General features: G+C 62.9%; 52 protein-coding genes (1 of these 52 cut by a window edge). 18 read left to right on the top strand and 34 right to left on the bottom strand.

Going from position 1 to position 56,932, the window contains the following annotated elements:
• Window positions 1–571 precede the first annotated feature (571 nt).
• The 5 genes from AC1DSJ_RS28360 (at window position 572) to AC1DSJ_RS28380 (ending at window position 5,606) form a co-directional block, all read left to right on the top strand.
• Window positions 572–1,390 (top strand): class I SAM-dependent methyltransferase, encoded by an 819-nt coding sequence (locus AC1DSJ_RS28360; protein ID WP_476760443.1) that lies wholly within the window; start codon window positions 572–574, stop codon window positions 1,388–1,390.
• A 103-nt stretch (window positions 1,391–1,493) separates the two neighbouring features.
• On the top strand, window positions 1,494–2,441 hold the full coding sequence (locus AC1DSJ_RS28365) for a sensor domain-containing diguanylate cyclase (protein ID WP_054426886.1): 948 nt from the start codon (window positions 1,494–1,496) through the stop codon (window positions 2,439–2,441).
• Between the two features lie 25 nt (window positions 2,442–2,466).
• Window positions 2,467–3,075, top strand: a complete 609-nt coding sequence (locus AC1DSJ_RS28370; RefSeq protein WP_441372415.1) for a pentapeptide repeat-containing protein — start codon at window positions 2,467–2,469, stop codon at window positions 3,073–3,075.
• Window positions 3,076–3,191: 116 nt separating this feature from the next.
• A complete protein-coding gene (locus AC1DSJ_RS28375; RefSeq protein WP_346551851.1) occupies window positions 3,192–4,130 on the top strand; it encodes an alpha/beta fold hydrolase in 939 nt (312 codons plus the stop codon).
• 318 nt (window positions 4,131–4,448) lie between these two features.
• A complete protein-coding gene (locus AC1DSJ_RS28380) occupies window positions 4,449–5,606 on the top strand; it encodes a GGDEF domain-containing protein (protein ID WP_181953217.1) in 1,158 nt (385 codons plus the stop codon).
• 178 nt (window positions 5,607–5,784) lie between these two features.
• Here the strand turns inward: AC1DSJ_RS28380 and AC1DSJ_RS28385 are convergent, their stop codons facing one another.
• The 5 genes from AC1DSJ_RS28385 to AC1DSJ_RS28405 all read right to left on the bottom strand — a co-directional run bounded on the left by AC1DSJ_RS28385 (window position 5,785) and on the right by AC1DSJ_RS28405 (window position 10,584).
• On the bottom strand, window positions 5,785–6,243 hold the full coding sequence (locus AC1DSJ_RS28385; RefSeq protein WP_054426883.1) for a carboxymuconolactone decarboxylase family protein: 459 nt from the start codon (window positions 6,241–6,243) through the stop codon (window positions 5,785–5,787).
• 97 nt (window positions 6,244–6,340) lie between these two features.
• Window positions 6,341–7,315: a tripartite tricarboxylate transporter substrate binding protein gene (locus AC1DSJ_RS28390; RefSeq protein ID WP_054426882.1), complete on the bottom strand. Its 975-nt coding sequence runs from the start codon at window positions 7,313–7,315 to the stop codon at window positions 6,341–6,343.
• A gap of 95 nt (window positions 7,316–7,410) precedes the next feature.
• Complete coding sequence (locus AC1DSJ_RS28395) at window positions 7,411–8,412, bottom strand: cyclase family protein (protein WP_342065589.1); 1,002 nt, start codon at window positions 8,410–8,412, stop codon at window positions 7,411–7,413.
• Between the two features lie 95 nt (window positions 8,413–8,507).
• Entirely contained in the window at window positions 8,508–9,716 is a 1,209-nt protein-coding gene (locus tag AC1DSJ_RS28400; protein WP_441372416.1) for a CaiB/BaiF CoA transferase family protein, read from the bottom strand.
• Between the two features lie 37 nt (window positions 9,717–9,753).
• Window positions 9,754–10,584, bottom strand: coding sequence for an HpcH/HpaI aldolase/citrate lyase family protein (locus tag AC1DSJ_RS28405; RefSeq protein ID WP_441372417.1), 831 nt, complete (start codon window positions 10,582–10,584; stop codon window positions 9,754–9,756).
• 86 nt (window positions 10,585–10,670) lie between these two features.
• On the opposite strand from AC1DSJ_RS28405, the gene AC1DSJ_RS28410 reads away from it, so the two are divergent.
• On the top strand, window positions 10,671–11,555 hold the full coding sequence (locus AC1DSJ_RS28410; protein ID WP_054426878.1) for a LysR family transcriptional regulator: 885 nt from the start codon (window positions 10,671–10,673) through the stop codon (window positions 11,553–11,555).
• Between the two features lie 195 nt (window positions 11,556–11,750).
• Here AC1DSJ_RS28410 and AC1DSJ_RS28415 read toward each other — a convergent pair whose 3' ends face one another.
• A complete protein-coding gene (locus tag AC1DSJ_RS28415; protein ID WP_441372418.1) occupies window positions 11,751–12,695 on the bottom strand; it encodes a glycosyltransferase family 9 protein in 945 nt (314 codons plus the stop codon).
• A 422-nt stretch (window positions 12,696–13,117) separates the two neighbouring features.
• Window positions 13,118–13,909: an AraC family transcriptional regulator gene (locus tag AC1DSJ_RS28420; RefSeq protein WP_441372419.1), complete on the bottom strand. Its 792-nt coding sequence runs from the start codon at window positions 13,907–13,909 to the stop codon at window positions 13,118–13,120.
• A gap of 100 nt (window positions 13,910–14,009) precedes the next feature.
• Here AC1DSJ_RS28420 and AC1DSJ_RS28425 point away from each other — a divergent pair, with 100 nt between their 5' ends.
• Both AC1DSJ_RS28425 and AC1DSJ_RS28430 read left to right on the top strand, forming a co-directional pair.
• Entirely contained in the window at window positions 14,010–14,627 is a 618-nt protein-coding gene (locus AC1DSJ_RS28425) for an MSMEG_1061 family FMN-dependent PPOX-type flavoprotein (protein WP_441372420.1), read from the top strand.
• Window positions 14,628–14,789: 162 nt separating this feature from the next.
• On the top strand, window positions 14,790–15,161 hold the full coding sequence (locus AC1DSJ_RS28430) for a hypothetical protein (protein ID WP_054426876.1): 372 nt from the start codon (window positions 14,790–14,792) through the stop codon (window positions 15,159–15,161).
• A 480-nt stretch (window positions 15,162–15,641) separates the two neighbouring features.
• Here the strand turns inward: AC1DSJ_RS28430 and AC1DSJ_RS28435 are convergent, their stop codons facing one another.
• Together AC1DSJ_RS28435 and AC1DSJ_RS28440 are read right to left on the bottom strand one after the other, a co-directional pair.
• Window positions 15,642–16,067, bottom strand: a complete 426-nt coding sequence (locus tag AC1DSJ_RS28435) for a hypothetical protein (RefSeq protein ID WP_441372421.1) — start codon at window positions 16,065–16,067, stop codon at window positions 15,642–15,644.
• A 449-nt stretch (window positions 16,068–16,516) separates the two neighbouring features.
• Window positions 16,517–17,461 (bottom strand): aromatic alcohol reductase, encoded by a 945-nt coding sequence (locus AC1DSJ_RS28440; protein WP_441372422.1) that lies wholly within the window; start codon window positions 17,459–17,461, stop codon window positions 16,517–16,519.
• 233 nt (window positions 17,462–17,694) lie between these two features.
• On the opposite strand from AC1DSJ_RS28440, the gene AC1DSJ_RS28445 reads away from it, so the two are divergent.
• Both AC1DSJ_RS28445 and AC1DSJ_RS28450 read left to right on the top strand, forming a co-directional pair.
• Window positions 17,695–18,594 carry a LysR family transcriptional regulator gene (locus tag AC1DSJ_RS28445; RefSeq protein WP_441372423.1) on the top strand — a complete coding sequence of 300 codons (900 nt, stop codon included), beginning with the start codon at window positions 17,695–17,697 and terminating at the stop codon, window positions 18,592–18,594.
• Between the two features lie 208 nt (window positions 18,595–18,802).
• Complete coding sequence (locus tag AC1DSJ_RS28450) at window positions 18,803–22,072, top strand: hypothetical protein (protein WP_476760438.1); 3,270 nt, start codon at window positions 18,803–18,805, stop codon at window positions 22,070–22,072.
• 70 nt (window positions 22,073–22,142) lie between these two features.
• On the opposite strand, the gene AC1DSJ_RS28455 is transcribed toward AC1DSJ_RS28450, so the two are convergent.
• On the bottom strand, window positions 22,143–22,694 hold the full coding sequence (locus AC1DSJ_RS28455) for a cysteine hydrolase family protein (protein ID WP_441372425.1): 552 nt from the start codon (window positions 22,692–22,694) through the stop codon (window positions 22,143–22,145).
• A gap of 247 nt (window positions 22,695–22,941) precedes the next feature.
• On the opposite strand from AC1DSJ_RS28455, the gene AC1DSJ_RS28460 reads away from it, so the two are divergent.
• Both AC1DSJ_RS28460 and AC1DSJ_RS28465 read left to right on the top strand, forming a co-directional pair.
• The gene (locus AC1DSJ_RS28460; RefSeq protein ID WP_441372426.1) at window positions 22,942–24,105 is read left to right on the top strand and encodes an acetyltransferase domain-containing protein; all 1,164 of its coding nucleotides are present in this window, start codon (window positions 22,942–22,944) and stop codon (window positions 24,103–24,105) included.
• Window positions 24,106–24,140: 35 nt separating this feature from the next.
• On the top strand, window positions 24,141–25,202 hold the full coding sequence (locus AC1DSJ_RS28465) for a porin (RefSeq protein WP_441372427.1): 1,062 nt from the start codon (window positions 24,141–24,143) through the stop codon (window positions 25,200–25,202).
• Here AC1DSJ_RS28465 and AC1DSJ_RS28470 read toward each other — a convergent pair.
• The 21 genes from AC1DSJ_RS28470 to kdgD (AC1DSJ_RS28570) all read right to left on the bottom strand — a co-directional run bounded on the left by AC1DSJ_RS28470 (window position 25,199) and on the right by kdgD (AC1DSJ_RS28570) (window position 46,747).
• Complete coding sequence (locus tag AC1DSJ_RS28470; protein WP_441372428.1) at window positions 25,199–26,170, bottom strand: ABC transporter substrate-binding protein; 972 nt, start codon at window positions 26,168–26,170, stop codon at window positions 25,199–25,201. The two genes, AC1DSJ_RS28465 and AC1DSJ_RS28470, sit on opposite strands and share 4 nt — an antisense overlap.
• Window positions 26,171–26,302: 132 nt before the next feature.
• Window positions 26,303–27,214 carry an ABC transporter permease gene (locus tag AC1DSJ_RS28475; RefSeq protein WP_441372429.1) on the bottom strand — a complete coding sequence of 304 codons (912 nt, stop codon included), beginning with the start codon at window positions 27,212–27,214 and terminating at the stop codon, window positions 26,303–26,305.
• Window positions 27,211–28,008 (bottom strand): ABC transporter ATP-binding protein, encoded by a 798-nt coding sequence (locus AC1DSJ_RS28480; RefSeq protein ID WP_441372430.1) that lies wholly within the window; start codon window positions 28,006–28,008, stop codon window positions 27,211–27,213. The genes AC1DSJ_RS28475 and AC1DSJ_RS28480 overlap by 4 nt, the downstream gene beginning before the upstream one ends.
• 22 nt (window positions 28,009–28,030) lie before the next feature.
• Window positions 28,031–28,588: a carboxymuconolactone decarboxylase family protein gene (locus AC1DSJ_RS28485; RefSeq protein ID WP_441372431.1), complete on the bottom strand. Its 558-nt coding sequence runs from the start codon at window positions 28,586–28,588 to the stop codon at window positions 28,031–28,033.
• A 101-nt stretch (window positions 28,589–28,689) separates the two neighbouring features.
• A complete protein-coding gene (locus tag AC1DSJ_RS28490; RefSeq protein ID WP_054426911.1) occupies window positions 28,690–28,947 on the bottom strand; it encodes a PAAR domain-containing protein in 258 nt (85 codons plus the stop codon).
• 219 nt (window positions 28,948–29,166) lie between these two features.
• Window positions 29,167–29,940, bottom strand: a complete 774-nt coding sequence (locus tag AC1DSJ_RS28495) for an SDR family oxidoreductase (protein ID WP_054426865.1) — start codon at window positions 29,938–29,940, stop codon at window positions 29,167–29,169.
• Entirely contained in the window at window positions 29,937–31,478 is a 1,542-nt protein-coding gene (locus AC1DSJ_RS28500) for a class I adenylate-forming enzyme family protein (RefSeq protein WP_441372432.1), read from the bottom strand. Before AC1DSJ_RS28500 ends, AC1DSJ_RS28495 begins: the two co-directional genes overlap by 4 nt.
• Window positions 31,479–31,505: 27 nt before the next feature.
• Window positions 31,506–32,426 (bottom strand): ABC transporter permease, encoded by a 921-nt coding sequence (locus AC1DSJ_RS28505; protein WP_441372433.1) that lies wholly within the window; start codon window positions 32,424–32,426, stop codon window positions 31,506–31,508.
• Between the two features lies 1 nt (window position 32,427).
• Complete coding sequence (locus AC1DSJ_RS28510; protein ID WP_441372434.1) at window positions 32,428–33,399, bottom strand: ABC transporter permease; 972 nt, start codon at window positions 33,397–33,399, stop codon at window positions 32,428–32,430.
• A gap of 10 nt (window positions 33,400–33,409) precedes the next feature.
• Complete coding sequence (locus AC1DSJ_RS28515; RefSeq protein ID WP_441372435.1) at window positions 33,410–35,056, bottom strand: ABC transporter substrate-binding protein; 1,647 nt, start codon at window positions 35,054–35,056, stop codon at window positions 33,410–33,412.
• Window positions 35,057–35,083: 27 nt separating this feature from the next.
• On the bottom strand, window positions 35,084–35,566 hold the full coding sequence (locus tag AC1DSJ_RS28520) for a PaaI family thioesterase (protein WP_245636449.1): 483 nt from the start codon (window positions 35,564–35,566) through the stop codon (window positions 35,084–35,086).
• The gene (locus AC1DSJ_RS28525) at window positions 35,563–36,576 is read right to left on the bottom strand and encodes a quinone oxidoreductase family protein (RefSeq protein WP_175168674.1); all 1,014 of its coding nucleotides are present in this window, start codon (window positions 36,574–36,576) and stop codon (window positions 35,563–35,565) included. The genes AC1DSJ_RS28520 and AC1DSJ_RS28525 overlap by 4 nt, the downstream gene beginning before the upstream one ends.
• Window positions 36,577–36,614: 38 nt before the next feature.
• On the bottom strand, window positions 36,615–37,724 hold the full coding sequence (locus tag AC1DSJ_RS28530) for a DUF2817 domain-containing protein (protein ID WP_054426860.1): 1,110 nt from the start codon (window positions 37,722–37,724) through the stop codon (window positions 36,615–36,617).
• 1 nt (window position 37,725) lies between these two features.
• Window positions 37,726–38,595 carry a VOC family protein gene (locus tag AC1DSJ_RS28535; protein ID WP_054426859.1) on the bottom strand — a complete coding sequence of 290 codons (870 nt, stop codon included), beginning with the start codon at window positions 38,593–38,595 and terminating at the stop codon, window positions 37,726–37,728.
• A gap of 285 nt (window positions 38,596–38,880) precedes the next feature.
• A complete protein-coding gene (locus AC1DSJ_RS28540; protein ID WP_054426858.1) occupies window positions 38,881–39,621 on the bottom strand; it encodes an amino acid ABC transporter ATP-binding protein in 741 nt (246 codons plus the stop codon).
• 42 nt (window positions 39,622–39,663) lie between these two features.
• Entirely contained in the window at window positions 39,664–40,767 is a 1,104-nt protein-coding gene (locus AC1DSJ_RS28545) for an amino acid ABC transporter permease (RefSeq protein WP_054426857.1), read from the bottom strand.
• 1 nt (window position 40,768) lies between these two features.
• Window positions 40,769–41,932 carry an amino acid ABC transporter permease gene (locus tag AC1DSJ_RS28550; RefSeq protein WP_441372471.1) on the bottom strand — a complete coding sequence of 388 codons (1,164 nt, stop codon included), beginning with the start codon at window positions 41,930–41,932 and terminating at the stop codon, window positions 40,769–40,771.
• Window positions 41,933–41,962: 30 nt separating this feature from the next.
• Window positions 41,963–43,171, bottom strand: coding sequence for an aminotransferase class I/II-fold pyridoxal phosphate-dependent enzyme (locus AC1DSJ_RS28555; protein WP_441372436.1), 1,209 nt, complete (start codon window positions 43,169–43,171; stop codon window positions 41,963–41,965).
• 102 nt (window positions 43,172–43,273) lie between these two features.
• A complete protein-coding gene (locus AC1DSJ_RS28560) occupies window positions 43,274–44,290 on the bottom strand; it encodes an amino acid ABC transporter substrate-binding protein (RefSeq protein WP_054426855.1) in 1,017 nt (338 codons plus the stop codon).
• A 471-nt stretch (window positions 44,291–44,761) separates the two neighbouring features.
• Window positions 44,762–45,490, bottom strand: coding sequence for a FadR/GntR family transcriptional regulator (locus tag AC1DSJ_RS28565; RefSeq protein WP_054426854.1), 729 nt, complete (start codon window positions 45,488–45,490; stop codon window positions 44,762–44,764).
• Between the two features lie 342 nt (window positions 45,491–45,832).
• The gene (gene kdgD / locus AC1DSJ_RS28570; RefSeq protein WP_054426853.1) at window positions 45,833–46,747 is read right to left on the bottom strand and encodes a 5-dehydro-4-deoxyglucarate dehydratase; all 915 of its coding nucleotides are present in this window, start codon (window positions 46,745–46,747) and stop codon (window positions 45,833–45,835) included.
• Between the two features lie 310 nt (window positions 46,748–47,057).
• Here kdgD (AC1DSJ_RS28570) and AC1DSJ_RS28575 point away from each other — a divergent pair, with 310 nt between their 5' ends.
• Both AC1DSJ_RS28575 and AC1DSJ_RS28580 read left to right on the top strand, forming a co-directional pair.
• Window positions 47,058–48,056, top strand: coding sequence for a Bug family tripartite tricarboxylate transporter substrate binding protein (locus AC1DSJ_RS28575; RefSeq protein ID WP_441372437.1), 999 nt, complete (start codon window positions 47,058–47,060; stop codon window positions 48,054–48,056).
• On the top strand, window positions 48,014–48,355 hold the full coding sequence (locus AC1DSJ_RS28580; protein WP_346552085.1) for a hypothetical protein: 342 nt from the start codon (window positions 48,014–48,016) through the stop codon (window positions 48,353–48,355). Before AC1DSJ_RS28575 ends, AC1DSJ_RS28580 begins: the two co-directional genes overlap by 43 nt.
• Before the next feature lie 443 nt (window positions 48,356–48,798).
• Here the strand turns inward: AC1DSJ_RS28580 and AC1DSJ_RS28585 are convergent, their stop codons facing one another.
• Window positions 48,799–50,382, bottom strand: a complete 1,584-nt coding sequence (locus AC1DSJ_RS28585; protein WP_441372438.1) for an aldehyde dehydrogenase (NADP(+)) — start codon at window positions 50,380–50,382, stop codon at window positions 48,799–48,801.
• A 62-nt stretch (window positions 50,383–50,444) separates the two neighbouring features.
• Complete coding sequence (gene kdgD / locus AC1DSJ_RS28590; RefSeq protein ID WP_175168680.1) at window positions 50,445–51,359, bottom strand: 5-dehydro-4-deoxyglucarate dehydratase; 915 nt, start codon at window positions 51,357–51,359, stop codon at window positions 50,445–50,447.
• Between the two features lie 248 nt (window positions 51,360–51,607).
• Here kdgD (AC1DSJ_RS28590) and garD point away from each other — a divergent pair, with 248 nt between their 5' ends.
• The 3 genes from garD (at window position 51,608) to AC1DSJ_RS28605 (ending at window position 55,389) form a co-directional block, all read left to right on the top strand.
• Window positions 51,608–53,182, top strand: a complete 1,575-nt coding sequence (garD, locus tag AC1DSJ_RS28595) for a galactarate dehydratase (protein WP_175168681.1) — start codon at window positions 51,608–51,610, stop codon at window positions 53,180–53,182.
• Window positions 53,183–53,282: 100 nt separating this feature from the next.
• Complete coding sequence (locus AC1DSJ_RS28600; RefSeq protein WP_054426849.1) at window positions 53,283–54,350, top strand: SMP-30/gluconolactonase/LRE family protein; 1,068 nt, start codon at window positions 53,283–53,285, stop codon at window positions 54,348–54,350.
• A 34-nt stretch (window positions 54,351–54,384) separates the two neighbouring features.
• Window positions 54,385–55,389: a Bug family tripartite tricarboxylate transporter substrate binding protein gene (locus tag AC1DSJ_RS28605; protein WP_054426848.1), complete on the top strand. Its 1,005-nt coding sequence runs from the start codon at window positions 54,385–54,387 to the stop codon at window positions 55,387–55,389.
• A gap of 82 nt (window positions 55,390–55,471) precedes the next feature.
• Here AC1DSJ_RS28605 and AC1DSJ_RS28610 read toward each other — a convergent pair whose 3' ends face one another.
• Window positions 55,472–55,924: a hypothetical protein gene (locus AC1DSJ_RS28610; RefSeq protein ID WP_346551827.1), complete on the bottom strand. Its 453-nt coding sequence runs from the start codon at window positions 55,922–55,924 to the stop codon at window positions 55,472–55,474.
• 79 nt (window positions 55,925–56,003) lie between these two features.
• On the opposite strand from AC1DSJ_RS28610, the gene AC1DSJ_RS28615 reads away from it, so the two are divergent.
• A protein-coding gene (locus AC1DSJ_RS28615; RefSeq protein WP_054426846.1) for a helix-turn-helix domain-containing protein crosses the window boundary here: on the top strand, window positions 56,004–56,932 show its 5' portion. Its footprint extends 1 nt past the window's final position; the window shows 929 of its 930 coding nt (coding positions 1–929); it begins with the start codon at window positions 56,004–56,006; its stop codon straddles the right edge of the window (only 2 of its three bases are visible, at window positions 56,931–56,932).

Below are 56,932 nucleotides of genomic sequence, written 5' to 3' on the forward strand. Positions count from 1 at the left end.
GGGCAGTCCGCGCGCCAGTTCGCTGAGTGTCAACCGTCGCGTTGCCATCGCACTTCGCACCATGCACATCAAGGCCTTGAGTCGGCTCAAATGTAGGCCAGGGATCGAATCCTGGAGCAGTTTCTGCAATACTCCGACTGCGTGCATGGCCTGGTCTTCCTTCAAACGGTTTGGTCGCCTGATGAAGGGTATAAGACTGGCGCCATGCAAGCCCCAATCAACGTCAGCCGAACCGTTTGACCCTGCCTCGCCGCGCAGGCCGTTGATTCACAATGAATTTCGCTGGAAATTCGTGGGGAAACCTCAGAGTCTGACACCTGTCGCTCGTCGCTACATCTGTCGCTCAGCGCAGCGCGCATGAATCCGTCACCGCTCGGCGGGCCGACAAAAGTGGCTCGGCGTCGCAAGCATTCAGGCGTATTATTTTTGGCAGGCGTCTTTGCGCGTACTTGGCATGCTCTATTCAAAGGCATGCTTCGAGACCGGCCGCATGATCTCGCCACCCAGGCCGACAACCGGGCAAGCCGAGCCCCCGTTGGGCGGCCACATCGATGGTTTTTGGAGTGTCATCATGAACACCTCCAGTGGCGGCCGCGCCTTTGCCGGGCCCATTCCTCAGTTGTATGAGCAGTACCTGGTTCCCATGATCTTCGACCCGTACGCGAAAGATATGACCCGACGAGTCGCGTCTATTGCGCCGATGGCCGTCCTGGAGATCGCTGCGGGGACGGGCGCGGTCACGCGCCATCTGGCGACGCAGTTGCCCGCTGYCGTCTCCATCGTGTCGACCGACCTGAGTCAGGAAATGCTCGATCACGCCATCAGCCTTGGCACAAGCCGCGCCGTGACGTGGCGGCAGGCCGATGCAATGAACCTGCCGTTTCCCGATGGCGCCTTCGACGCGGTGGTGTGCCAGTTCGGCGCCATGTTCTTCCCGGACAAGGCGGCAGCCTTTGCCGAAGCGCACCGGGTGCTGCGGCCAGGCGGGACGTTCTTGTTCAACGTGTGGGATCGCATAGAGGAAAACGAATTCGCGGATTGCGTTACGCAGGCGATGGCGGGCTTGTTCCCGGATGACCCGCCTCGATTCATGGTGAGGCTGCCGCATGGCTACTACGACCAAGCGGTGATCGGCAACGCGCTGGCGCAAGGCGGGTTCGCGGGCGCCATCGCGTTTGACACCGTGGCGACACAAAGCCGCGGCGAGTCGCCACGAACGGTCGCCGTCGCCTATTGCCAAGGCACGCCGCTGCGCAACGAACTCGAAGCGCGCGACGCCTCAATTCTGGGCGAGGCAACGGACATCGCTACCGCCGCGATCCAAGAACGCTTTGGCGCGGGTCCCGTCACGGGCAAGATTCAGGCGCACATCATTTCGGCAAGAAAGTAGGGGAACGGCGCTTTGGCTGCCGGCCAAGCCCGCCCGGCAGCTTCCCATGGCAGACGGCTCAGGCTACAGTCGCTCGTTGACTTGGACCGAGAAGGGATGGGGTATGCGCGACGTAAGCCCGCTTTCAGATGACAACGCGGTGTACCGGACTTTGCTGGAATCGACCAAAGCGATTCCTTGGAAGATCGATTGGGCCACGATGAAATTCGCCTACATCGGCCCCCAGATCGAGGCGTTGCTGGGCTGGAGCGCCGACAGTTGGGTGAGCGTGGAAGACTGGGCCATGCGCATGCACCCGGAAGATCGCGAGTACGTGGTGAATTTCTGCGTCACGCAATCCCAGGCCGGCGTCGACCACGAGGCCGACTACCGGGCGCTTACCAAAGACAACGGCTATGTCTGGATTCGTGATGTGGTGCACGTGGTGCGCAATGACCAAGGCGAAGTCGATTCGCTGATCGGCTTCATGTTCGACATCACCGAACGCAAGAAGACCGAAGAAAAGTTGCTGAGCTTGCAGAAAGAACTGGAGGTGCTGTCATTCAAGGATGGCCTGACGAATATTGCCAACCGGCGTCGCTTTGACAGCAGTTTTGAATTGGAATGGGAACGTGCGCGCACCGAGCGCCAGCCCTTGTCCGTATTGCTGCTAGACGTCGATTTCTTCAAGCAATACAACGATTTGTATGGCCACACGCAGGGTGACAAATGCTTGGTGGAGATTGCGCAGACGCTCAGTTTGGCCTTGGATGGATCGCGTGATCTGGTGGCGCGCTACGGCGGCGAAGAGTTTGTGGTGCTGCTGCCCGGCGCCGATGCCGAGGTCGCCCGCAAAGTCGCGGAACGCTGCCAGCGCTTGCTCGAGAAGAAGTCCATTGTGCATGCGCTGTCGCCGCATGGCCGGCGCGTCACGGTCAGCATCGGAGCGGGTACGTGGGTGCCAGGCAAGCAGGCTGACCGCGCAAGTTTCATCAAAGCCGTCGATCAGCAGCTATATGCGGCCAAGAATAATGGGCGGGACCGCATTGAGCACGTGCAGTGGGAAGCCTGAGTCCCGATTGAAGAGGGTGAGTCTGATGGCTTCCAAGTTTTCTAAAAGATGGACGGCAGGTCAATTAGCGGCGCTAGAAAAAACCCTTGCCGATGCGGCTCGAAAAGCCAATCTCGGACCCATGCCTGAATCTGATTTTGGTTTGACCGACGACGGGAAGGTTGATTTCAGAGGGGCCGTTTTGCGTGAGGCGGTCAGATTTCTCCGTGTGTCCAACGTCGACTTCTCCGACCTGGTATTCCAGGAAGGAGCCAGCATCAATGAGTCTGAACTCACTGATTGCAGGCTGGATCGCATTGATATGCGGAATGTATTCGTAAGACGGCGCTTTGCGCGCTGTAGTTTTCTAGGCGCCAAGCTGGGCGGCGCGCGATTAGGCGGTGTATTCAGTGATTGCACGTTTGAAGGCGCCACGCTATCCAAGGCGTTCGCAACCGATGTCAGATTTGAACGGTGCATATTCACGGGGGCCACGCTGTCCGGCGTGCACTTCATCAGCTGCACCTTCGATCAGTGCGTGTTCGATGGCGTCAAGAAGCTAAGCGGCTCCGTTGCGGGCAGCCGTTTTATTGGTGAGAGTGTGGAAGCGCATCTATCGGACTGCATCGTCGATAACGTCCGCTTTGCAAGTTGATGTTGGTTGCCTGATACCAACGCGACATTCCCGTCGCCGCGGATCTACCCGCGCCCGCCGCAGCAAAGCCTCACAGAATCTCGGGCGTATCTGGTCCTATAAACAGGAGTTCCGAGATGAAAAGTCGCTTTGCGTTGGCGGTAGCGCTGTTGGCCGGTGTGCTGTGCGTCACCCATGCCGCGGCACAGCCGGCATTTCCAGGCAGCTTCAAGAGCCAGACCATCACCACGGCGGACGGCGCGAAGATTTTCGTCCGCTCCGGTGGCGCCGGCCCCGCCGTGGTGCTCATCCACGGGTTCGGCGACACGGGCGACATGTGGGCGCCCCTGGCGAAAGAGCTCGCGAAAACGCACTTGGTGATCGTGCCGGACTTGCGTGGCATGGGGAAATCGTCCAAGCCCGCCAGCGGCTACGACAAAAAATCGCAGGCTGTCGACATACGCACGGTGGTGACGGCGTTCAAGCAGGACAAGACCGCCGTTGTCGGCCATGACATTGGCACGATGGTTGCCTATGCGTATGCGGCCAGCTACCCCGATAAAGTCGACAAACTCGTCGTGATGGACGCACCCGTGCCGGGCATCCCGCCTTGGGACCAGATCATCCTGTGGCCCGCGCTTTGGCACTTCAACGCGGGCGGCCCAGACTTTGAGCGGCTGGTCGCCGGCCGCGAACGCATCTATCTGGACCGCTTCTGGAACGAGTTTGCGGGCACGCCTTCAAAGATCGATGAGGCCACGCGGCGCCACTACACCAAGCTTTATGCCCAGCCGGGCGCAATGCGCGCCGCCTTCGCGCAGTTCAATACCATCGCCAAGAACGACGTCGCCGACAACATCGCGTTTTCAAAAACCAAGCTCGCCATGCCCGTGCTCGCCATCGGCGGAGAGAAGTCCTTCGGCGACAACATGGCAATCGTCATGCGCAATGCCGCGACGAATGTGCGCGGAGAAGTGGTGCCAGGGGCAGGGCACTGGCTGATGGAAGAGAGCACCGGTGCGACGGTTGGGTTGATAGGCGGGTTTCTAGCCGTTGACGCCCAACCTGGCAAATAACGCTTCAACTGTCGCAACCATCAAGCAGGCCCGTCGCCTAACAGGTCGGCCTCAATAAAGCAGTCAGACTGCAATATCCAAGGCAGTCAGACTGCAATTTCCCTGACTGCAATTTCCGTTCAATAAGGCAGTCAGACTGCAATTTCCGCAATATCCAAGGCAGTCAGACTGCAATTTCCCAGTTTGAAATTTCTGTTCAATTGCAGTCTGACTCCTATTCTTCCCTTGACCTGGATCGACATTCCCCGGTTAATGTCGCTGCCCACGGCCGAGCAGTACGGGCGCAGAAATTTCTCTTCCCCTTTCCACGTCCCTCCTATGGTTGCAACCACTCTCGTCGCCATGCTGTGCGCACACCTCTTGTGCTTTTCAGGCATGTTCTTGCTTATCAGTCGCCGCTTGCCCGGCAACAGGATGGGGATGGATTTTTTCGCGGTGGGCAATCTACTGCTGGCCTTGGCCTATATCCTGCAACTGGTTGAAGGGCGGCCCGCATGGAGCGTGATGAGCGTCGTCAACCATACCCTCACGCTGGCCGCCCCGATCGCCTACTGGCTTGGCGCCATGCGTTTTTTTGGGCGCCAAGTTCGATTGTGGCGTTCACTGATTCTCTTTTCCGTGGGTTATGCGATTGCGCAATGGCTGGTGCAATGGAACGCTGGACCCACCGCGCGTTACGCAATGCTTGCGGCGACGGCGACGGTGGTTTTCTTTGCAATGACCATCACCGTGATCTACGGCGTGCGTACTTTTGCAAAAGACTTGTACGGAGAGATGATTTTCTTTGCGCTTCTGATTAGCGGAATCTGTGTTCTCAACGCGTTGAAATTCTTGAAAATTGTAGATGACGGCTTGGATGCGCTGCACATGGACAGCCGCTTTCAAATGATCTTCTACATCTACATGTCAACCCTGGCGACCATCGTGCCGCCTTCCATAGTCTGGCTCGTCCTGCGACGGCTGACGGATAGTCTGCGCAACATGGCGGCGCGTGATCCCATGACAGACCTGCTTAATCGCAGAGGCCTTCTGGATGCGCTCACCCAGTATTTCAATTCCAGAAATGCCGAGCCAGCGCGCCTGCTGCTGTTGGATGTCGACCATTTCAAGCGCATCAATGACACCTATGGCCATCAAGCCGGGGATGAGGTCATATGCCAAGTTGCGGATTTACTTCGCTCGGCAGTTCGTCGTGGCGATTTGACGGGCCGTATCGGCGGAGAAGAGTTTGTGGCGATCTTCTTGGAAACGGACGACGATCGTGTGAGCTACCTGGCGGAGCGCCTGCGCGCCAGCGTGGAAAGCCAGGCAATCAAAGTGGCCGGTTCGGATAAGGGTCTGCGTTGCACGGTCACCATTGGAATTTCACCGCCATTTCAGGGCGCGCATGGCCTTGAAGATGCGCTTCGGCAGGCCGACTCCGCCCTCTACAGAGGCAAGGCGGCGGGGCGCAATCGGATCGAATTGGCCGCCTGATAAGGCATTGCCCGCGACACTGATGGCGTCCGCCGCATAGCCCAGATCGAGCATGATCTTGATCAAGCGTTCCGGGATAGCGATTTCATCCTCGACCATCAGCGCGGGGCTGGGAAGGTTCGGCGTGGCGGGCAGCGCGTTGTTGGGCTTGGTTTTGCGCAGGGCGCTGCGCCGGCGTTCAAGCAGGCTCGTCACCGAACAGGTCGGCCTGGCGCGGGTCTGCCGAAGTCAGGTCGTAACCGATCTCTGGAGCCACTTCCCGCAAAATCGCCTGCGCCAGGTTGAACGCGGTATTCGCCGCAGGCACGCCGGCGTAGATTGCGTTCTGCAGCAGTACCTCTTTCAGCTCGTCGGGCGTCAGGCGCGAGTCGTCGGGGGCTGTGAGGGCGGCGCGTACGTGCAGCTCGAATTCCTCCCAGCGTGCCAGCGACAACGTGACGGCCAGCACCATCATGCGGCGCGACTTGCGCGCCAGGCCGTCGCGGCTCCAGATGTCGTGCCAGGCGTAGCGCGTGATCATGTTCTGGTATTCGGCGGTAAAGCTGGTGGCGCGCGACAGCGAGCGTTCCACCCAGGCGTCGCCCAACACGGCGCGGCGGTTGGCCAGGCCCTTTTCGAAATCGTCTTTACGGCTCATGGTGTCTCCTGCTGTAGTGATTCGGGGGGAGCTTAAACGAGAAACGCCGGCGCGCATGTTTTGCGCGCCGGCGTTGCGGGCATCCGTTGCGCCGCGATCAGTTCACGTTGATGTTGTTGGCCTTGACCAGCGCATCCCAACGCGTTTGCTCATCGCCGACAAACTTGGTGAAGTCAGCCGAGCTGCTGCCCACGGGCGTGAGGCCGAGCTTGCCCAGCTTCTCGCGCGTTTCCGGACGCTGCAGCGTCTTCTGAATCACGTCTTGCAGCTTGGCAACGACGTCGGGCGGGGTGCCGGCCGGCAGGAAAAAGCCGTTCCATTCGACCACATCGAAGTCCTTGAAGCCGGCTTCGGCCACGGTAGGCACGTTGGGCAGTTCGGGCATGCGCTTGGCCGACGACACGGCCAGCGCCTTGAGCTTGCCGGTGGTGACGTAGTTCAGGCTGGACGCCGCGTTGGCGAAGTAGACGTCGACCTGACCGCCCATCACGTCCACGATGGCCGGGGCGCCGCCCTTGTAAGGCACGTGCACCGCTTCGATCTTCGCGTCTTTCTTCAGCAGTTCACCCGCCATCTGCGCCAGGCTGCCCGGACCGTAGGACGCGTACGTGTAGCGGTTGGGGCTGCCCTGCGCGGCCTTGATGAAGTCGGGCAGCGTGTTGAAGGCCGAGGCGGGCGCGGCCACCAGGATGTTGGGCACGCTCACGGCCTGAGACACGGGGATGAAATCCTTCTTCGCGTCATAGGGCAGCTTGCGCAGCACCGGGTTGATCGAGAACGCCGAGGCGTCGTAGAGCACCGTGTAGCCGTCGGCCTTGGCACGGGCCACGAAGGCGGCGCCGATCGAGCCGCTTGCGCCACCCTTGTTTTCGATGACCACGCTTTGGCCCAGCACTTCACCCATGCCTTGCGCGATGATGCGCGCGGCGTTGTCCGCGCCGCCGCCGGCCGAGTAGGGCACGACCACGGTGATGGGTTGCGACGGATAGTCGGCCGCGATGGCGGCGCCTGCGAAGCTCAGGCCAAAGCCGGCGACGAGCGCGGCCCGGATCAGGGTTGTTTTGTTTTTCATGTCTTCTCACTTCTCCCGTGCAGGGGGTACAAACGGATTGGAATAATGGTGCATGGCGCGACCGCTGCGTGTCCGGCCCGATAGGCCGGCAGCAATCAGACGGTCGCGATGGGGTTGACCGGCGCGCCGACCAGACCAGGCACATACATCGGTGCCGCGGTCAGGAAGAAGGCGTGCCGGCTCCGCTGTCGCAGCCAATGCGCCAGCGGGGTCAGGTGCCAGAGCTCGCCCAGCGGCAAGCCCAGCTTGAATAGGCACTGTTCGTGCAGAGGAAGCAACGGGCCGCGTTCGGCGGTCAGGCTGTGGTTGCGCAATTCGACCGCGTGATTGTCGGCCGCGATGGCGGCGATGCGGCTGTTCTTGATCCAGGCCAGCAGCTCGGCGTCATCGCCATCCAGCACGCAGCAACTGGTCTTGAGCCGATGCTGTTCGTCGTCGGACAGGGTCAGGGCAAGGTCGGCCAGACCGGTGTGCAGGCACAGCACGTCGCCGGGCCGCACGGTTACGCCGTCGGCCTGCATCACGCGTTGCAGATCGGCCAGGCCGATCTTGCGCTGTTCGTCTCCATAGTGCGCGCGCAGGTCCACCATGACGCCGCGGCCCTGGATGCCGTGACGCGCCATCGGCGCGATCGACAGGTCGCGAGTGCCGGTGAAGCCTTCGGTGGCAGGTTCGCTCACGGTGAAGCCGTTGTAGCCGGTGGGCTGCGCATCGCCGTTGCCCTGGGCATCGTAGAGGGAACCCACGTGGCCAAGCGCATCCCACTGCGTCGAGTATTGCGGCGAGATCGTGACGCTGTCGTCGCTGATGACGTCAGTCGCGCCAGGCACGTCGGTGGCCAGCGGATAACGGTAGACGGGCACGCCGTTCTTGTCGGCAGGGCGAATCACCGGGCCTTTGCGGCGCGGGTTGAGCACGGGCGCGCGCGGCACCGTCAGCGGCAGGCTGAGCGAAAACGAAATGCCTTCACGCACCTCGGCAATTGCGGCAAGACGCGTCTGCGCATCCAGATAGTTGAGCGTGCCGAGCTGGTCGTCGTCGCCAAAATCACCCCAGTTCGACCCGGCGGGCCGCTGGTGGTATCGCTGTTGGCTCATCGCCCTGTCTCCTCGCGCCGCGTTTTACATGGCGCGCTTTGTTCTTCAGGCCGGCGGCTGGGCCGCTGGCGTTTTTTCTTATCGCCACGGTGCGTTCAGCGCACCGCCTCTCGGCCCATCAAGGCGTCGATGTCATGCTCCCCGTAGCCCAGGCCGGCCAGGATCTCCCGGCTGTGTTCGCCTAGCGTCGGTGCGCCGATGCGGGCGGGAGCAGCGGTATCGTGCACCGTGCCGTCAGGCGCGAAGTGCGCCCACTGGGCCAGCCCGACATAGTTGCCGGCCGCGGGGTTGGACAGGGACTGCATGAACCCCATGGCCTGCACCTGCGGATGGTCGAACATGTCTTCGACGCGGTTGACCACGGCGCAGGGCACGCTTTGACCGAACAGTTCGGCCCACTCGGCAGCGCTGCGCCGCGCCAGCGCTTCGCGCACTTGCGGGATCAGCACCGCAGCGTGGGCCGCGCGTTTCTTAACGGTATCGTAGTCAGGGTGCTCCGCCAATTCGGCCAGCCCCAAATGACCGCACAGCGAACGCCAGAAGTGCGGTGTGTTCGCCGAGATGTACAGATGGCCTTCACGCGTGGGGTGAATGCCGGTGATGCCGCCCGAACGCATGTCGCGTTCGATGCGGCGCGGTTCGTTCTCGGCCCACACCAGACGCGCCGATTGCATCGCCAGCGCGCTGCCCAGCAGCGACACCTCAATGGCCTGGCCGCGGCCGGTCTTCTCGCGTTGATACAGCGCGGCAGCCACGCTGTTGGAAATCAGGGCGGCGCCGTAGTAGTCGACCACCGAACCGTAAAGGATCTCGGGCGGGCCATCGGCCTTGCCTTGTGAGGCGCACATGCCCGTCATGGATTGCAGCACCTGGTCGTAGCCGGCGTGGCCCGCCATCGGGCCAGCCGCGCCGTAGCCCGTCATGGCGCAATACACCAGGCGCGGATTGATCGCCGCCAGCGTGGCGAAGTCGATACGCAGGCGCTCGGGCACGCCCGGACGGAAGTTGTGGACCAGCACGTCGGCCTCGCGCACCAGGCGCGTGAGCACTTCGTAGCCGGCCTCGTCCTTCAGATTCAGGCACAGCCCGCGCTTGTTCCGGTTGATGCCAAGGAAGGCGCGGCTTTCGCTGGCCAGCGTCGACGGATACTTGCGCAGGTTGTCGCCTTCGGGCGGTTCGATCTTGATCACTTCGGCGCCCATGTCGCCCAGCAGCGCGCAGCCATAGGGGCCGGCGATGTAGGCGCTTAGGTCCAGCACTTTGACGCCGGAAAGGGGCAGGGCAGATACGGGTGGGTGTTGCATCGTGCGAGTCACTCTGTCTTGCGGATTAGGAAGGGCCTTAAGCGTGGCCGGCGGCCAGCAGCACGTCTTCGGCGCGGCGCACGAAAGGCGCGTCGATCATGCGGCCATCGAGCAGGAACGCGCCCATGCCCGCGTGGGCGCGGCTGGCTTCAACCACGCGGCGAGCCTGTTCAATCTCGTCAGGCGAGAAACCGAATTCCTCGTTGGCGACGGCGATCTGGCTCGGGTGGATGCACGACTTGCCCAGAAAGCCCAGCGAACGCGCCAGGCGCGCCTCGGCGCGAAAGCCCTCGATGTCTTTCACGCGGGCATAGGCGGCGTCCAACGCAAACTTGCCAGACGCGCCGGCCGCCAGGCGCACCGCCAGCAAGATCGGGCGCAGCGTTTCGGGCGCATACCGCGCAATGCCAAGCGGCTCGAACAGGTCGGCCAGGCCCAGTTGCAGGCCGCAAACGCGCTCGTGCGCAGCCGCCAACTCGGCCGCTCGGGCCAGCGCCTGCGGCGTTTCGATATTGACAAGGAAGCTGCCCTTGAACCCGGCGGCACAGGCGCGCGATACCGCGTCCAGCACCGAGGCGGCGTCCTGGGTCTTCGGCACATTCAGGATGTCGAACGGCACGCGGCCCAGCACGGCCAGGTCGTCGGCGTAATAGGGGGTGTCGGAGGCATTGATGCGGACGATAATTTTCTTGGCATGCGCGGCGCCTGCCTGCTTGCCGAGCCAGTCGGCGAGTATGGTGCGTGCTTCAGCCTTGCGTTCCGGCGCGACGGCGTCTTCCAGGTCGAAGGAAATCGCGTCGGCGGCGCTGGCCATGGCCTTATCGAACAGTTCCGGACGTGATGCCGGAACGAACAGCTTGCTTTTCATGGTTGTCTCCTGGGCCGCATTGTGGCCCGGGTACAAGCACGGTGGGGCGAGCTTGGTTACGATCAAACGATAGAATATCTATCACTATGAACACCGACTTTCTCCAAACGCTGGTCGCTGTGGCGCGCCACGGCTCCATGGCCGAGGCCGCGCGCCGGCTAGGTCTTACGCATGGCGCGGTCGCGCAGCAGATACGCGCGCTAGAGCAGGAGCTGGGCGCGCCGCTGGTGGCGCGCGCCGGCCGCACCGTGCACCTCACCGCCAAAGCGGCCGAATTGCTGGCGCCGGTGCAAGAGGTTTTGGCGAGCCTGGAACAGATCCGCTACCTGGCGCGTTCCGGTGAAGTGATGGGCGAGCTGCGGCTGGGCGCGGGCAACACCGCGCTCAACTCCATGGTGCCGGCCATCCTGGAATGCCTGGTGGCGCGACATCCGCTGGTGAACGTGGCGCTTACGCCGGGCCATTCGGCGCGTTTCTACCCCGCGGTTGAGGCGGGCGAACTGGACGCGGCCATCGCGCTGGAAGCCCCGTATCCGCTGGCCAAGAGCCTGGGCTGGCAACTGCTGCGCGAAGAGCCCTACGTGCTGGCGACGTCGCCGCGGCTGGCCGGGCGCGATCCGCATTCCCTGCTGGCCAGCGAGCCCTTCATTCGTTATCAGCGCAACGATTGGGGCGGCCGCCACGTCGACGACTACTTGAAGCGAGTGGGCATCACGCCGCGCGACCGCTTCGAGCTCAACGCCATCGAAGCCATTGCGGTGATGGTCAGCCGCGACCTTGGCGTGGCAATCCTGCCGCTGGCGACCAACGGCGCAATCGAGCGGCTGGGTCTTGCAGTGTCGCCGCTGCCAGCGCCCTGCGAGCCGCGCCGCTTCGGACTGATCTGGCCGCGCGGGTCATCGCGGCTGGCGCTGATCAAGGCCTTTCGCGACATCGCGATTGTGGAGTACGGCAGGGCGGGTGGAGGCTAGGGCGCGTTGGGCTCCTCAATCGCAACCGCACCGGAAGGCGACGAGAGCAACTGGATTCCCAGCGCAGGTAAACGTCCGCTGTCCGCTATAGGCCAAGAACCGCGCCTGTCATCCGCTATCGGCCGCGCATTCAAGCGGTCACTGCTCGCCTTCGCGAAAAGCTGCGCTGCCAACCCCGCAACGGGTGAGTTTTCTTCACGAGAATCTGGGCTCGGCGAGGACGTCCAGGCACGCATGGAAGACACGCGCTGGCTCGATGGAGTTGATGTCTGCCGTTCCGTTGTCCGGGACGACATCACGCGTGTACCTTCGCGCCCAGTACCACTCTGGATTTGGTTCATTGAAGACGCCCACATAGGGAACGCATAAGCCCTGAGCGATGTGCGATGGGCCGCAATCGTTCGATACGACCAAGCGGGCGTTGTGCATCAGCGCGGCGAGCTCGGCCGCTGGCCGACAAAACTCGACATTGAAGTCGTTTCGACCCAGGCGGTCTAAACGCTGGCGCATCGCTCCTTCGTCAGGCCCAAGGACAAAGGTAAAGCTGGCGGACCCGCCGAACTGCTTTTTAAGAAGATCCGCGAGCACAAGATAGCGCTCCAGGCTCCACCGCTTGAAAGCCCCAGATCCGCCTCCCGGCATCAGGATTACGTCCGCCGGCTTCACCCTCGCTACATGCGGGCTGGCGATCTCCAGAAAGGCGTTACGCGCCGTTCGTTCAGGTTCATGATCCTGATATGTTGCGAGTAAACGAAGGTTTGCAAGGCCGATGTACTCGTTGATGTCTTTGCGATGAGAATGGGTCCACACTCGATCGCACAAACGGTCATTATCGAACCCGATGCGCAGCGCGGGCCTCCGAATCAAGCTGATCAGCGAATAGCGCTCGCTAGAATGGTGCAGGCTCAACGACGCGTGGGCGCCGGGAGGTAACGCGCGTACCTGCGCCGGGAACGTGTCAGCCTGTACGAACTCGTCGACCCATGGAAGGTGATTGTAGAAATGCCCTACGGCGTAACGAGACACCACGCGAACCCGCTTATCGCCCCAAAACTGCTTCAGCAGGCTAAGCGCTGGATACGCTACGATCTGGTCGCCGAACTTCCGGCGGCTCCTGAGGAAGACCACAATGTCGGACATGACCTACCTAGACGAATGATGGATTCGGGAGGACGCAGGCAACGTACTCATCTAGCCAAACTTTGGACGCGCGCCCTATGTGTAGCCACTAGCTCTCCGAGATTATGGAAAGGAGAGCGTTAAATTCCTAATGAAATTTCGCTGATGGACCCGCAAAATTATCCAATGCGTTTTTTTAGGGGCACATTGGGTGAGGCGGGCAGAGGCAAACGGGTTCTCCTCGTAATCTCGGTGATTGTAATGGCGGCCATACCGGTAGCTGGCGGACGCTAAAGTATTTCGTATCGGACCTCCGAAGTGAAGTCATTAACCGCTTCGATGCTTGCGAGACCTTATGACCTGCCCGCAGATTTAGTGGGTCGCAAGCCGCCGTCGGTAACGGGGTCCGTTTTCGGCTGCACAGCCAAAAGCAGCCATGAACGCTAGATGTTCTCTGCCAGATAGCGTCCGGGTGTGACACCAAATGTTCTTTTGAATAGCGCAATAAAGGCACTGACATTGTCGTAGCCCAGTTCAAGAGCGATTGTTGTCACCGTTTTTCCGGCAGCCAATAACTCCAATGCACGCAGCAAGCGTGCCCGCTGTCTCCACGCGGTGAAGGTAAGTCCGGTTTCATCCACGAACTTACGGCTCAGCGTGCGCGAAGTGATGTGCCCCCAACGCGCCCACTCTTCTAACGAGCGTTCATCAGCGGGCTGTTCGGTAAGCGCAATGGCGATGCGTTGCAATCGGCTATCCGCAGGCATGGGCAGCCAGAACGTGTCCGCTGTGGATTCTCCAATTTCATCCAGTATGACTTGAGCCAAACGCAGTTGGCTTGGTCTTAATACGCCCGTTTCCCAGGCGCCCGCGCGGAGTACCGCCTCTCGTAGCAGAGGGCTCACTTCGATGACGCGCGGCTCCTTGGGAAGGCCAATACTGGATTGGGGGGATACATAGACGCTCCATCCATTGAATGCGCCATGCGAGCGACCTTCATGCATCACCGATGGTGGAATCCATACCCCACGGGAACATGGAACAACCCAAGTGCCCATGTGCGTACGCACGCTCAGCAGACCAGACAACAAACCGAACAGCTGCCCGCTTGGGTGGTGATGTGGGCCAGATTCTCGGAATGTGCTTTCACTGCCGACAACGGAAATCAATGGCGGATTGCTTCCGTCTACAAAGCGTGCCTGGTCCAACTTATCGATAAAAGTGATTGATGACACGGATTGGCGTATTTGAGCTATTCAATGGCAGAAGTAGTCTATCACCACCACCGTTATTGGCCATATGCTTCATCTGAGATTCTTAAAGGTGAGCACAGAGATGTCCCAACAACTGACCGATATCGCCCAGCTGGCGCAGATGTATGACCCTCCCTCGGAGAGGATTACTAAAGGAGTGCTGCCGCATTTGATGCCATTCCATCGTCAGTACCTTGGTGTGGCAACCTTTTTCTGTGTGGCTACCGGTAATGCCGACGGTCTGGATGCATCGCCGCGCGGGGGACCTCCCGGCTTCGTACATGTGCTCGATGACAAGCACATTGCGTTTGCTGATTGGCCCGGAAATAACCGCATAGCGTCGCTGACAAATCTTGTTGAGGATGACCGCATTGGCATGCTTTTTCTTTTCCCAGGGCTAGAGGTGTTTATGCGCATTAACGGCCATGCGGCCATCAACACCGACGAAGCATTGCTTGAATCGTTGAAGGAAAAAGACAAGAGACCAAAATGCGCAATTGTCGTCAGGATTGACGAAGTGCTCTTCCATTGCGGAAAGGCGATTAATCGAGCGCAGCTTTGGGCGGAATCATCACGAATAGAACGAGACCAAGTCCCCACGCCAGGCCAGATTGTTGCCGCGATGACGGGCGCTGGAGCCGATATGACGCAGCAGGTGGACGAGGGTTACTACAAATCTATACGCAATGACCTGTATTAGCCTGCTGCATCGACTACAGGCCTGAAGCAGGCTTATCGGCCGCAGGAATAGTTCAGACTGACGTGAACATTTGAGCGGAAAAGAACGCCGAGTTCCAAGCTTTGGTTCTGGGCCGGATAGCGTCCAATGAATAGCTCGTCAATCAAAGTAGTAGGTGGAGCTATGTACAAGGTTGAAGTCCCGACGATGACCATGGGCCGTTCGTTCGTGAAGCAGGGCCAAACCAGCGAGACCAATGCCTCTTTCGCTGATGCGCTTCAAGACGCGCAGCGCGGCGTTGACCGACTCCAGATCAAGAAGTCCCCTCCAGTGTTGTCAGACGCTGAACAGGAACTCCAAGACTTCGTGGCCATGAGCCCCGAAGAGCGCTTTTTCGACCTGACCCTGCGGTCGCTTGGCATCTCGAAGGAAGAGTACGCCGCGATGAGCCCAGCAGAAAAAGAAGAAGTGGCGCGACTTGTGCAACAGCGCATCGCAGAACGAATTAAAGACAATGCCAACAATGGGCGAGCTTCAACGTTTGAACTCTCATAAGCCGTAATTTTTTGCCAGACGCCTGGCCTCCTGCCGTCGTTTGACTGCAAGACTTGCGGCGGGTGTACATCCGCAGTCGCTTCGGTATTCGACCAGAGGATGTTCTCGTGATCTGGTGGAGGTCGACAAAGGGAACTGGTCCCTCGGCAATGGTGTCGGGCAATATGCTTGAGCGCCTGGACTCCTGAAGTTGAAATTTCTGCGGCCCCGGCGTCGGATGATTGGCTGCCGTGGGGAGAGGCGGGTAGCCGTTACGCGCGGAAGCGGACGGCTATGACCGTCGGCTCACGGCCACAAGCAGCTGTTCAACTTGCATACCTCAAGTCTCGAGTTGTGGCCCTTGCTGGCCGTCTCAAGAAGGCTCCAATCCAACGAAGTTCATTGGATGTCGAGGCCGGAGCTTGCTGCCGATGCCGTCCTGTTGGTGTTAACCCATGTGAGATGGGTTACACAATAAAAATCAATTCAACGGGTTCTAATCTATGCCGTTATTGAAAACCGAGATTGCGAAGCGGCAGAGGAAGATGCTTTTAAATCCAAAATCTCCCCGCCCACAGCCTTCGCTATTATTGCGGCACGAATCGATCCCAAATTGCTAGAGGCATCACTCGGAAGATCCAGGCCTTTCAGTTGTTCGGCGTATTGATTGGTAATCTCTATGACGCCAGACTTATAAATTGTCGCAACACGCTGATCGCCCTTCATAACAGCCTTAACTGCATTTTGGGGCGAGTTGTCGGCTTCAATGCGAGCCATGCCTCGTTCTACTGCTTCCGCTTTGCGCAGCGCTTCAGCCGAAGCCTCTAAATTATGAGCAAAGTTAGCAGTCGGCTTGACCAGCGGAAGATTCAGGTCCGCAATGCTGCGCGACTTTACCGTTAAAGGTATGCCTTTGGAAACGTCCATAAAACAAACCTCCCTCTGTTAAATATTTCCAATCACTGAAAAAGCAGTCCGACTGTTGAGCCAGCCTGATCCATCAGTCAATTCTACGAATCCCTGAACCGCATTAATGCACGAAATAACGCCCACCTTTATGGCTATTTGTGCCATAGCGTGCAGACGTGCAGCAACCGTCCGGAATGTTCCTGTTATGCATTGATGGCCATGCCTTGGCCTGGACAGATCCACATGGCGCCGCGCTGCAATGGCTGTGATCCAGCGATTTCTTCGCTGATCAACGTAGAAATCGACATGGAGAGATGCGACAGGCCACTTTGGGTCGTCAGCAGACGGCTGCAAATCCTCCTCCTCGAACCCTGTCCGCCCGTACGCACGCAGGCCCGTCGCACCACATCCAACATCATCAAGGCAAGCTCCACCAACAAAGCCAACCAGCAAGCCGCGTTAACTGTCTAGATCCGCCGCCCTTGATCCGGCGCAGGCAGATGGTCGCGTAACCATTGGTCCAACCCGCAGACCGCGATGCCGCGCTGGGCGTTGAACGTTTGTGCCTTGTCCCAGGCCACGCCGCGCCCCTCGGCGAATACGGCGCGGTACTTGCGCAACGCGTTTGCCGGATCGTCGGCTAGTTGGCGTTTCAGTTCGGGCACTGTCCATTCGTGGCGCTGGACTTTGACGCCACGGGCGCGATCCAGGGCTTCGGCCACCTCTCGATAGGTGACGGTATCGCCGGCGACATACACCGCACGGTTGGCGATGCGCGGTTCGGTGAACAGAATCTCCGCCGTCAGGTTGCCGATGTCATCGGCGGTCGTAAGCGTGACGGCCGTATCCCAACTGCCTAGCGCGTTCACGGTATTGGCCGCCAGGTCGACCACGCCGAAGGCCGGTTCGAACAAGAAGCTGGTGAACATGCCTGTCGAGACAATGACCCATTCGGTGTTCGGCTGAGCCCGCAGCATATCGCGCACGTCCAGTTGTTCGTCGAACAGGTCCTGCGGGCTGTTCCGGCCGATGACGTCGTAGTCCACGCCGAATTGCCACGGTACAAAGCGCTTGACGTCGGCATCCAGCGCGGCGCGCGCAATCTTGCGCTGCACGCCCGGGCCGCCCACGAATCCCGTGCACGAGATCACGGTGTGGAAACGGCTGAAGGTGTTGGCGAGTTCGTCGCTGGATTGCGTCGCCAGGTCGCCTGCGACGATATGTACGCCCAGGGCGTTCAGGTCAGCCAGGTCTTGCTGCTTCGCCGTGTCGGTGGAAGTGACAGTCGACGGGCGCAACAGGACCGAGAGGGAAACGTGGGCGGCGCGTTTGGCGTGGGGAGCCAGATGGCGCAGCACGGCCATGCCGAGTTGGCCTGCGCCCAGGACCAGAATGGCGTTGTCGTTCAACATGGGAAATCCCGCTAGGAAATGAGTATTTGAAAAATGGGCCGCGGCCCGCCGCGATCGCGATGCGGAAAAAATGCAGCCCTGATGTGATTTGCAGTGTAGGAGCGAGCACTCCGTCCATTGTTCGCCGCGCTTGAATACACAACGCGCAGGAAGCACACGGGTTGCGCCGGCCGCATTGTTAACATTGGGAGCTCCCGCCGAAATTGGCGCACGCACTCTCGGCAGGCAGGCTTATGGACAAACTTCAAGCGATGGCAACTTTCGTACGGGTCGTTCAGGCGCGCAGCTTCAGCAAGGCGGCGCAGTCCCTGGGGATGCCGCGTTCGTCGGTGACGACGACGGTCAAGAACCTGGAGGCCCACCTGGGCACGCCGCTGCTTCGACGCAGCACCCGCAGCCTGAGCCTGACCGACGCGGGCGCGCGCTACCTGGCGGCGTGCCAGGCCATTCTGGCCAATATCGCCGACGCGGAAAACGACATGTGCGCCACGAACCAGGCGCCGCGCGGACGGGTTCGCGTGGACATGCCGGGTGCCATCGGAAGGGCGATCGTGGTGCCGCGGCTGCTCGAATTCGAGGCGCGCTATCCGGACATCGAAGTCGTGCTGGGATTGAGTGATCGGCCGGCGGATCTGATTTACGAAGGTATCGACTGCGCCATCCGCAGCGGCACGCTGGCAGACTCGACGCTGGTGGCGCGCAAGCTTGGCGAGTTGGCTTGGCTAACCTGCGCGTCACCCAAGTACCTGGCTCGGTTCGGAGAGCCGGAATCCGTGGCCGCACTGGAAGCGCACCGAGTGGTCAACTACCTGTCCAACGCCACCGGCCGTCCGCTGGACTGGCGCTTCAGTGTCAATGGCGAAGCCGTGGCGGTGTCTCTGTCCAGCCGCTATGCCGTCAACGAAACCGAGGCCTATCTGCACTGCGGTCTGGAGGGGCTGGGCCTTATCCAGCTATCCGAACTGGCGGCATCTGTCTACCTGCGCAGCGGGCGCCTGCGGGAAGTTCTGGCGGATGCCCGATGCGCCCCTGTGCCGATTTCCATTGTCTATCCGCAAGCTCGCGCCACGGCGGCGGTCAAGACGTTCGTGGACTGGGTCATCGCGATCGCGCGGCCCGAGCTGGCCGGATGAACCGACGCGGACGTTCAACTCTGCCACTTCAAGGCGCATCGGAGCCGCGTGCTACAGAAATAGATTCGAGTTTGCCTGCGCGGGCATCACGTCTCCACGCCCTGGTAAGCCCGCCTTGGGGTGGAGACGGGCGTATATGAATAACCGCTTCCGGCCAGGAGTTGTCGTCCGGACGATAGAATCTACCGTCCCCTTCTGACAGATGACCATGACGACCTCACACAAAGAACAGCGCCGGTCTGTGCGGCGCATCCTCGCAGATGTTGCCTCGCTCAGCCATGATCAACGCTACCAGCGGATGGTGGAACTCGGTCGTCAATCCATCACGGATGCACATCTTGCCGAAGATCTGAACTCACTCGCGCAATCGGAGATCCACTACGAGCGCTTGTTGGCGCTGATGTCGGCCAGCGGCTCCCATGCGGCGGATCTGATCGTCACGATGCTTGCCGATCCATCGCCAATGCTGGCAATGCGTGCGGCCCGGCTGGCGGCGCGTGTCGTGCCCGATGAGACGCTGGTGCAACTGATGCCGGACATGACGAAGCCGTGCCGCCGGGATCTTGCCTGCCAGCTCTGGCGATCTGGACGCGGACAGGTGAACGATGCCGTCTATCCGAAACTAGAAGGCGCGGCGCGCCGGCATCTGTTGCAGTGGACGACAGATGCATTCATCGGCAGCCATCTGGACGCGGCGCAGATTGCCGCGCTTGAGGCGCCGCAGTGGGCAACGTTAGCGCAACGGTTGCCTGGATTCGTGCGCGATAGGCTGGTGCAAGAGCTGGAGCAGTCCGGCAACCCGTCCTACGTATTACGCGTTGCCATCAGAGCCTCGCTCTATCGCTTGCTGCGCAGCGACCCGGCGGGCGGGTTGAGTTTGTTGCGCGTGGCTAGCACCCGAATCCCGGTCAATGATTTGCCTCTGGCGCGTTATGCATCCTTCTTCCCGGAGGAAATCGCCGCCATTATTGTCGACCTGGGAGGCAGGCAGCGTGTGCCGCTCACTGCGCAAACCCTGCGGCGCCTGGACGCGCCGATGCTTTGCAAACTGTTGTCGGCCGACGCGCTCCCCAACCTGCGGGCGGTTTTCCAACATCTGCATGCCAGCCAGCGGGACGCGCTCTACCACCATGGCGGCGAAGCCTGGCGCACAGATAGCGGGGCTTTGCCGTTTGAGTTCGTGCGCGGGCTATCCAGCGTTGCCCGGCAGGCCGAAGCGCGTCATGCGTTCTCGTTGCGGCTCCTTGCCGCCGAGCCGATGGTCCGCCTGCCTTACCTGTCCTGCCTGCCGTTTCAGGGAGCGCTGGCCCTGGCCCAGCCATTTCTGTCGCAGCCTGATGGCGAATTGCGCGCGCAAGCCGTGGCGGCGGTAGTCGGGGCAGGGCGGTACGAGGCATCAAGCCTGCCCGCCATTCTGGACTTCTGCCTAGCGCGTGAAAACGAGCAGGACCCCGTGCGGCTTGCGATGTTTACGGCGCTGGCGGCGCTACCGCCTTCGCGTTGGGAAGCCGAGCATCTAAGCGGGTTTGCCGCGCTGATCGATGCCGCGTTGCGCGCCCGGGACTGCTCGCACCAGACCATGCTGGCGGCCACGCAATGGTTGATGGCCATCATCACCACCCAACCTGCCTTTGTTGTCGAGTCGCTGCCCCGCCTTGTCGAGCGCATGGGCAGCATGGGGAATCTTCGCTATGGGCACTGGGAATCCCGCATGAGCGATGGCGAATTGCTCAAGATCGCCCCACATCTGATGGGGCTGCTTGAGACATGGATACGGCGAGATCGCGCCCAGGTTGCGCTGCAGCTTATCTTCGGTTTCGGATGCCGTGCGAAAGCCGTGGACCTGTTCGTCGAAATGTTCGCCAACCTGGCCCGGGACAAGCGCGGCAATGTGGCACGTTCGGGCCTGGAGGCGTTGGTGCGGCTCGGGCTCCGGAAGAGGGTGGCCGAATTGGTTCCTAGTCTGGTCCAGCAAGATCCGAGCTGGATTCAGGTTGCCGCGGTTTCCGGGCATTTGCATCTGCACAGGCAGGACCTGCTGACGCCATTTCTGACCGCCCGCGTCTACAAGGGGCGGTTTCCAAGCGGAAAGGCGGCGTTCCTTCCTGGCTATGACRGCGGGTTCTTTCGGTGGACGGCCGCCCAGCAGCAATGCTATGCCGGCGAACTGCTCAAAGTCCTGACCAGCACGCAACGCAATGCGTGGGAACTCTACGGTTCAGTCCAGCGATACGCGGCTATGCCGTCCATCGACCTGGCGCCGCTTGTCCATCTTGCGCGCCTGGACGCGCCTGATCAGGGGCTGCGCGACAAGACGTTGGAAGCGCTCGGGCGTGCCGATGCCGGACGCGGCGTGGCAGAGCTGATGCAAGCATTGGATGACGGCCGGGCCCGCGTCGCCATCTATGCCTTGCGTCGATCCTTGATGAACCTGCGCCCCGCGCAGGTGCTGGATCTGCTTGGCCGCGTACCGCGCGGCAAGATCACCGTGGCGAAGGAGATCATCCGGCTCGCTGGCGATCTAAGGACAGAGGGTGCTTTTGCATTCCTGGCCCGAATCGAAGATGAACCCAAGCTGCATCAGGATGTGGCGATTGCCTTGATGCGGGCGTACTGGAACTTCCTTGATCGCCCTGAAGTCTGGCAGCGATTGCACGCCGCCGCTTGCAACGAGCAGCCAGCGCTGGCGCGCGCCACCATCCGTATTCCGCCGATTGGCCTTTCCCCGGACAGCCAGCGCGCGTTGAGCAAGCACCTTGCATTGCTGCTCGGGCATTCCGATGCGCAAATCCGCAAGGAAACACTGCTACGACTGATAGCGATGCCGCCAGGAGAAGGCGAGCCTGCGCTGTACAACGCGCTGGCCGCGCAGCTGGATGACGTGGATGTCTCGCTCGTTGAACTCGCGGCCAGCGCGCTGCTGGGCATTTATGCAAGAAACTTGCCGCAAGAACTCGCGAGCAGTTTCGCAGGCATAACGCAAGCGCGTTCATTGGCTGCAGTGGTCGCCGCGTACCGGGGGCGGTTGCACCGTGGCCAGCCGGAACTGGCCGCGTCGGCGGGCATGCTGGTTGACGCGTTGCTCGCCAGGCGCTGGCATCCGGGACTGGCGCTACGGCTCGCGTTCTCGATATTGAGTCCCGAGGCCGTGCTGGCGATTGCGCAGCAATTCGATTCCTCGACATTGCTGCATCCGGGCACCGTTGGGGATGTCCTTGATTCGCTTGCGGATACGGTGGCGGGTGCGGGCGCGGATCAACTGACCCATGTGGAAGCCCGGTTGGGGGCCGAGGGTAATGCCGGCATGCGGCGCATCGGCCTGGGCTTGCTACGCGAAATGTCGGCCCGAAGTGGATGGACGGACGAGATGCGCCAACGGCTAAGATTCTATCGGAAAGACAAGGATGGCTGGGTTTCCGACGCAGCCGACCTGATTACTTATCCGGATGAGCTTTCCAAATCAGGCGATTTCTCGTAGTTCAACGAGCCAAAGCGGCGAACGCACCCGGTATCGCGCACGTTCCGCCGCCTCTCAACTTCAAAGGCCCTCACGCGAAGTCCACATCCTTGCTCTCAACAACCCCGCCCACGCGACCCGGCGCGTTTTGGTTTTTCCAGTACATATTCGTATGGCTGATTACCGCAGCCGGCGGCGGGGCGCCGTTGTCCGTCATGTCTACCGTCGTATGGGCATCCCCAACCAGCACCGCGTCGTAGCCGCGAGCCAATGCACCGTGCAGGGTTGAGCGTACGCACATGTCTGTTTGCGCGCCCGTCACAACGAGCTTGCCCACGCGCAGCCGGGATAGCGCCTGTTCAAGATCGGTGTCTTCAAACGCGTCGCGAAAATGCTTTTCGACGATATCCTCACCGGGCGCCGGAGCCAGTTCAGGAGCGAGTTGCCAGGCTTCGCTTCCTTTTTCGAGATCACTGCCGGTGTGCTGAACCCAGATCACTGGTACGCCCGCGATTCGCGCACGCGCAATCAGCGTGTTGACGACGTGCAGCACCTCTTCGCGTCGGAGGGCGTTCGCGATGACACCGGTTTGGAGGTCGATGACGACGAGTGCAGTGTTGGGGCGATCGACAAAGGTGGTCATCGGACAGGCTCCTGTTAAGCGAAGATCGAATATGACGCCGGCCGCCCGATCAATGCAAGTGCGAGTTGGGGATTGATTGGGTCTTTGCTGCAAGAACAGCACCTGATCCTCACAGGCGCTGCGCCTACGCCCATTCAGAACGTCGTCAACTGACTTAGATTAGTAATGTTATTACATTACAATTCTTGCTCGAATTTTCGCTGCATCGTCCCCCGGCTGGGGACTCCGTCATCATCCGCTTCCCTTCATGTCTCCCTTGATTCCTGCTTCTTCTACGGCACGCCTGCGTTCCATCGACGCCTTGCGCGGCCTGGTCATTGTCATCATGTTGCTTGACCACGTTCGCGAGACTTTCTTTTTGCACCATCAGGTCAGCGACCCGATGGACGTCTCGGCCACCGATCCCGCACTGTTCTTTTCCCGTTTGCTCGCGCATCTTTGCGCACCTGTCTTCGTCTTCTTGACCGGCGTATCCGCCTGGCTCTACGGCGCTAAAGCCGGCAGCCGTGGTGCGGCGGCCGCGTTCCTGGCCAAGCGCGGGGCGTTCCTGATCCTGCTGGAAATTGTGGTGGTGAATTTTGCGTGGACGTTCCAGTTCCCGCCGTCAGTTATCTACCTGCAAGTGATTTGGGTGATTGGTTTGAGCATGCTGGCGCTGGCAGCCTTGCTGTGGCTGCCGCGTGCCGCCTTGGTGGTGATCGGCGTGTTGCTGGTGGCGGGGCATAACGCGCTGGACGGTGTGCACGTTGCCGCGGGCGAGTTCATGCATGTGCCGTGGGCGGTGTTGCATGACCGCGGCTGGATTCAGGTGGGCGACGCCTTGCGGCTGCGCACGTCGTACCCCTTGCTGCCGTGGATTGGCGTGATTGCGCTGGGCTATGCGGTGGGGCCGTGGTTTCAGGCGCGCGTRCCGGCGGCTGTGCGGCAACGCCGCTTGTGGGCGGCAGGCATCGCGGCGCTGGCCGGCTTCGTCGTGCTGCGCATGCTGAATGGGTATGGGCAGGCGCAACCGTGGGCCGTGCAGGATGATGCGCTGCATACCGTGAGGAGCTTTGTGAACATCACCAAGTACCCGCCGTCCTTGATGTTTTTGCTGCTGACACTGGGCTTGGGCCTGTGTTTGCTGGTGCTGATTGAACGCGTGCAAAGCGCTGCCTGGGTGGGGGTGCTGTGCGTGTTCGGCGCCGCGCCGATGTTCTTCTATCTGCTGCATCTGTATGTGCTGAAGGCGCTGTATCTGGCGGGCGAGGGCGTCTGGGGGCTGAACCAGGGCAAGTTCTTTGGCGTGGACAGCATGGCCAGCATCTGGCTGATTTCCGTGCTGTTGGCGGTGGCCCTGTACTGGCCCGTGCGGTGGTTTGGCCGGCTAAAGGCAGCCCGCCGTGACATCTTCTGGCTCAAGTATTTGTGATGGCGGCGCGTCGATGGGGGAAGTGGTCCGCGTGCGTGGCCACGTTGATGACGCCGTGCCTGGCTGACGCGCAGCAAAACCCGGTCACCTTGTATGGGGTGGTCGATCTGAGCCTGGCGGGTTTTTCGACGCAGGAGCGCGGCACGGCCGTGAACATGCAGTCGGGTGTGCAGTCGGGGTCGCGGTGGGGCTTGCGCGGCAGTGAAGACTTGGGCAATGGCATGCGCGCCAACTTCCAACTGGAAAGCGGCGTCGTGGCCAACAACGGCAAGTCGGCGCAGGGCGGGCGTCTATTCGGGCGCGCGGCTTGGGTGGGCTTGTCGGGCGGCTGGGGCGATCTGCGCCTGGGCCGTCAGACGTCGGTGTCGTCGGCAACGCTGGCGGACTATGACGCGTTTCTGGCGTCGTACTTGATCACGGGCGCGCAGACCGCGCTGCTGCCTTACAACGCGAATCGGGCGGATAACACCGTGGCGCTTTGGACGCCGTCGGTGAGCGGGTGGCGCGCGGGGGCGGACGTCAGCCTGGATTACGACGGGGGCGGCGGGTTTGAAACGTCGGCGACGAACAAGCTCTACAGCGCCGCGTTGATCTATGAACAACCCGGCTACGCCGTCACGGCAACCTATGAAGGCGCGCGTTGGGCAGACGGCACGGTGCAGTCCGCCGCGATGAGGCAGGCAGGCGGCGCGCGCCAGCCGGATGCCTATACGCTGGCAGTCCGCGCCACCGTCGACGCGTTCACGTTGTATGCGGCCGGGTCCATCATGCGCAACGGGTCGACGATTCCGGCGGTGCCGTCGCCGGGGCAGCGCGCGTACTTTCCGGGCAGCACGGTGCATGCGGTGATGGCCGGGGCCGCGTGGCGGTTGGGGGCCAACACGGTCATGGCGTCGTGGCAGGGCAGCATGCCTAGCGGCGGCGCGTTGGCGCGCGATGGCGCCACGCACACGCAGCAGGTCTATTCGGCGGGTTATGGGTACGACCTGTCCAAGCGCACCAACCTCTATGCCATTTACGGCTATATGCGGGGCGCCTGGTCAGATTCGTCGTGGCATCAATCCCAATACGCGGTAGGCATGCGCCACCGGTTTTAGTACGTCTTGCTGGAAATCTGCTGGGCGGTTTGAAGGTCAAGCCATTTGGTGTCTTGGGGAATGCGGTCCAGGTTGCCCAGGTCGATCTGCGTTTGCAGCGCGTCCTTCAACGCTTGTTCCGGCACGGCGACGGAATCGGCGAACACGCCGTCGTCGATCAGGCGTTGCACGGACGCGCGCACCACGGCGGGGTCCAGGTTCGGGAACAGCTTCAATCCGCTGGCCACCGCGGCGGCCGGGTCTTTGTGGATGGCCTTCAAGGCGCGGTCGATGCCCGACACAAATTTCTGCTGCACCTGCGGGGAGATGTCCTGGCGGGTGGAGATGGCCGAGAACGTGTACGGGCCGATCTCGCGCGAGAAGGCCGACACCACCTTGTAGCCCTGGGCCTGTGCCTGGGACGCGCCCGGTTCGTAGAGCACGGCGCAGTCGACCTTGCCCGAACTCAAGGGGCCAATCTCATTACCCAGCGGCACTTCCAGCAAATCCAGATCGCGCTTTGGGTCCAGCCCGGCGTTTTTCACGAGCTTCAGGAAGGCGGATGAGCTGGTTGTGGGCATGGCGCCCGTGGCGATGGTGGCGCCTTTCAGGCTTTTGAAGCCGTCGAACTTGAAGTCTTGTTTGCACGTCAGCCACACGCCCAGCCGGTTCAAGGTGCCGCCCACGACTTTCACAGGCGCGCCGCGGCCAAAGGAGATAGCCGTCCATTCCGGGCCGTGCAGCGAGAAGTCGGCGCTGCGGGAAATCACGGCGGCCAGCGCGTTGGTGGACGATGAGGCCACGTCGATGCGCACGTCCAGCCCTTCATCCTTGAAGTACCCGTGTTCTTCGGCGAAGTACACCGGCAGGTAGAACACGGACTTGAAGGCGGCGGACACCACCGCCTTGTCGTTGGCGGCGAAAGCGGAGACGGACAGCAGCGACGCAACGGCGGCCGTGGCCAAGCGCAGGGAAAGATTCGGATTCATAGGGAATGGCAGGCTTGGAAATCAGGTTTGGAAATTGCAGTCTGAATGCGTAGGTTCAGTCTGAATGAATGTAAGGAATGAATGTAAGGTCAGGAAATTGCAGTCTGAATGCGTGGGTTTTGGGTACGCCGTTCAGAGCTTGAATTGGGTGGCGTAGGTTTGGTCTTTCCAGCGCAGCAAGCGCTTTTCGGCGACGTCCACGCCGGCATACAGAACAAAGCCCAGCAGCATCAGCGAGAAGATGCCGACCCAGACAGTGTTCAGGTCATACAGCGACGAGGCCACGAAGATCACGTGCCCCAGCCCGTACTTGGACGAAATGAATTCGCCCACCACGGTGCCCACCAGCGCAAAGCCGATGTTGATGCGGAACGTGCTGATGATGGCGGGCAGCGCTGATGGCACGACCACCTTGCGAAAGATCTGGCGGCGGCTGGCGCCCAGAGAAACCATCATCTTCTGGATGTCGGGGTCTGTGTCCTTGGCGGCCTGAAATGCGGCCAGCAAGGCGACGATGGACGTCAGCGATACGGACAGCGCCACTTTTGAAATGACGCCAGTGCCAAACCACAGGATCACCAGCGGCGCGAACGCAATCTTTGGCACGCTGTTGATGGCGACCAGAAAGGGTTCGACGACCCGCGCGCCATAGGGCGAATACCACAGCGCCAAGCCAGGCGCGGTGCCCAGCACGGTGCCGGCTACAAAGCCCACGGCGGATGCCCACAGCGTGTAGTTGGCGTGCTCCCAAAGCTCGCCGGACTGGATCATTTTCCAGGCGGCTTGCAGCACGCCGGCGGGCGAACCGAACAGAAAGCCCGACACGGCGCCCGACCGGACGCCGGCTTCCCAGGCGCCGAACAGCACGGCAAGTATCAGCAGCTGGGTGACCAGCACGGGCAGGCGGAGACGCGCGGCGCGAGGAGCGCGGCGGGCGCGTTGGGCGCGGTCGCTGCGTTCGACGCGGGTATTGGCGGCCAAGGTATGTTGCCGGCTATCGCCCAAGGCGGCGCTGGCGGCAGGGGTAACGGTGGTCTGGCTCATGCGTGGGTTCCGGTTTTGCGGCCGGTCTGAATGTCGAGTTCCTGGCAGAGCAGGTCGAAGTACGCCGGAAAGCGGCTGTCGTGGCGCGCGGCCAGGGGCGAGCGTGTGCCGAGTTCGATCTTGTGTTCGCTTTTCAATCGGCCGGGGCGGGCGCTCAAGACGAAGATGCGTTCAGACAGTGCAATGGCTTCGTCGATGTCGTGCGTCACCAGCACCACTGTCTTGCCCTTTTGGCTGACGGTGTCGGCCAGCATGGACTCCAGGAACAAGCGGGTTTGGTAGTCCAGCGCCGAGAACGGTTCGTCTAGCAGCAGCACATCCGGGTCCGGCAGCAAGGTGCGCGCAAGCGCCACGCGTTGCCGCATGCCGCCCGACAGCGCCTTGGGGTAGCTGTCTTGAAACGGCAGCAGGCCAAAGGTGTTCAGATAGTCGCGTGCCAATTCGACGGATTCCGCGCGGGGCGTGCCGCGTATTTCCAGGCCGACCAGCACGTTGTCCAGCACGGTGCGCCACGGCATGAGCAGGTCGCGTTGCAGCATGTAGCCGACGCGTCCGCGCAGGTTGGGCAGGGGCTTGCCATCCAGCGCGATGGTGCCGGCATCGTGTTCAAGCAGGCCGGTCAGGATGTTGAACAAGGTGGACTTGCCGCAGCCCGAGGGGCCGATGATGCTGACGAATTCACCGCTGGCGGCGTTCAGGCTGATGTCGTCCAGCACCTGGACGGGGCCGGTGTCGGTCTGGAACCGCTTGGACAGATTGCGGATTTCCAGTTTTAAAGCAGGGGCTAGTGTCATGGCGGTGCAATCTCAGGCCGCCTCAGGCCGCGCCATGCGCAAGTTCCAACGCCACGACGTCTTCATGCGGCACTTCCAGCGCCTCGTTAAAGCGCTTGAAGAAGCTGCACAGCGCAATGCGGATCGTCAGTTCCACAATCTGTTCTTCGCTGAAGAACGATTGCAGCTTGCTGTAGAACGCGTCGCTGACTTGCGACGGCGTCAAGGTCACCAGCACCGCGTAGTCGCGAACCAGCAGGTCTTGCTCGTCCAGCCCGGGCACGCTGGGTTCCAGCAGGCGGTCGATGGCGTCTTGCGAAATGCCGTGCGCCGCCAGCTTGGGCGTGTGCAGCGTGACGCAGTAGTGGCAGGCGTGCGCCTTGGATGCCGTCAGCAGCGCAATTTCCAGATGGCGCGGCGAGATCAAGCCGTCTTCACGCGATTGCACCAGGTAAGAGAAAAAATGCTTCAACGCGGGCGGCCGGGGCGCGAACGCGCTCAGCATGTTGGCGTATGGGCCGTAGTCTTGAAGCAGTTGATTGAAGAGGGCGGCGGTGTTGGAATCCAGCGTGGCGGGATTCAGGGGGCTCAGGCGGGGCACGGCGATTCCAGCGGAATAAGAAAATGACGCTGTCATCCTAAAAGATGCATGCCCGCCTGAAAAATACCGATATCACATATGGTTATGGGGACGCAGGGCGCTTATGCCGACAGCCAATTAGCATCGCCCTCGATCAGCGTGCCGCCGTGGCTGGTGGTGTCGCCTTGGCGCGCCACCGGTTGCCCTTCGATGGTGGCGGATGCGGAACCGCTGACGATGACGGCGCCGCAGCTGATGCGGTCGCCCACGCGGGCGATCGGCCGGCCGTTGATGGCGGCGGTGGACGCGCCGCTGACGATGGTGCCGGGGCCATGGAGCGGGCAGGCGTGAGCATGGCCAACAAGGGCGACGGGGATCATGGGGGCTCCTTTGATCAGAGTGGCTGAAATCGGAATGGCGGCAATCAGATTGGGGGCAATCAGATTGGGGGCAATCAGATTGGCGGCAATCAGATTGGCTTCAATGAGACTGGCCTCTATGAGGTTGGCCTCAATGTTAGGGAGCCATTCAAAATTAGCCATAGGACGATTCAGAAAAGTAGCCCCCCGTGTTTGCCTGACGCGCCTGTCGCCCATGCCCTACAAGCGCTGGCCCCCCGTTGCATCAATACTCTGCCCGGTGACCCAGCGTCCTTCGTGCGAGGCCAGGAACGCGACGATATCCGCAATGTCTTCTGGCTGGCCGACGCGCCCCAGTGCAATCGTCTGGGCAATGGCGCGGCTGATGTCGGGGTCGCGGGCGCGGGTGTTCATGTCGGTGGCGGTGGCGCCGGGCAGCACGGCGTTCACCGTAATGCCGCGCGCGCCCAGGTCGCTGGCCAGCAGCAGCGTCAGCGCCTCCAGCCCCGCTTTGGCCGGTGCGTAGACACTCATTTCGGGATAGGCGGCGCGCGTGCCCATCGACGAGATATTGACGATGCGCCCGCCGTCGCGCAAGAAGGGCAGGCAGTGCTGAATCAAAAAGAACGGCGTCTTCAAATTGACTTGCAGCACGCGGTCGAAATCGTCGGGTTTGACGTCGGCCAGCCGCGCACGCAGCCCCACGCCCGCGTTGTTGACCAGAATATCCAGGCCGTCGGCGCCCGTGTGTTGCTGCACCGTATGGCGCAGCGCTTCGGCGAGTATCGCCGCCGCGTCGGATGATGCCAGGTCGGCTTGCAAGGTCCAGGCGCGGCCGCCAGCGTCGCGGATCAGCGATACGACTTCATCGGCGGCGTCGCGGGCGGCGTTGTAATGCACGGCGACGTGCGCGCCGCGCCGGCCCAGCGCCAGCGCAATGGCGCGGCCGATGCCGCGGCTGCCGCCGGTGACCAGCGCCGTCTTGCCGGCCAGGGAATCCGGGGTGTGGCTCATGCGGCCTCCGTGGCGGTCAGGGTCCAGGCTTGTTGCGCTTCCAGCGCACGGGCCTGCAACAGCAGGGCGTTGCGATCGACCTTGTTGGTGCCGGCCCATGGCAGTTCATCCACGAAGCGGATGCGGCGCGGGTGCTGATACGCGGGGCCGTTCGCCAGCGCATGGCGCTTAAGCGCGTCGGCATCCAGCCCGCTGCCGTCGCGGCGCACGACGAAGGCAACGGGGATGTGCCCGCGCTCTTCGTCGGCCAGCGGCACGACGCAGCTTTGGCGCACGTCGGGATGAGACTCCAGCAGTTTTTCCACTTCAACGGGATAGATGTTCTCGCCGCCGCATACGAACATGTCGTCGGAGCGGCCTACGAAATAGTAGAAGCCGTCGGCGTCGCGGCGCATGACGTCGCCGCTGTAGTACCAGCCGTCTTGCAGCACCTGCGCGCTTTTTTCGGGCAGGTTGTGATAGCCGGACAACACGGCCGGGTTGTTCATCAGCAGCACGCCTTCGTCAGCGTTCGGGCCATCCGCCAGGCGCACGTGAGAAGGGTCCAGCGGATGGCCCACCGCCAGCGGCGGCGTGGGCAGGCCATGGGGATGCGGGCCGAACACGGCGGGGCCAGCTTCGGTGGTGCCATACCCATGCGTGATGCGCACATGCGGCAGCGCTTGCTGGATGCGTTCATACAGCGCCACCGTCATCGGGGCCGAGCCCAGCATCACGCGCGCCAGCGCGGATAGATCGCGGCCATGCAGCAGCGCCGGGTCTTTGACCAGGCGGGCGAACATCGTCGGCACGGCGGTCAGGATGGTGATGCGGTAACGCTCCAGCGCATCGGCGTAAGCCGCGACGTCAAAGCTGGGCTGGATGACGAGCAGGCTGTTGCTGGCGAATGCGCGCTTGGCCATGAACAGGCCGTTCATATGGAACAGCGGTTGGGCCAACAGATAGTGTTCCTGCGCGGCGTTGGCCGTCACCGGAGCCGAGGTGGCCGTCAGCGCCCAGAGCTGGCCGGTGTGCGTCAGCGGCACGCCTTTGGGCTTGCCGGTGGAGCCGGACGTGTACAGCATCTGCGCGACGTCGTCGTTCGCGGGCGTGACGGTGTTGAACTCCGTGGGCGTAATCTGCGCGGCGAAGCCTTCGGGGCCGTCGTCGTCAAAGTCGAGCACGGGCACCGTGGCTTCGAACGCAGCGCGGCGCGGGGCATCCACGAACGCCAGCGCGATATCGGCGTCGCGGATCACGTAGTCGATATTCTCTTGCGACTGCTTGATGTTGATGGGCACGGCGACGAAGCCGGCGCGCATGATGCCGAAGTACGTAATCAGGTATTCGGCGCGGTTCAGCGCGGCAATCGCCACACGCGCGCCCGACGGCAGGCCGCGCGCCGTCAGCCAGGCGGCCACGCCGCCCGCCAGTTGGCGAACCTGTTCGTGGTCGTAGTGCGCGGGCGCGCCGGGCTGGCGCAGGTCAATGATGGCGGGCAGGGCGGTGGCGCGGCGCGGGTCGGCCAGGTCGCCAAGATTATTTAGCGTATGCGTCATGGGATATTCCGGGTTTGCAGTTGCGGTTCAACGCTTTTGCAGCTTGGGGTTGAGCGCGTCGTTCAAGCCGTCGCCAACCAGGTTCAGCGACAGCACGGCAAGCATGATGGCTACGCCGGGAACGGCGCAGATGTACCAGGACGAGCGGATCAGGCTGCGGCCTTCGCCGACCAGCCGGCCCCAGCTGGCGATGTTGGGGTCGCCCAGCCCCAGAAACGACACCACCGATTCGTACAAGATGGCGCCGGCCACCACCAGCGACGACATCACGATGACCGGCGGCAGCGCGTTGGGCAGGATTTCGGCGGCGACGATGCGCAGCGGGCTCATGCCGACGGCGCGGCACGCCTGCACGAATTCGCGTTCCTTGAATGACAGGAATTCCGCCCGCGTCAGCCGCGCGATGGGCGGCCACGACACCAGCCCGACGGCCAGCGTGATGGTTTCAATGTGCGGCCCCAGCACCGACACGATGGTCAGCACGAAGACCACGTTGGGAATGATCTGGAACAGTTCGGTGACGCGCATCAGCGCTTCGTCGATCCAGCCGCCCGACCACGCGGCCGCGGCGCCCACGCTCACGCCGATCAGCGTGGCGGTGGCGGCGGCCACCAGGCCGATCAGCAAGGTGGCGCGCGCGCCGTGCGCGATCAGCGCGGCAATGTCGCGGCCCATGGAGTCGGTGCCTAGCGGGTAACGCCAGGACTCGAACGGCCAGATTTCGGGCGCGCCAACGATGCGCAAGGGGTTGGTGGGATACAGCCAGCCGGCGCTGGCGGCCAGCAGCACCACCAGCAGCAGGACGATGGCGCCCGCCACCGCGCCACGGTTGCGGGCGTAGCGGGACAGGAATGAGGCCGGGCGATGGGGGGCGGATGCGGCCGGGGAAGCGGCTGTGGTGTTGCCAGTAATAGAAGCAGCAGGCGAAACAGAAGACGATGCAGACATGTCAGGCAGCCTTGATGCGCGGGTCCAACCGCGTGTAGAGCAGATCGACGACGATGTTGGCGACGATCACGACGAAAGAACTCAGCACCAGAATGCCCAGCACGACGGGGTAGTTGCGGGTCATGACGCTGTCAAACAGCACGCCGCCAATGCCGGGCCAGCTGAACACCGCTTCAACAACAATGCTGCCGCCCAGCACCGCGCCCAGTTGCAGGCCCAGCAGGGTCACGATGGGCAGCACCGCATTGCGCAGGATGTGGCGCAGCACGACGGTGGCGCGCGTCAGGCCCTTGGCGTATGCCGTGCGCACGTAGTCCATGCGGCTGACTTCCAGCATCGACGCCCGCATCACGCGCGCATACGCCGCTGAATAGAACAGGCCCAGCGCAAGGGCGGGCAGCGCCAGATGGTGCAGCACGTCCAGCGCCTGGTGCCAGAGCCCGCCGTCCAAGCCGATGGTGACCATGCCGCCCACCGGAAACCAGCCCAGCTTCACGGAAAACAGAATGATCAGCATGATGCCCAGCCAGAAGCTTGGCGCCGCAAAGCACAGCACGGCAAAGGCCGACACCGCGCTATCCCACCACGTGTTGACCTTCACGGCTGACACGATGCCCGCCGCCATGCCTACCAGCACGGCGATGGCGATGCTGGCCAGCATCAGCACCAGCGTGGCGGGCAGGTGCGCCAGAATCACGTCCAGCACGGGCAGGTTATGCCGGTACGAATAGCCGAAATCCAGGCGCGCGACCGATCCGATGTACTTCAGCAGCTGCACGGTAGGGGTCTGGTCCAGGCCGTAGGTCACGCGCAGGCGTTCGATCAGCGCGGGGTCGGTAACCTGCTGTTCGGCCGTCATGACGTCCAGGAAGGTGCCTGGCACGGATTGGATCAGGGCAAAGTTCAGCACCACCACGCCCAAGAGCAGCGGAATGGCCTGAAGCAAGCGGCGGGTGATCAGTCGGATCGGCATGGCGGGTCGCTTAAGGTTGCAGCCAGACGTCGGCCAGGGTCTCGCCCTGCACGTTGGCGCTGGTCGTGAAGTTGCGCACCTTCTTGCCGGCCAATGTGAACGCCTGGATCTCCACCAGCGGCACCAGGGGCACGTCGGTGGACGCCAGCTTCGCGAATTCCGCGGCCAGCGCGCGGCGGGCCTCGGGCGCCGTTTCCACCGCGAGCTTGGCGACGATGCCGTCCATCTCGGGGCTGGAATAGCCCGTGGCGTTGCGGAACGCCGCGCCTTTTACGATGCCGTCGGTCGTGAAAAACTGCGTCACGGTCGGCACCAGTTCCAATGGCGACGTGAAATTGGACACGGCGATGTCGTAGTCGTAATCGCCATAGATGCGCTTGAGCGCGGTGGCGCGGTCAACGGAATCCAGCCTCACCGCAATGCCCACGTCTTCCAGCGCCTGCTTCAGGTACTGGCCCAGCTTGGCGTTTTCTTCGAACCAGGCGGCGGCCAGCAGGTTGACGGTGAAGCGCTTGCCGTCTTTGACGGGCAGGCCGGCCGCGTCCAGCAGCGCGGCCGCCTTCTTGGGGTCGAACGGGTAGCGCGGCACGTCTTCGGTGAAGAACAACGGGTTGCTGCTGAAGATGGGGGCAATCGCCGGTTTGCCCCGGCCGTAATAGATGGTGTCGACGATGAATTGGCGGTCGATGGCGTGCAGGATGGCCTGTCGCACTTCACGGCGCTTGACGATCTCGCGGCGCTGATTGAATTCAACGGTGACGGTCCAGGCGGTGTTCTGATAGCCGCGCGTATCCACGACGACCTTGCCGGTTTTCACCAGACGGTCGATGTCGCGCGCTGGCACCGGACTGGAATACGCCAAGCCCAATTCCCCCGTTTCCAGCGCGGCCCCGCGCGAAGACGGGTCGCCCCACCAGCGGATGACGAGCTTGTCCAGGTAGGGCATGCCGGCGTTCCAGTACGCGTCGTTGCGCAGGTATTCCACGTGGCTGCCGCGCACCCACTTGCCGTACTTCCACGGGCCGGTGCCGACCGGCGTGTTGTTCAACGGGTTGGTAATGATGTCTTTGCCGTCGTATAGATGCTTGGGCAACAGCAATTGGAACTGGCCGGCCAGCGTGGACTTCAAGAAGAATTCCGGCACCGGTGCGTTGAAGGTCAGCACTACGGTGTGTGAGTCGGTGGCGGTGGCGTCCGTCAACGACTTCAGCGCGATGCCGGCCGAGATGGGCTTCCAGTGTTGCAGCGCGTTGTAGACGACGTCGGCGGACGTGAACGGTGCGCCGTCATGCCAGGTGACGCCTTCGCGCAGCTTGATGGTGTAGCTGCGGAAGTCGGCGGCGGGCGTCAGGCTTAGCGCCAGCGCGGGCTGGAACTTCAGGTCGGCATCCAGGCGCAGCAGGCGTTCAAGGATTTTGGTGGACGTCTGGAACGGGCTGGAGCCGCCGCCGCCCGGCACAAACAGCGCTTGGGGCTCCAGGCCGCCCCAGCTGGCGACGAGCGTGCCGCCCTTGCGGGCCGGGCCGGGGTCTGAGCCGGGTGTGTCCGTGGCGGCGATCAGCGCGCGGGGCGCAAGCCCGAAGCCAGTGGCGGCCAGGCCGCCTGCGGCGGAGCGGGTGAGGAAGGCGCGCCGTCCGGGGCGCGGAGTCTGGGTCATGATGAATCCTTAGGGTTCGGGGCGGGCTCAGCCTTGGCTGAGCGTGGCGTAGGTGGCGCGGCCGATGGCCACCAGCGCACCCTGGTCGTTGTAGAGGTCTACGTCGGCCACGCCGACGCTGCGGCCGTTGCGCCGCACGCGCGCCACGGCCGTCAGGCTGGTGTTCACAGCAGGGCGCAGATAGTCGACGCGGAAGTTGATGGTCGGCAGCCCTCGGCCCAGCAGCATGCCCACGGCAAAATCGCCCACGGTATCGATCACGGCGGCCAGCGGGCCGCCATGCCATTGGCCGCTGGCCGCGCCGCGTTCGAACTCGGCGCGCATGGGGGCCAGCACGGTGAGTTCGCCACGGTCGTGATCGACGGCGGTGACGCTCAAGCCCAGCCAGGCGATGAAGGGGGAACCGTCGAACTTGGCCTGGATGGCTTCAGCGCTAAGCGTCGAATTTTGCGCGGGGCTTTGGGTTGGGCTTTGTGCGGGGCTTTGGATTGGGTTTTGCACTGCGCTCATGACGTCACCAGCACTTTGCCGACGATCTTGCGATCTTCCAGCGAGGCCAGCGCCTCTGCGCCTTGTTCCAGCGGCCAGCTGCGGTCAATCGGCACATGCAGGCGGCCGTCGCGCACCAGTTCCAGCAGCTCGTAGAGGTCGTCGCGGTCCCAGCCGTTGGAGCCGCGAATCTGCAATTCGAAGGTCCAGATGTAGCGCAGGTCTTCCTTGGGGTCGAAGCCCGCGGTGGCGCCGCAGGTGAGTAGACGGCCGCCCAGACGCAGGCAGCGCAGCGACTTCACCCAGGTGTCGCCACCCGTGAAGTTCACCACCACGTCCACGCCGCCCGACTTGCCGCCGCGGCGGCGCGCGGGTTTGCCGAAGCGTTCCTGCACGGCTTTCAGGAAGTCTTCCTGCGTGTACAGGATGATGTGGTCGGCGCCCAGCGCGCGCAGCGCTTCGCCCTTTTCAGCAGTGCCGGCGCAGGCGATGACTTCCGCGCCGGCCAGCTTGGCCAGCTGCACCGCGCACACGCCCACGCCGCCGCTTGCGCCCAGGATCAGCACTTTTTCACCGGCCTGGATCTGGCCGATGCGGTTCATCATGCGCAACGCCGTGCCGTAGGCCACGGGCAGCGCGGCGGCCTGTTCGAAGCTGACTGCATCGGGCAGGCGCAGCAGTTGATGCGCCGGCACGCGGCAGCGCTCGGCCAGGCCGCCGTGGATGGTTTCACCGACCAGCCCGCCGTTCACCCGGTCAATGGGGTCGACCAGCACGCGGTCGCCCACTTTCCACTCGCTGACGTTGGCGCCGGTTTCCAGGATTTCACCGGCCACGTCCAGGCCGATGATCACGGGAAAGGGCAGGTTGATGCCGGGCATGCCACGGCGAGTGAACACGTCGTGATAGTTCAACGACGACGCGCGCACGCGGATGACAACGTCGTCCGGGCCGGCGACGGGGTTGGGGAATTCGGGTTCGAAGCGGAGCTTGTCGCTGCCGCCGTGTTCACGCAAAACGATTGCTTTCATGACTGCCAATAGATAGTTGGGGATGTGGGAAGGGGGCGTTACCAGGCGGCGACGCCGGCGATTGCCTGCCGGGTGATGGCCAGGCCATGCGCCAGGGCGCTACGGCGCCAGACGCTCGAGACCGGAACAAAGGCGTCGACCAGATCGGCGCGCAGTTGGGCGTCGCGCGCGGCGTCAGGCGACAGCGGGGCCTTGAAACGCAGCCATTGGTCGAGCCTGAGCGCGGGCCGCATTTGCAGGCCGCGCGTGCCGAACTCCACGACGGCGCCTGCGAGTGCGCGGTCGCCCAAGGCTTGCTGCACGCCACGGAACACCAGCCCCTGGTAATCGGGGCGGGCCAGGCCATGCGGACGCTGGTCACGCACGCGGTCTGCGCCCCACCATGCGGCGGCTTGCGCTTGTTCGGCGCTGCCTTCGTCGTTAAAGCACAGGAAGAACGGTTCGCCGTATTCGCCGATGCCGGTGTGCCAGTCGATGAAGGCCACGCGTTCGCTGGCGGCCAGATGCTGGTCCACGATGCGGCGCAGCGTGCGGTTCGACCACTCGGGGCCGTCGCCGCCGTACACCAGGCCATCGGGATGGGTGTATTGGCCGCTGGCAGTGACGTTGAACACGGTGTCGGCGCCATGCGTGTCGCGGAATTGTTCGACGGCGCGGGCGCCGGCTTCCAGGCTGGTCTCCGTCCACTCGGCCGGGATCAGGTGCGGGTGCAGCGTGGCGTAGTGGGGGTTGGCGGGCTTGGCGCGGGTGTGGTCGATGAAGTTGCGGTTCAGGTCGACGTTGTTTTCGGTGGTGCGCGTGTCGTAGGCATAGCCATACGGATTCAGCGCGTGTACGAAGACCACGTTCACGTCGTCCGGCAGGGGGGTGCCACCATCGGCGCGCAGCCAGCCGATCTGAACCGCGGAGCCCGCTGCGCCTTCCAACCCGTGCGTGCCGCTGATGGCAAGGTGGGTGCGCGGCGCGTCAGGCCGCCCCAGCACGGCGACGTCCACGCTCAACGGTTGACCGTGCGGGTCCTTCAACGACGGGTGTTCATGGCGCGACAAGGCTGCGCCGCGCTCGGTGGCGGCGGCCACGAACGCGGCGCGGGCCGCCGCGTAATCAGTGGAAAAACAGTCCCAATAATCGGGCAGGGTCTGGCTCATCTCATGCCTCTTGCACGAAGACTTGCAACGCGCCCGCCGCGTCTTGCGGCGCCACGACCAGTTCACCCTGTTCATTGGCGCGGTAGTTCACCTGGTTGGCGTCAAACAGCGCGCGGGTCTTGGCCAGGTCACGCACGCCAATCACAGAACCGGCAAACCAGCCGCCCTGGGACGCCGCTGGCAAGCCGGCTGGCACGCGGACGCGCGGGTAGCGTTGTTCGAAGGCGGCGGGGCGCAGGAAGTTGATGCGCAGGCTGCCCCGGCGAACTTGCAGGCCGCCATCAGGCAGGTCGCTGATGGCGATGGGACCGAACACGCGCGCGTAGCCGGCGCGCAGCGATGCGGGGTCGGGGTGCACGGCGACTAGCGCTTCGATGCGGCGCGCGCCGTTGGCGTGGTCTTGCCATTCCGGGCGGTAGACCAGGTGGCGCGTCAGGTGGCCGCAGGTGAAGAAGTCGGGCACGCCCAAGAGGCCATTGGGAAAGTTCGTGTTGTTCCAGGCGGCGTCTTCGCTGCCGTCGGGCAAATGCACCGGGCGGCCGCCGCGCAAAGGCGGTTCTGCGTCGATGCCCAGCCGCGCCAGTTCCGCGTGCACGGCGGTGCTGTCGGTGGTTTGCAGGGCCGTGGAGACGGGGCCTTCGTAGGCGTCGTCATAGCCGCCAAAGCGCGAATCGGCCTTCAGTTCTTCCGGGAAAAACAGCAGTTCCAGGTAGTTCGCATCCAGGATGATGGTCTGGTTGCGCGTGCCGCGATGGTGCCGGCCTTGCGGCGCCAGGCTGAAGCCCAGCTTCACATAGCGGTCGGTCGCGGCCTGCAGGTCGTTGACCCGGATGATGTAGTGGTCAAGGCCGGTGACTGAGGGTAGGGACATCGGAACTCCAGATTGCGCTTAGTGAAAGGTGCAGTCTGGAGGAAGCGGCGGCGCGCTTGAACGATTGAATCCGCATGTCGATATCTGTTTTGTGATGGCGGATCACGGCGGCGCTGGCGGAATAACGTAATGACTCATGCCGGTTTAAGGGGGATGCCAGGTGCCGTTCATGGTTTGGGTTCTATTGCGTGCGCCCATGAAAAATGCCGCCCAACGCGGGCGGCATGAAGGGGGCGACATGATGGGGGCGGCATGGATAGCCGTTTATGGTTTACGCCATCAACATCAATGCAGGATCTGGCTCAGGAACAGTTTCGTCCGTTCGTTCTGCGGGTTATCAAAGAACGCGTCCGGGTTGTTCTGTTCGATGATTTCGCCGCGGTCCATGAAGATCACMCGRTTSGCKACCTTGCGCGCAAAGCCCATTTCGTGGGTCACGCAGATCATCGTCATGCCGCTTTCCTGAGCCAGCGTCACCATCACGTCCAGCACTTCCTTGACCATTTCCGGGTCTAGCGCAGATGTGGGTTCATCAAACAACATGACCTTCGGGTTCATGCACAACGACCGCGCAATCGCCACGCGCTGTTGCTGGCCGCCCGACAACTGGCCGGGGAATTTCTTGGCCTGATCGGGAATGCGCACGCGTTCCAGGTACTTCATTGCCGTGGCTTCGGCCTGTGCGCGCGGCTGCTTCAGCACCCACATGGGGCCCAGCGTCAGGTTTTCCAGCACGGTCAGGTGCGGGAACAGGTTGAAGTGCTGGAACACCATGCCAACTTCGCGGCGGATGGTCTCAATGTGTTTGAGATCGTTCGTCAGCTCGGTGCCGTCAACGATGATCTGGCCTTGCTGGTGCTCTTCAAGACGGTTGATGCAGCGAATCATCGTGGACTTGCCCGAGCCCGATGGGCCGCACACCACGATGCGTTCGCCAGGCGCCACGTCCAGGTTGATGTTGCGCAACACGTGGAACTGGCCGTACCACTTGTTCACGCCCTGCAATCGAATAATGGAATCCGACATGCTTGGTCTCCGTAAGGTTTACCGGGGGGGATCGCCGCGCAATCAGCGCGCGTGCCCGGTGGCCAGACGCTTTTCAAGCGCTTGGCTGTATTTGGACATGGAATAGCAAAAGACGAAGTAGATCAGCGAGATGAAGAGATAGGCCTCCACCCCGAAACCCCGCCATGCCGCGTCGGACAAGGCCGCCTTGGCTGCCAGCGTCAGGTCGAAAATACCGATGATCACCACCAGCGACGTGTCCTTGAACAGGCTGATGAAAATACCCACCAGCGGCGGAATCACGATCTTCAGCGCTTGCGGCAGGATGATCTTGCGCATCTGCTGCCAGTAGTTCAGCCCGAGCGAATCGGCGCCTTCGTACTGGCCTTTCGGAATGGCCTGCAGGCCGCCGCGTACCGTTTCCGCGATATAGGCCGCGGCGAACAGGATGATGGCGATCTGCGCGCGCAGCAGCTTGTCGATGGTGAAACCTTCGGGCAAGAACAGCGGCAGCATCACCGACGACATGAACAGCAGGCTGATCAGCGGCACGCCACGAATCAGCTCGATGTACACGACGCACAGCGCTTTGATGGCCGGCATCTTCGAACGCCGGCCCAGCGCCAGCATCACGCCGATCGGGAACGCAAAGGCGATGCCAAACGTGGCCAGAATCAGCGTCAACGGCAGGCCGCCCCAGCGCGAGTTCTCGACATACGTCAGGCCGAACACGCCGCCCCACATCAAGAGCGCAACAGCCGTCAGGCCGCCCGTCCAGATGAGCGCCAGCTTGCCATTCCAGAAGCGCCGCATGCCGCTGCACGCGATGACGGCGACGAGGATCAGCGTGGCGATCAGCGGACGCCACTGTTCATCAAACGGATAAGTGCCGAACAGAATCAGCCGATGCTTTTCAACGATGAACGCCCAGCAGGCGCCGCCAACGGAGGCCCGGCATTCCATGGCGTTGGTGGCGGTGAAGTTGGCCTTCAGGAAGGCCCATTCCACCAGCGCCGGCAACGACATCAGCAGGAACCACGCCAGCAGCACCGTGATCAGGATGTTCAGCGGGGATGAAAACAGACGGGACCGTATCCAGGCCCAGGCGCCGACCTGGGTGCTGGGCGGGGGCAGGGGGTCGGCGAAGGAGTGCGTAGTGCTGCTCATATCAACGCTCCACCAGCGCGATGCGCTTGTTGTACCAATTCATGAAGATCGAGATCGACAGGCTGACCGTCAGGTACGCGCCCATGATGATGAGGATGCCCTCGATGGCCTGGCCGGTCTGGTTCAGCGTGGTGTTCACCACCGAGACGATGTCCGGATAGCCAATGGCGACGGCCAGCGAACTGTTCTTCAACAGGTTCAGGTATTGGCTGGTCATCGGCGGGATGATCACGCGCAAGGCTTGCGGCAGCACGACCAGACGCAACACCTTGGCGCGCGGCAGGCCCAGCGAGCCGGCGGCTTCCCATTGGCCGTTGTTCACCGCCTGGATGCCGGATCGCACCACTTCGGCGATGAACGCCGAGGTGTAGACGGTCAAGCCCAGGAACAGGGCGACGAACTCTGGCGTCAGCGTCAGGCCGCCAACGAAGTTGAAGCCCTTGAGCGCCGGCATGTCCAGCGTCAGCGATGCGCCGCTGGCCAGCCAGCCCAGCACGGGCAACGCCAGCAGCAAGCCGATGGCTGCGCGGCCCAGCGGGAACACACGGCCCGTGGCTTCCTGGCGCTTCGCGCCCCAGTGGCCCAGGAACAGGATGGCGACAATGGCCAGCGCCAGTCCGCCCAGCACCCAGTCCAGCGATGCACCTTCCAGCCCAGGCACTTTCAGGCCCCGGTTGGAAATGAACACGCCCGGCAGCGGGTTGTGCGCCTGGCGCGGCCCCGGCATGTTTTCGGTGATCAGCGCATACCAGAAGAACAGTTGCAGCAAGAGCGGCACGTTGCGCATCACCTCGACATACACCGAGGTGATCTTCTTCACGAGCCAATTCTTCGACAGCCGTCCGACGCCAATGAAGACGCCCAGAATGGTGGCGGCGACCAGCGCAAGCAGGCCCACGCGCAACGTGTTCAGCACGCCCACGAAGATGGCGCGGCCATAGGTGTCGGCCGGGCCATAGGCGATGACGGACTCACCAATGGCGAAGCCCGCTTCGCGGTTCAGAAAGCCGAAGCCCGTGGCGATGTTGCGCATGGACAGGTTGTGCAGCGTGTTGTGCACCAGGAACCAGACGCCCGCCCCGACGAAGGTCAGGGCCAGCACCTGGTAGACCAGCGCACGCGTGGCCGGGTCATTCCAGGACACCCGGTGCGGTGGCCTTGCCACCGGGGATTGCGCGGTGTGCTTGGCCACGGCTTAGTCCGCCATCAAGACTTTGACGGCCGCTTCCAGGCGGTCCATGCCTTGTTCGATGACTGCGGTGGACGTCGCGAACGAGAAGCGCACATAGGGCGACAAGCCATAAGAACCGCCGTCGATCACCGCCACGCCGGCTTCACGCAGGAAGAACAGGCTGACGTCCAGGTCGGTCTTCAGCTCGCCTGCCGGGCCGGTGCGTCCGATCAGGCCTTGCACGTTGGCGTACACGTAGAACGCGCCGTCGGGCATCGCGCACGAGATACCGGGAATGGCGTTCAAGCGGCGCACGATCAGGTCGCGGCGGGCCTTGAAGATGTCGACCATCTTCGTCACGCTGGACTGGTCGCCTTCCAGGGCGGCCTGCGCGGCCACTTGCGAAATCGCGCTGGGGCAAGACGTGCTTTGGGACATGACCGTGCTCATCGCCTTGATCAAGTCCGCCGGACCCGCGCCGTAGCCCACGCGCCAGCCGGTCATGGCGTACGACTTCGACATGCCATTGACGATCAGCGTGCGCGGAATCAGCTGCGGTTCCACTTGCACGGGCGAGGCATGCGCCTGTCCGCTGTAGCAGAAGGGCGCGTAGATTTCGTCGCTAAGAATCCAGACTTGCGGATGGCGCAGCAGCACGTCGGTCAGCGCGCGCAGCTCGGCTGCGCTGTAGACGGCGCCGCTGGGGTTGCTGGGGGAATTCAGAATCAGCCAGCGGGTGCGCGGCGTGATCGCGGCTTCCAGCGTGGCGGCGTTCAGCTTGAAGCCTTGCGACTCGGGGCCGGTCACCACAACAGGCTTGGCGTCGTTCAACAGCACCATGTCGGGGTACGACACCCAGTACGGCGCGCAGACGATGACTTCGTCACCCGGTTCCAGGCTGGCGGTCAGCGCCGCGCCGATGATCTGCTTGGCGCCCGCGCCCACGGTGATCTGGTCCATGCCGTAAGACACGCCCAGGCCCAGCTCCAGGCTGTTGGCGATGGCGCGGCGCAAGCCCACCGTGCCGTTCGGGCTGGTGTAGCGGATGTCGCCGCTGGCGATGGCTTCCTGGCCGGCGCGCGCAATGTGGGCGGGCGTGGCCATGTCCGGTTCACCAAGCGTGAAGTCGGCGATTTCGCGGCCCTGGCGGCGCAGTTCGTCGACGACGATCTTGGCGGCCATGCTGGGCGAAGGTTTGATCTGTTTCAGGCGGGCGTTGACGATGCTGTTCATGGTTACAACGTAAAGAGGCAAAGACAGGCCGCGCGTTGCGGCCGGAAATGCGGGTAAAGAGAAAAGCGGCTTCGCCTGAAAGACGAAGCCGCGCATTAACACTTAGCGGACGGGCCAGCCGTACATCAGGCCGCCTTGGGTCCATTGCTTGTTCAGGCCGCGTTCCAGCTTCAGCGGGCTGTCCTTGCCCATGGCGCGGTCATAGCTTTCGCCGTAGTTACCAACCTGCTTGATGATGTTGTAGGCCCACTTGTCGTCCAGACCCAGATTCTTGCCCATGCCCGGCGTCACGCCCAGAATGCGCTGCACGTTGGGGTTGGTGCTCTTCAGCATTTCATCCACGTTCTTTGACGTGATGCCGTATTCCTCGGCTTCCAGCATGGCGTTTAGCGACCAGCGCACCACGTTGAACCACTGCTCGTCGCCTTGGCGGACCATCGGGCCCAAGGGTTCCTTGGACAGGTTTTCGGTCAGGATTTCCCAGTCTTCCGGCTTGGCCAAGCGCGTGCGCATGTTGGCGGCGGTGTTGGACTTGTCGTTGGTGTAGGCGTCGCAACGGCCCGATTCCAGCAGGCGGAAGTTCTCGTCGTAGTTTTCAACCAGCACCGGCTTGAACGTCAGGCCACGGCTGCGGAAGTAGTCGGCCAGGTTCAGTTCGGTGGTGGTGCCCGGCTGCACGCAGATGGTGGCGCCGTCCAGTTCCTTCACGCTCTTCACGTTCATCGACTTCTTGACGATCAGGCCTTGCGCGTCATAGAAGTTCACGCCCACGCCGATCAAGCCCAGCGTGGTGTCGCGGGTCAGCGTCTGCGTGGTGTTGCGCGACAGCATGTCGATTTCACCCGATTGCAGCGCGGTGAACTTGGCTTGCGCGGTCAGCACGTTGCCCTTGACCTTGGACGCGTCGCCAAACATGGCGGCGGCGACGGCGCGGCACATGTCCACGTCCAGCCCGGTCCATTCGCCCTTGCTGTCCAACACCGAGAAGCCGGGAATGCCGGCAAAGCCGCACTGCAAGAAGCCTTTTTTCTTGACGGCGTCGAACGTCACGCCGGCTTGCGCGCCAGAGGCGACGCACAGCAAAGTCGCCGCAACGGCGGTGGTCAAAAACTTACGCATGGAGAATGCTCCTGGGGAGGTCGGAAAGCGCTTGGATAAGCGGGAAAGGAACGAAGAGGAAAGCGGAACCCGGCGCGCACGCGCCGTCGCGGCTCGGGCGTTGGCCTGAGCGGTCGGTGACACGGGGATGCAGGGGTAGGGAAGGGGTCGCGGAGAGCGCCGCGGATGACCGGGAACCCGGTCAGGTGATGTGCCGATGAATACGCGTGGCGTAGCGGTGGAACGTCGTGCGGAGGGAAAGAATCGGGCTCATCAGCGGCACTTGTACAACGTGGGTCATACGGATAGCGGGGCGCGGCTGCCAGAATCTGGCGTTACATCGTACCGCTAAGTCATGAGACGTATGATGGCAGCTGTCATACAAGCTAGCAAGTAAGGGGAATCCCGTAATTTGCTTTGCCGGCAGGGGGTTGGACCTGCCGGCTGGCCGTGGCGAATGCCTGTTTGCGCTGGGGTCTTTCCAGCGCGGTCTTATTGCGCCGGCGCTTGCGACAACAGCTTGCGATACCGCGCGATGCTGTCACCCAGGTGACGCGCCATGGCGGCGCGTGCGGCGCCGGGGTCGCGTCGCATGATGGCGGTCAGGATGGCTTCGTGCTCGCGCACGTTGCGCGTTTCGTAGGTTTCCAGTTCTTCAGGCGTCTTGCCGCCGTGCTTGATGTTCAGGTCCAGCATCACGTCGCGCACCGCGGCCTTCAGCAGCGCGGGAAAGTGCGGGTTGTTCGACGCCTTGGCAATCGACAGGTGGAATTCGTAGTCGGCCTTGACGGCGGCTTCCATGTCGCGGGTTGCGCGGTTGAAGGCGTCAAAGGCTTCGACGATCTCGCTCAGGTCGGTGGCGGTGCGGCGCTCTGCCGCCAGCCCACAGGCTTCCACTTCAAGGCCTGCGCGCAACTCCATGATGTGCAAGGCCCAGCGCGGGTCGGCGGCGGGTTCGATGACAAAGTCGATGGGCTTTTCGCGGTCTTCCGTGACGAATACGCCGATGCCGGGCTTGCTGACCAGGCGGCCGCTCAGGCGCATCGATGCGACAGCTTCGCGAATAACGGTGCGGCTGACGTCGAACTCATCGCAGAGTGCGTGTTCGGAAGGCAGCTTGTCGCCGGCGCGGTACAGGCGCGCGTCCAGCCGCTTGTTCAGTTCCTCGATCACCACGTCGGTCAGGCGCGAACGCGGGCGGGGCCGGGCGGGAGTTTGCATCGTCTCTCTTATAGGTGGGGTATGGCGGGGGGTGCAGGCCCGTAGCCCGCAGCCGAGCAAGTGTACGCTTTTCGCGTGCCGTGTCCGGGTGTCCGGCCCGTTGACGGCGGCTAGTCTGGCAGGGAATCGGGCAGAAATTTTGATACCCGTATGACAACATACAGCGGCAATTCCGCCAACTATTGTTTGATTTTGTGATGGCTTGGGGCTCGCATATGAAAAAGCCCTCCCGATGAGGGGAGGGCTTGCTTCATTGCGGGGCGAGGCGTATCGGCGCGGCTGCTCTCGCCGCTTCTGGCACCGCTTCTCGCGCCGCTTTTCAGCACCGCTGGACGATGCTGCTTATTGCGCGCCGAGCTTCTTGATCAGCGCGTTCAGCATTTCCAGCTCTTCGCCAGTCAGGTCCGTCAGCGGGGCGCGGACGGGGCCGGCGTCATGGCCGACGAGCTTGGCGCCCGCCTTCACGATGCTGACGGCGTAGCCGGCTTTGCGATTGCGGATCTCCAGGTACGGCAGGAAGAAATCGTCCAGCAAACGGTTGGTGGTGTCGGAATCGCCCGCGGCAATGGCGCGGTAGAAGTCCATGGCGGTCTTGGGCACGAAGTTGAAGACGGCCGACGAATACACCGGCACGCCGAGCGCGCGGTACGCGGCGGCATAGACTTCAGCAGTGGGCAGGCCGCCCAGGTAGGAAAAGCGATCGCCCATCTTGCGGCGGATGCTGACCATGGATTCGATATCGCCAATGCCGTCCTTGAAACCGACCAGGTTCGGGCAACGCTCGGCCAGGCGGGCCAGGCTGTCAGCCGACAAGCGCGATTGGGCGCGGTTGTAGACGATGACGCCGATCTTGACCGACTTGCAGACCTGTTCCACGTGCGCGGCGATGCCGTCTTGCGAGGCTTCGGTCAGGTAATGCGGCAGCAGCAGAATGCCCTTGGCGCCTTGGCGCTCGGCTTCTTGCGCATAGGCAATGGCGGTGCGGGTGGGGCCACCTGCGCCAGCCAGGATCGGCACCTTGCCCGCGCAGGTTTGCACGGCGGTGCGGATGACATCCGAATATTCCTGCGGGGCCAAGGAGAAGAACTCGCCCGTGCCGCCAGCGGCGAACAGCGCGGTGGCGCCGTAGGGAGCCAGCCATTCCAGGCGGGCCGCATAGGTCTTGGCGTTGAAGTCGCCATTCTGGTCGAAGTCCGTCACGGGGAAGGAGAGCAAACCTTCCGAGACAATTTCCTTGAGTTCCTGAGGAGTCGTCATGCCTGTCATCCAAAAAAAGGGGAAAAAGAAGGGAAAAAAAGCAGAAAAAGAAGGCCGGTAAGGTGTCGGCCCTGTCGTTGATCAGTAGATGTATGTCATCGTACAACATACAAGTTGGTGCAGCAATGGGGTCGATGCGATCCGCATGGTTGTCATACAACAATAGCGGGTAAATCCTTAGAAATTCGGAATTACCCTAGATTGAAAGACGATGCCCGGAGACGTATTCTCTTTCCCTGAAAAGTCGTACGACAACGTACAAGATAAGACGACAACGTAACAATCACTCTTACCCATTCAGGAGACAAGCTTGAAGCAGGCATTCCCCGTATCCCGCCGCACCTTCACCGTTCTGGCGCTGACCGCCTTGGCGACCCTGGGCGCCACCGCCGCCCACGCCGCCGACGACTGGCCCAAAGCCAAACCGATCACGCTGGTGGTGCCGTTCGCGGCAGGCGGCACGTCTGATGTGCTGGGCCGCATGATTGCGCAGGAATTGGGCGCCAGCCTGAGCCAGACCGTGCTGGTGGAAAACAAGGGCGGGGCGGGCGGCGTGCTGGGTGCGGATGCGGTCGCGCGCGCCAAGCCCGACGGCTACACGCTGCTGCTGGGCACGATCGCCACCCATGCGATCAACCCGTCGCTGTTGCCAGGCATCAACTACAACGCCGCAAAGGACTTTGCGCCGGTCATTCTGTTGGGCAGCATTTCCAATGTGCTGCTGGTGGGCGCCAACCAGCCGTTTAAATCGGTACAGGATGTGGCGGCGACGGCCAAGGCGAATCCCGATACGGTCGCCTTTGGTTCGGCCGGGCAGGGCACGTCGCAACATCTGTCGGGTGAAGTGTTCAAGCAATTGACGGGCGCGCATCTGACCCATGTGCCGTACCGGGGTAGCGCGCCTGCCATCCAGGATTTGATCGGCGGCCAGATTCCCAGCTCGTTTGAAACCGCCTTGGTCGCATTGCCCCATGTGCAAAGTGGCAAGGTGCGCGCGCTGGCGGTCACGTCTGCCAAGCGCACGGACGTCATGCCCGATGTGCCGACCATGCAGGAGGCGGGCATTGCCGGGTTCGACGTCAGCAGCTGGCAAGCCATCTATGCGCCGGCCAACACCCCGCCCGCCGTGGTCGACCGCTTGAACAAGGCCATTGCCGCCATCATCGCCAAGCCGGACGTCAACGCGAAGATGAAGGGCCTGGGCCTGGCTTACACGCCGAATACGCCGGCGGAGTTCACGGCGTTCCAGACGGGTGAGCAAGCCAAGTGGGCAAAGATTATTGCGGATGGGAATTTGCGGGCGCAGTAAACGGCATTGCCGGTTTGCAGGGTTCAGGGCGGCGGCATGCCGCCCTTATTTATCATCAACATTCAGTGCATATTGGAATTGAGTTTTGTACCGCACCGGCGCTGAAAATAATTGGGTCGGCTGCGGATGAAAATAGTTCGCGTCCGTATTTCGATATTTTCCAGCGGCGTCAAATAACTTGCGCCGAGCGTGGCGGAAAAATTATTCCCCATACAAATATGGATGGTGTGCATTTTCCCGATGTGGCTTTTCCCAGTATGTATCCAACGCTTCGGTCAGCACTAGCGCTTACATACTAGAGCGCCCAGCAAAAGCATCCCGATCAGCGTTCCCCCAATGGCAAGCGCGGCTCTTTCGGCCCGTTCGGAACCATGCAGATATAGCCACGCCGCAATCGTCGCCGTCAAAATAATGGCAATCCCTAATAACAACGGGCGCCAACAGGCGCGCATGCGGCGAAAAACGCTAGGATTTTCGGTATTCACGTGCCTCGGGCCTTTTGAAAAACTGAAATCCGTGGGTCATTCTGCCAAGAAAATAGAAACCGGAAAATAGTTTTACAAATTAGACGCGAATTAATCCAGGGGTGGAAGCCCGTAGTTGCGATAGGAAATAGAAAAAACAAAACGCCGCGCAGTGAGCCTTAAATTAAATAAAGGCACCACCACGCGGCGTTTTTAACGTGAGCCGTCGTCGGTATTACATCGTCGGCATCACGTCGTCAGCATCACATCGACGGCCCTTAGGCCTTCGTCATCACCCCATCCACCATGCGCGTCAGCGACAGCGGATTGGCGCGCTTGACGCCTTCCGGCAGCAGCGCATCGGGCAGATCCTGGTAGCAGACCGGGCGCAGGAAACGGCGGATGGCCGTGGCGCCGACCGACGTCGACGCCGCGTTCGACGTCGCCGGGAAGGGGCCGCCGTGCACCATGGCGTGGCTGACTTCCACGCCCGTCGGGTAGCCGTTGGCCAGGATGCGGCCGGCCTTGCGTTCCAGCACGGGCAGCAGCGCTTGCGCGTCCGCCACATCCGCGTCGTCGACGAACAGCGTCGCCGTGAGCTGGCCTTCCAGGTGCTCGGCCACGGCCGTCATCTGGGCGACGTCCTGGCATGCCACCACCAGCGATGCCGGGCCGAATACTTCGGCTTCCAGTTCATGCGAAGCCAGGAAGCGGTCGGCTTGCGTGCCGAAGACAACGGCGCCTGCGGCGTTGGCCGCGGGCTTGGACGCTTCGCCACGGCCCAGCGTGGCCACGCTGGCGTGCTTGGCCAAGGCGTCTGCGCCTTCTTGGTAGGCCGAGAAGATGCCCGGGGTCAGCATGGTGGCGGCGCCCTTGGCTTCGACGGCTTGGGCGGCGGCTTGGCGGAAGCGTTCCAGCGCGGGGCCTTCCACGCCAATGACCAGACCTGGGTTGGTGCAGAACTGGCCCACGCCCATGGCCAGCGAATCCACGAAACCGCGGGCGATGGCCTCGGCGCGGGCTTCCAGCGCGGCCGGCATCAGGAACACCGGGTTGATGCTGGACATTTCGGCATAGACGGGAATCGGCACCGGGCGGGCGTTGGCGGCCGCAACCAGCGCCAACCCGCCACGGCGCGAACCCGTGAAGCCGACGGCCGTGATGGCCGGGTGCGTGACTAGCGCCGTGCCGATATCGCTGCCCGCGCCGAACAGCAGCGAGAACGTGCCTTCGGGCAGGCCGTGCTTGGCGACGGCGGCCTGAATGACGCGGCCGACCATTTCGGAAGCGCCGGGGTGCGCGTTATGCGCTTTGACGATGACGGGGCAGCCCGAGGCCAGCGCCGAGGCGGTGTCACCGCCGGCCACCGAGAAGGCCAGCGGGAAGTTGCTGGCGCCGAACACGGCAACCGGACCCAGCGGCACATTGGCCAGGCGCAGATCGGCGCGCGGCAGCGGCGTGCGCTCGGGTTGGGCCGGGTCGATGGTGGCGTCCAGGAAGTAGCCATCGCGCACCACGCGGGCGAACAGACGCAGCTGGCCAACGGTGCGGCCGCGTTCGCCTTGCAGGCGCGCCACCGGCAGACCGGTTTCCAGGTGGGTGCGTTCGATCAGGGCATCGCCCAGCGCCAGGATGCCTTCAGCGATGCTCTCCAGGAACTGCGCGCGGGTTTCCAGCGGGGCGGCGCGATAAGGGTCGAAGGCGGCGCGTGCCAGTTCGGCGGCGCGCGCAACGTCGTCCGCCGAACCGGCGGGAAAGCCCGGCCCCAGGCGTTCGCCCGTGGCGGGGTTGATGGCGTGCTGGGCAGCGCCGGCGCCCAGAACGGCGGTCGAGCCGATCAGCATTTGGCCGGTCAAAGTCATGATGAATTCTCCGAAAAAAACGCCCCCGAATCGGGGGCTGGCTTGCAGTTCAGTCGCGCGGCTTATTGGGGGCCGAGCTTCTTGATCAGGGCGTTAAGCATTTCCATCTCTTCGCCAGTCAGGTCCGTCAACGGGGCGCGGACGGGGCCGGCGTCATGGCCAACGAGCTTGGCGCCCGCCTTCACGATGCTGACGGCGTAACCGGCCTTGCGATTGCGGATCTCCAGGTACGGCAGGAAGAAATCGTCCAGCAAACGGTTGGTGGTGTCGGAATCGCCCGCGGCAATGGCGCGGTAGAAGTCCATGGCGGTTTTGGGCACGAAGTTGAAGACGGCCGACGAATACACCGGCACGCCGAGCGCGCGGTAAGCGGCGGCATAGACTTCAGCGGTGGGCAGGCCGCCCAGGTAAGAAAAGCGGTCGCCCATCTTGCGGCGGATGCGGACCATGGCTTCGATGTCGCCAACGCCGTCCTTGAAGCCGACCAGGTTCGGGCAACGCTCGGCCAGGCGAGCCAGGCTGTCAGCCGACAAGCGCGACTGCGCACGGTTGTAGACGATGACGCCGATCTTGACCGACTTGCAGACCTGTTCCACGTGCGCGGCGATGCCGTCTTGCGAGGCTTCGGTCAGGTAGTGCGGCAGCAGCAGAATGCCCTTGGCGCCTTGGCGCTCGGCTTCTTGTGCGTAGGCGATAGCGGTGCGGGTGGGGCCGCCGGCGCCCGCCAGGATTGGCACCTTGCCTGCGCAGGTTTGCACGGCGGTGCGGATGACATCCGAATATTCCTGCGGGGCCAAGGAGAAGAATTCGCCCGTGCCTCCAGCGGCGAACAGCGCGGTGGCGCCGTAGGGAGCCAACCATTCCAGGCGGGCCGCATAGGTCTTGGCGTTGAAGTCGCCGTTCTGGTCGAAGTCCGTCACGGGGAAGGAGAGCAAACCTTCCGAGACAATTTCCTTGAGTTCCTGCGGGGTAGTCATAGTGCGTTCATCCGAAGTAGCCGTCGCGGGCCACTTACGTGGGCCTTGAACGGGATGCGGTGTTGAAAAGGTAAGTCATCGTACAACATGATTTTGGCGGTTTCAAGGGCTGCTTCCCTATGACGGCACTTGTTTACAAGGGGAAACCCGAAATTTATTTTTGGACTGGTTCAAGGATATTCTTCTGGTTGTACGATAACGTATCGGATGCCGGACCTTCGCGCATCCTTCAGGCAAAAGGATTTTTCATGCAGGTTGCGGCAGACCAAGCGCCCGTGCTTATCAAGATTCATCCGCAGGACAACGTGGCAATCGTGGCCAACGAAGGGGGGCTGCCTGCCGGCACCGTGCTGCCCGATGGCTTGCAACTGGTAGACACCGTGCCGCAAGGGCACAAGGTGGCGCTGGCCGATCTGGCCGAGGGCGACGCCGTTGTCCGCTACAACGTGGTGGTCGGGTTCGCGGCGAAGGCGCTGCCGCGCGGCAGCTGGATCAACGAACGCGTCACCACCATGCCCGCCGCACGCACGCTGGAAGACTTGCCGGTGGGCACGCGCATCACGCCGCTGCCGCCGCTGGAAGGCTACACGTTCGAGGGGTACCGCAATGCCGACGGCACCGTCGGCACGCGCAACATTCTGGCCATCAGCACCACCGTGCAATGCGTGCAAGGCGTGGTCGAACACGCGGTGGCGCGCATCCGCCAGGAAATGCTGCCGCGCTATCCCAACGTGGATGATGTGGTGGGCATCGAACACACCTATGGTTGTGGTGTCGCTATTGACGCGCCGGGCGCGGCGATTCCGATTCGCACCCTGCACAACATCGCGCGCAATCCCAACTTTGGCGGCACGTCGATGGTGGTGAGCCTGGGCTGCGAAAAGCTGCAACCCGAACGCCTGTTGGCGCCGGGCGCCATCCCGATCCGTGCGGGCGAGGGCATGGGCGCCGAGGGCAACGGCGTGGACACCATCGTCCTGCAAGACGAAGAGAACGTCGGCTTCCAATCCATGATTGACCTGATCATGCGCACGGCCGAACGCCATCTTGAAAAACTGAATGCGCGCCGCCGCGAAACCTGCCCCGTGTCGGACCTGACCGTGGGCGTGCAGTGCGGCGGCAGCGACGCGTTCTCAGGCGTGACGGCCAACCCCGCGGTGGGCTTTGCCACCGACCTGCTGGTGCGCGCGGGCGGCACCGTGATGTTCTCCGAGAACACCGAAGTGCGTGACGGCATCGACCAACTGACCGCGCGCGCGGCCACGCCGGAAGTGGCGGACGCGCTGGTGCGCGAGATGGCCTGGTATGACGAATACCTGCAACGCGGCATGGCCGACCGCAGCGCCAACACCAGCCCGGGCAACAAGAAGGGCGGGCTGTCGAACATTGTTGAAAAGGCGATGGGGTCCATCGTGAAGTCGGGCTCGTCGCCCATTCACGGCGTGCTGTCGCCCGGCAACCGCCTGACGCAAAAGGGCCTGATCTTCGCGGCGACGCCCGCCAGCGACTTCATCTGCGGCACCTTGCAGTTGGCCGCGGGCATGAACCTGCACATCTTCACCACGGGACGCGGCACGCCGTATGGCCTGGCGCAAGTGCCGGTGATCAAGGTGGCCACCCGCGACAGCCTGGCGCGCCGCTGGCATGACCTGATGGACGTGAACGCTGGGCGCATCGCGACCGGGCAGGCGTCGATTGAAGACGTGGGTTGGGAGCTGTTCCGCCTGATGCTGGATGTGGCCAGCGGCCGCCAGCAGACCTGTGCGGAAAAACTCAAGCTGCATAACGCGCTGGCGCTGTTCAACCCGGGGCCGGTGACCTGACGCCGGGGGCCTGCGCCCCATCCCAAGCAAGACCGCAGTGCCATCGCCGCATTGCCATCGCCGCATTGCCATCGCATTACACCGATAAGAGGAGACACCGATGGAGCATGCCCCCTTGGCCCAACCCGGCCGCCGCCGGCTGCTGGGCGCAGCACTGGCGTTAGGGCCCGTTGCCCTGGCGCAAGCGCAACCCGCTGGCCCCGGCCCATCATTCAATTTCACGCCGCAACAGCGCTACCCGGACCCGTCCATCCGCATCCTGGACCCGGAGTTTTCCAAGTACCGCATCTACAGCAGCAGCGTCGAGCAACTGGCAAGCGGCTTTCGCTGGCTGGAAGGCCCGGTCTGGGTGGGCGACGGGCGCTATCTGCTGGTGTCAGACATTCCCAATGACCGCATCCTGCGCTGGGACGAAACCACGGGCGCGGTCAGCGTCTTCCGCCATCCCGCCAACTTCAGCAACGGCTTGGCGCGCGACCGCCAGGGCCGCCTGCTGGCCTGCGAACACCTGACGCGGCGCGTCACGCGCACCGAGTACGACGGCTCCATCACCGTGCTGGCCGACCGCTACGACGGCAAGCGCTTCAATTCGCCGAACGACATCATCTGCCAACGCAACGGCGCCATCTGGTTCACCGACCCGCCGTTTGGCATCGGCGGCCATTGGGAAGGCGACAAGGCAACGCCCGAACTGCCGCATGGCGTGTACCGCATCGCGCCGTCGGACGGCCGCGTGACGCGCGTGCTGGAAGACCTGGCTGGCCCCAACGGGCTGTGCTTTTCGCCTGACGAAAAAATCTTGTATGTCGTGGAATCACGCCATCAGCCGAACCGCGTGATCTGGGCCTATGACGTGGGCGCTGACGGCGCGCTGTCCGGCAAGCGCGTGCATGTGGACGCGCAAGGCCCCGGCGCCATCGACGGCATCAAATGCGATGAAGACGGCAACCTGTGGTGCGGCTGGGGCAGCAACGGCGCACCGAACGCCCGGCCCGATGAACTGGACGGCGTGATGGTGTTCAACCCCGCCGGCAAGCCCATTGGCCACATTCGGCTGCCGGAACGCTGCGCCAACCTGTGCTTTGGCGGCGCCAAACGCAACCGGCTTTTCATGGCCAGCAGCCATTCGCTATACGCCCTGTACGTGGAGACGCGCGGGGCGGCTTGATTCATCAAAAAACACATCAGACGGAGTGGAGACAATGAACGTAAGCAAGAGGCAGTTCCTGGGCGGCGCCGCGGCGCTATGCCTGTCGCCGTTGGTACCGGCATGGGCGCAGCAAGCCGCGTCGTCCGCCGGCGGCAACGCCGCCAATTGGCCGACGCGCCCCGTGCGCATCATCGTGCCGTACCCGCCCGGCGGATCGTCGGACATCATCGCGCGCATTCTGGCGCCGCGTTTGTCTGATGCGCTGAAGCAGACCGTTGTCGTCGAGAACAAGCCCGGCGCCAATGGCAACCTGGGTGCGGGCATCGTGGTGCAGTCGGCAGCGGAAGGCCATACCGTGCTGCTGTGCGATGTGGGCGCGCTGGCGATCAGCCCATCGGTCTATACCAAGCTGTCGTTCGATCCGTCCAAGGATTTGCGCGCCGTCAGCATGCTGGCCTATTCGCCGCACGTCTTGGCCGTGCACCCCGATGTGCCGGCCAAGACGGTTGAGGAATTGGTGGCGCTGTCGAAAAAGCAGCGGCTGAATTTTGCGGTTACGGCGATTGGCAGCGCGCCGCACCTGGCGGCGGTGGCCGTGCAGCAGGCGACCGGGGCGCAATGGGAATACGTGCCGTACAAGGGCGGTTCGCAGGCGGTTACCGACACCATCGGCGGGCAAACGCAGATCATCATGAATGGCTTGCTGGCGACCTTGCCGCACATCAAGGCCGGCAAGCTGCGTCCGATTGCGATCTCGAAGGGCGAGCGCATGCAGCTTGTGCCCGACATCCCGACCATTTCCGAGCAAGGCGTGAAGGGCTTTGAGTCTGGCACGTGGCAAGGCGTGATGGCGCCGGTGACCACGACGGACCCGGTCGCCGAACGACTGGCGATGCTGATGGCGGAAATCGTGAATCAGCCGGATGTGAAGGCGCAACTGAACGAGCAGGGCGCGGAAATCGTCACGCGGAATCCCGCCGAGCTGACGAAATTCTTCAACAGTGAACGCGCGCGCTGGGCCAAGGTGGTGCAAAGCGCGGACATCCGTCTGGATTGATCGGGGGCAGGGCGCGCGCCTTGCGGCACGATGGCGATGGGCGCAAACTCGCAAGACGCAGGCGTGAAACCCTGCCGTCTTGTCACGGAGCTGCCATGAAAGCCCTGATTCTTGCCGCATGGATGGCGCTGGCCGCCGCGCCCGCTTTTGCGCGGGACGGCGTGCCTGGCGTGCCGCAAGCGCCGCCATCGGCGCGCACCTTGCCTGATGCGTGTTTGGGAACGTCGTGCCCAAAGACCGTAGACCCGAAAAGAAATACGCCGTGCTTGGGCATGTCGTGTCCGGAGTCGGGGTATTCCGCTCCCGGTACCGCACCCGGCGCGAAGCCCGGCACCAGCACCACGCCTGCGCCGTGGAGCGGCGGCCCGGCCCAGCCGAAGCTGCCGCCAATGCCGTCGCGTTCGGGGCAACCTGTGGGGCCGTTGACGCCAGGGCCGGCAATTCCGCGGTAGCCATTGCGCGCTGACACGCTTGCTGCCTGACGCGGATGCGCCATGTTTTTGCACACCGTTGGTGCATCGTTGAAAAACTTCATGACCGCGCTTGTTGCCTGACAACGTAGCCTGCTATCTTCTGCCCCGTAGCGCGTTCGCCGCACCCTGGGACCCCAATCCATGCCTGCCCGTCAACGCCTTTCCCTCGACCCCACGCCTGCGCCGCCGCCGTCTACCGACGGGCTGGGCTGCGCGGCCAGCAAGCTGCTTTTGAACCAGCACTTCGAGGGCGGCGGCCTGACCTTCTATCGCAAGAGCACCGACAACGCGCAATTCGGCAACGTTGAAACGCCGGCATCGGACCGTGGCTTTCTGGTGGGTGTGGCGATGCAAGGCGGGCACCGCCGCCGCATCCTGCAAGGCAACCACGCATCGACGCACGACTTCGATACCGGTTCGATCTACATCCGCGATTTCCACGACGACTACCGCGCCGACCTGCAAGGCGGGTTTGATTTTGTGCTGATCGAACTATCGCGCGCGTTCATCGAACGCGTGAACGACGAAAAGGGCGGCCCGCGCATCAGCAGCCTGGTGCCGCGCGCGGGAACGGGCGACCCGGTGCTGGCGCATCTGTCGCAGGTGCTGGGCGGCGTGCTGGAGCAACCCGCGCAAAGCAGCCCCTTGTTTGTCGAGCATCTGGGGCTGGCCATCGGCACGCATTTGCTTGAGCACTACGGGGCCGGCGCCACCACCGGCTGGTCGGACTCGGGCAGCCGGGTGCTGTCGCGCAAGCTGGAGGCGCGCGCGAAAGACATGCTGCTGGCAACGTTGCGCGACGACAGCTCTATCGCCGACATCGCCGAAGCCTGCGGCTTGTCGCGCAGTTATTTCATCAAGGCGTTCCGGCAAACGGTAGGCACCACGCCGCATCGCTGGCTGCTGGAGCAACGCGTGCAAAAGGCCAAGGAGCTGTTGCTCTTGCCCGGCCGCTCAATTACCGACACCGCGCTGCTGTGCGGTTTTGCTGACCAGGCGCACATGACGCGCGTGTTCACCAGCCTGGTCGGCGTGTCGCCGGGGGCGTGGCGCCGGGCCAACGTGACCTA

The organism is Achromobacter sp. 01N37, assembly GCF_056399725.1.

Coding starts and splice junctions, on each gene's coding strand:
- AC1DSJ_RS28495 (WP_054426865.1), bottom strand. CDS start 29,940: ATGAGCCACACCCCGGATTCCCTGGCCGGCAAGACGGCGCTGGTCACC.
- AC1DSJ_RS28435 (WP_441372421.1), bottom strand. CDS start 16,067: ATGGACGTTTCCAAAGGCATACCTTTAACGGTAAAGTCGCGCAGCATT.
- AC1DSJ_RS28375 (WP_346551851.1), top strand. CDS start 3,192: ATGAAAAGTCGCTTTGCGTTGGCGGTAGCGCTGTTGGCCGGTGTGCTG.
- AC1DSJ_RS28515 (WP_441372435.1), bottom strand. CDS start 35,056: ATGACCCAGACTCCGCGCCCCGGACGGCGCGCCTTCCTCACCCGCTCC.
- garD (WP_175168681.1), top strand. CDS start 51,608: ATGCAGGTTGCGGCAGACCAAGCGCCCGTGCTTATCAAGATTCATCCG.
- AC1DSJ_RS28390 (WP_054426882.1), bottom strand. CDS start 7,315: ATGAAAAACAAAACAACCCTGATCCGGGCCGCGCTCGTCGCCGGCTTT.
- kdgD (WP_175168680.1), bottom strand. CDS start 51,359: ATGACTACCCCGCAGGAACTCAAGGAAATTGTCTCGGAAGGTTTGCTC.
- AC1DSJ_RS28470 (WP_441372428.1), bottom strand. CDS start 26,170: ATGAATCCGAATCTTTCCCTGCGCTTGGCCACGGCCGCCGTTGCGTCG.
- AC1DSJ_RS28385 (WP_054426883.1), bottom strand. CDS start 6,243: ATGAGCCGTAAAGACGATTTCGAAAAGGGCCTGGCCAACCGCCGCGCC.
- AC1DSJ_RS28510 (WP_441372434.1), bottom strand. CDS start 33,399: ATGCCGATCCGACTGATCACCCGCCGCTTGCTTCAGGCCATTCCGCTG.
- AC1DSJ_RS28365 (WP_054426886.1), top strand. CDS start 1,494: ATGCGCGACGTAAGCCCGCTTTCAGATGACAACGCGGTGTACCGGACT.
- AC1DSJ_RS28370 (WP_441372415.1), top strand. CDS start 2,467: ATGGCTTCCAAGTTTTCTAAAAGATGGACGGCAGGTCAATTAGCGGCG.
- AC1DSJ_RS28610 (WP_346551827.1), bottom strand. CDS start 55,924: ATGAAGTTTTTCAACGATGCACCAACGGTGTGCAAAAACATGGCGCAT.
- AC1DSJ_RS28415 (WP_441372418.1), bottom strand. CDS start 12,695: ATGTCCGACATTGTGGTCTTCCTCAGGAGCCGCCGGAAGTTCGGCGAC.
- AC1DSJ_RS28425 (WP_441372420.1), top strand. CDS start 14,010: ATGTCCCAACAACTGACCGATATCGCCCAGCTGGCGCAGATGTATGAC.
- AC1DSJ_RS28585 (WP_441372438.1), bottom strand. CDS start 50,382: ATGACTTTGACCGGCCAAATGCTGATCGGCTCGACCGCCGTTCTGGGC.
- AC1DSJ_RS28455 (WP_441372425.1), bottom strand. CDS start 22,694: ATGACCACCTTTGTCGATCGCCCCAACACTGCACTCGTCGTCATCGAC.
- AC1DSJ_RS28535 (WP_054426859.1), bottom strand. CDS start 38,595: ATGTCCCTACCCTCAGTCACCGGCCTTGACCACTACATCATCCGGGTC.
- AC1DSJ_RS28505 (WP_441372433.1), bottom strand. CDS start 32,426: ATGTCTGCATCGTCTTCTGTTTCGCCTGCTGCTTCTATTACTGGCAAC.
- AC1DSJ_RS28395 (WP_342065589.1), bottom strand. CDS start 8,412: ATGAGCCAACAGCGATACCACCAGCGGCCCGCCGGGTCGAACTGGGGT.
- kdgD (WP_054426853.1), bottom strand. CDS start 46,747: ATGACGACTCCTCAGGAACTCAAGGAAATTGTCTCGGAAGGTTTGCTC.
- AC1DSJ_RS28565 (WP_054426854.1), bottom strand. CDS start 45,490: ATGCAAACTCCCGCCCGGCCCCGCCCGCGTTCGCGCCTGACCGACGTG.
- AC1DSJ_RS28605 (WP_054426848.1), top strand. CDS start 54,385: ATGAACGTAAGCAAGAGGCAGTTCCTGGGCGGCGCCGCGGCGCTATGC.
- AC1DSJ_RS28530 (WP_054426860.1), bottom strand. CDS start 37,724: ATGAGCCAGACCCTGCCCGATTATTGGGACTGTTTTTCCACTGATTAC.
- AC1DSJ_RS28400 (WP_441372416.1), bottom strand. CDS start 9,716: ATGCAACACCCACCCGTATCTGCCCTGCCCCTTTCCGGCGTCAAAGTG.
- AC1DSJ_RS28555 (WP_441372436.1), bottom strand. CDS start 43,171: ATGAACAGCATCGTCAACGCCCGCCTGAAACAGATCAAACCTTCGCCC.
- AC1DSJ_RS28500 (WP_441372432.1), bottom strand. CDS start 31,478: ATGACGCATACGCTAAATAATCTTGGCGACCTGGCCGACCCGCGCCGC.
- AC1DSJ_RS28440 (WP_441372422.1), bottom strand. CDS start 17,461: ATGTTGAACGACAACGCCATTCTGGTCCTGGGCGCAGGCCAACTCGGC.
- AC1DSJ_RS28560 (WP_054426855.1), bottom strand. CDS start 44,290: ATGCGTAAGTTTTTGACCACCGCCGTTGCGGCGACTTTGCTGTGCGTC.
- AC1DSJ_RS28520 (WP_245636449.1), bottom strand. CDS start 35,566: ATGAGCGCAGTGCAAAACCCAATCCAAAGCCCCGCACAAAGCCCAACC.
- AC1DSJ_RS28480 (WP_441372430.1), bottom strand. CDS start 28,008: ATGACACTAGCCCCTGCTTTAAAACTGGAAATCCGCAATCTGTCCAAG.
- AC1DSJ_RS28490 (WP_054426911.1), bottom strand. CDS start 28,947: ATGATCCCCGTCGCCCTTGTTGGCCATGCTCACGCCTGCCCGCTCCAT.
- AC1DSJ_RS28545 (WP_054426857.1), bottom strand. CDS start 40,767: ATGAGCAGCACTACGCACTCCTTCGCCGACCCCCTGCCCCCGCCCAGC.
- AC1DSJ_RS28430 (WP_054426876.1), top strand. CDS start 14,790: ATGTACAAGGTTGAAGTCCCGACGATGACCATGGGCCGTTCGTTCGTG.
- AC1DSJ_RS28475 (WP_441372429.1), bottom strand. CDS start 27,214: ATGAGCCAGACCACCGTTACCCCTGCCGCCAGCGCCGCCTTGGGCGAT.
- AC1DSJ_RS28445 (WP_441372423.1), top strand. CDS start 17,695: ATGGACAAACTTCAAGCGATGGCAACTTTCGTACGGGTCGTTCAGGCG.
- AC1DSJ_RS28405 (WP_441372417.1), bottom strand. CDS start 10,584: ATGAAAAGCAAGCTGTTCGTTCCGGCATCACGTCCGGAACTGTTCGAT.
- AC1DSJ_RS28410 (WP_054426878.1), top strand. CDS start 10,671: ATGAACACCGACTTTCTCCAAACGCTGGTCGCTGTGGCGCGCCACGGC.
- AC1DSJ_RS28380 (WP_181953217.1), top strand. CDS start 4,449: ATGGTTGCAACCACTCTCGTCGCCATGCTGTGCGCACACCTCTTGTGC.
- AC1DSJ_RS28525 (WP_175168674.1), bottom strand. CDS start 36,576: ATGAAAGCAATCGTTTTGCGTGAACACGGCGGCAGCGACAAGCTCCGC.
- AC1DSJ_RS28600 (WP_054426849.1), top strand. CDS start 53,283: ATGGAGCATGCCCCCTTGGCCCAACCCGGCCGCCGCCGGCTGCTGGGC.